The following is a 57,671-nucleotide window of genomic DNA, read 5'->3' as shown; positions in this document are numbered from 1 at the left end:
AGCTTCGGGTCGGCCAGGTCGACGGCCAGGCTGTACACGGAATCGGTGGTCAGGGCGGTGGAGTACGGGTCGGTGACCAGGTTGCGGACCACCTGGCGGGTGCTCGGGGCCCACACGGTCACGGCGTAGCGGTACGGCTTGCCGGTCCAGCCGCGCTCGCCGCGCACCGACCAGACGCCGGTGGTGTCGTCGCGGTGCATGGCGATGGTGCGGCCGTCGAGCTCGAGGGCGACCTGCTGGGCGGTGGGGGCCCAGACGGAGAGCGTGGGGCGGCCGTCCTTGAAGACGGGGCCGAGCGCGGCCGTGTTCGCGTACAGGTCGTCGAGTACGCCGGCGAGCTGCACGCCGGTCGCGGCCAGGACGGCGCCGTTCGCGGCGCGGGCGCTCGCAACGAGCTGGCCGCGCAGGGCCTCCCGGACGCGGTCCCGGTCGCGGGGGTCGACGGTGAACGCCTGGTACGACGAAAGGTGCGGGAACTTCTTCTTCTGGGCAGCGGTGAGCTCGGCCGCGGCCAGGCGCAGCCACTGCGCGCCGTCCGCGTGCAGGATGCCGTTCTCCGCGGTGATCGTGCCTCCACGGGAGGCGAGGAGCTGGACGGAGGCGGCGGCCGCGGGGGCGTTCCAGGCGAGGGTGTCGCGGTCGATCCAGACGGCCTGGGCCTTGGTGAGGTCCAGGGCGGCGGAGGAGCCGGCGGGCTGCGGGAGGAGGTACGGGGCCCGGCCGCCCAGCATCCAGACCTCGTGGCCGGTGGCCTTCAGGTCCAGGGACTGGTCGGAGGGGAGGTCCTTCTCGTCGCCCTTGTGGAGGATGTAGCTGAGGCTGGTCGCCCCGGCCGCGAGCGGGACCTCGTACACCGCGCCGTAGGAGTCGGTGCGGGCGGGCGCCAGCGGCTTGGACCAGTCGGTGGGGGTGGCGGCGCCGGTCCAGACGTGCAGGCCCCAGCCGTCGTAGGCGCCGTCGGCGCGCTGGTAGTGGAGGACGGCCTTGGTCTGGTCCTGCGGCGGGTAGGCGGGGCGGTCGGTGCGGGCGGCTTCCTTGCCCTGCTCGAGCCAGACCTCGCCGGTCTTCGTCACGTCGAGGGTGCGGTCGGCGGCGACGTCCTTGTTGCCGTCCTTGTCGATGACGAGGTAACCGACCGAGGAGGCACCGGGCTTGAGCCTGACGTAGGCGAAGGCGCCGTACGCGTCGCGGCCGGTGAAGTCGTGGCCGGCGGGCCAGGGGGTGGCTTCGCCGTCGGCGAGGTCGCCCCAGGCATAGAGCCGCCAGTTGGTGTAGTCGCCGTCGGGGCGGTTGTAGTGGACGACGGCGTAGTCGCGCTGGGTGGCGGTCGGGGGCTCCACGGGCGGTACCTGGCCGGAGACGGACTCCGCGAGGGCGCTCGCGGTACGGCCGGAGGCGTCGACGACGACGGCCTTGTAGCGCAGCGGGGTGCCGGCCGGGGCCGTGATGTGCTGGGTGACCTTGTACGGGGCGTGGTCGGCGGAGCCGAGGACCTGCCACTTCCCGGTGCCGGTCTGGGCGGCGAAGACGACCCGGTTCAGGCCGCCGCCGGTGACGTCGGCGGAGAGCTCGACGGCACCGGTGGCTGCCGCCGGGGCCTTGAGGGTGATGCCGGGAGCCGTGGCGGGCTTGGTGAGGGGCACGCCTGCACGCAGTACGACGGATCCGAGGGCCGGGACGACCACACGGATGCCGGCGGGCGTGACCCGTGACGAACCCGAACCCCCGTACAGAGCCTTGAACTCGGTACCCGCCGCGCTGCCGACCGGCATGTCGATGGTGACCGGCTCGGGGGCGTTGTTCACCGCGACCGCGTACTCGGCCTTGGAGCGCGCGTCGGTGCGCGTGAACGCGTAGACGGAGTCGCGGGCGAGCCGCTCGGTCTGGACGCCGTCCCGCAGAGCGGGGTGGGCCTTGGTCAGCTGGGACAGTGCGGCGATCTGGCGGTACAGCGGATGGGCCGGATCATAGGCATCGCCGGCATGGGTGCGCGCCGTTCCGAGCTGGTCGTCGTCCAGGTAGTCGGCGACCTTCGTGGCGAACAGCGGCTGCCGCGCGTCCTTGTCACCGCCGGCGCCCGTGAAGCCCTGCTCGTCGCCGGAGTACACCACCGGGTTGCCCCGGGAGAAGAACATCAGCTCGTTGGCGAGCCGGTACCGGTCCAGCAGCTCCTGCTCTCCCGCCCCCGGCCGGTCCTGCTTCAGGAAGCTCCCGAAGCGGCCCATGTCGTGGTTGCCGAGGAAGGTGACCTGCTCGTACGCGTTCGCCTTGTCCGTGGTGTACCGGTAGTCGTCACCCAGTACGGAGCCCAGTCGCGAGGCCGCCGCGCCCTGGGAGGCGTACGCCCGGATCGCGTCCTGGAGGGGGAAGTCGAGGGTGGCGTCGAGGCGCCCGCGCGTCACGTACGGGGAGGTGACGGCGGTGTCGGCGGAGTAGACCTCGCCGAACATGAAGAAGTTCTTCCGGCCGCGCTGGGCGGCGTACTTGTCGAGGGCGGTGGCCCACTGCGTCCAGAACTCGGTGTTGACGTGCTTGACCGTGTCGATGCGGAAGCCGTCGATCGCGAAGTCCTTGACCCACTTCTCGTAGATCTTCTCCATGCCGGTGACGACCTCGGGGCGCTCGGTCCACAGGTCGTCGAGGCCGAAGAAGTCACCCTGGCCGGAGGATTCCCCGGCGAAGGTGGAATCGCCCCGGTTGTGGTACATCGTCGGGTCGTTGAGCCAGGCGGGGGCCTTCAGGCCCTTCTTCGCATCGGGCACGAACGGGGTCCGCGGGAAGGACTCGGCGTCGACCTGCGGAAACTTCTTCTTCCCGGCCGCGTAGTCGGCATCCTCGAAAGGCACCCCGCCCTTGGTCAGGTAGGGGAAGGCCCCCTTCGACAGGTAGGAGTACGACTGCTCCCGGTAGTCGACGACGTCGGCGGTGTGGTTGGTGATGACGTCGAAGAAGACCTTCATCCCCTTCGCGTGCGCCTTGTCGATCAGCCGCTCCAGGTCGGCGTTGGTGCCGAAGTGCGGGTCGACCTGCGTGAAGTCGGTGATCCAGTACCCGTGGTACCCGGCGGAGACATCGGCCCCCTTGCCCTGCACCGGCTGGTTCTTGAAGATCGGCGCCATCCAGATGGCGGTGGTGCCGAGCCCCTTGATGTAGTCGAGCCGGTCGGTCAGGCCCTTGAGGTCGCCGCCTTGGTAGAAGCCCTTGTCCGTCGGGTCCAGCCCGGTCTCGAGCCGGGTGCCGGTCAGGCCGCCGGTGTCGTTGCGCGGATCACCGTTCGCGAACCGGTCCGGGAGGACGAAGTAGAACTGTTCCCGGGTCAGGTCGTGGCGTGCCGGCTCGGCGGCCAGCTTCGCGTCCGAGGGCGGGGCGGGCGGCGCTGCGGCCGCTGCCGGGAGGGCGGGCAGGAGCGTCACGGCCAGGGCGGCGGCGAGCACTCCTGCGGCGGGGCGTATCAAGGCGGGTCTCCTTGTGTACGTGGCACGTGGATGAGGGCCGCCCGGGCGGATGGCCGGGGGAGGTTCCGGGTGCCGGGCGGCCCTGGTCTGCGGAGGGAGGGGTTCAGTTGCGCCAGGTGTCGTTCAGCACGACCTTGCCGCTCGCCGGGACGGTGGCGGCGCGGTTGGCCCCGCTCTCCCAGGTGACGTTCCCGGCGGCGTCCTTGCGGAGGTACTTGTACGAGAACGCGGTCCCGGCCGGGAGCGACACGTCGAGCTTCCAGACGGGGTAGGCCGCCGGGTCGAGCTTGAGGGCGCTGCCGGTGTTCCAGCCGCCGAGCTCGGCGCGGTCCCCGGTGACGTAGATGTTCTGCCCGAGGGCGGTGGTGGCGTTGACGGCGAACGAGGCGCCCGCTGCCGCCGACGGCGGAGTCGTCCCGCCGCTGCAGGTACGGGCGTTCACGTGCAGGGCGAGGGCGGTACCGGCCCCGAGGGTGGCGGTGAACTGCCCGGCGGAGTTCACGTTCACCGTGCGGCCGCTCTGCACGTCGCAGTAGTCGCCGGCCGGGAGCGAGCTCTGGAAGGTCCGGGTGAGGGCCGCGCCCTCGTGGTTGAGGGCGACGTACGCCTTGGCTCCGCGCCCGAAGGCGATCTGGTCACCGCCGTTGTCCCACCAATTGGTGACCGCCTGGCCGCGGGCCGCGTTGCGGAAGCCGACCATGGAGGAGATCTCCCGCCAGGCGTGCTGGCACTTCCACCCGTCGGTGTAACAGGCGTTCACCGTGCCGCCGTTCGGCGGACCGGCGTCCTTGTCGGTCCACTCGTAGCCGGAGTGGACGTCGGGGGACCCGTACGGCCAGGCCAGCATGAAGACGCTCGCGAGGGTGTAGGCGGAGCCGTCCTTGTAGGTGAGGGTGTCGCCGACCCGCTCGGTGTCGTGGTTGTCGACGAAGACGGCGGACTGGGAACCGGCCGTGTACCCCCAGGCCTCGCCGAAGTTCTTCAGGTGGGCGAGGCTCTCGTTCTGGAAGACCCGCTTGAGATCCCGGGCGTAACGGAACTCCTGTACGTCGCCGTTGCCGAGGTACTCGGAGGGCGAGACGGCCTCACCGGCCCCGTAGATCGCCTCCTGCTTCCAGTACACGCCCGGGTTGGTCAGCCGGGACTTGATGTCGGCCAGGTCGGCGGCGGGCATGTGCTTGGCGGCGTCGATCCGGAAGCCGTCGACGCCCAGCGACAGCAGGTCGTTCAGGTACGCGGCGATCCGCCCGCGTACGTAGCCCTCGCCCGTGTCCAGATCGGCCAGCTGCACGAGCTCGCAGTTCTGGACGTTGGCCCGGTCCTGGTAGTTGGAGATGGTCGCTCGGCAGTCGTCCATGTCGGAGCCGGAGTAGATGCCGGGATAGCCGTACTTCGTGTACGACGATCCGCCGGTCCCCACACCGTCGCCGGCGGCCATGTGGTTGATCACGGAGTCGGCGACGACCTTCACCCCGGCGGCGTGGCAGGTGTCGACCATGGCCTTGAACGCGGCCCGGTCCCCGAGCCGCCCGGCGATCTTGTAGCTGACGGGCTGGTACGAGGTCCACCACTGCGAGCCCTGGATGTGCTCCTGTGGCGGCGAGACCTGGACGTACCCGTACCCGGCGGGCCCGAGCGCATCGGTGCAGGCCTTGGCGACGGACTCGAAGCGCCACTCGAACAGCACGGCCGTGACGTCCTTGTCGCCGGGTGCCGCGGCAACGGCCTGCGGTGCCGGGCCGGTGAGGGCGGCGGCGGCGAGTGCAGTCGTGGCGAAAAGAGTTGCAGCTCTGACGGCTCTGGCAGGCATGCGGGGGGCCTCCTGGCGGAAGAGGTGGGGATTGCAGCGACCGTAGGGGCCAGGTAGGAGCCCTGCAAGAGTTTGCGCAAGAGATTGCAGAATTGTTTCCGGTGCGTGTCCTGCCGGACAGCCGGGTCGCGCAGGAGCCGGGACCGGCCGCCCCGCACGTCCATGGGCCGGGTCAGGCAAGCGCAGGTGACAGCAGGCGGGCCGGCCAGGCGCTCTACGTCAACAACCGTGAGAGCCGGCTCTGGCAGATCTCCCAGCGCGCCACGCAGCCCCTGGGAGGCATAGGCAAGGCCATGGCGTAGCGCCCCCGGCCGTACGACGGCGGGGGCTATCACGGGGGAGGGAGGGTGGTTCCGCTGGGCCGGCTGCGGATGACCGGGGCTCCCGAGCGGCATCTCCGACGAGCTCTCATCGGTATCCGAACCCCCTGGCCATTCCTTCGGGGGCTTCCCGGCGGTCTGTTGGCACTCCGGGGTGGGCCGGGCGGTCAAGGGTGGCCGCAGGCCATCGCGAAGCGACGCGAACGAAGAGAGCGCCCTTGACGGCCCGGACCGCACCGGAAGGACAGTGGACTGCCGGGAAGCCCCCGGACCCACTCCGACGCCGCCCGTCTACCCCCCCGGCCCCTGCCCCGTGGAGCCCCGGACCACCAGTTCCGGTTGGAACACGTACTCCGTGCGCTGGACCGGGGTGCCGCCGACCGCCTCCAGGAGGGCTCCGACCGCCGCGGTCGCCATCGCGCGGACCGGCTGGCGGATCGTCGTCAGCGGCGGGTCCGTGAAGGCGATCAGCGGCGAGTCGTCGAAGCCGACCACCGACACGTCCTCCGGCACCCGCAGCCCCCGCTCACGCACCGCGCGGATCACGCCGAGCGCCATCGGGTCGCTGCCGCACACGATGCCGGTGCAGCCGCGGTCCAGCAGGGCTCCGCCCGCCGCGTGGCCGCCCTCCACCGTGAACAGCGTGCGCTGGATGAGCCCCTCCGACTCCGCATCCGGCACGGCGGCGACGAACCCCGCCTCCTTGCGGGCCGACGGGACATAGCGCGTCGGCCCTATCGCCAGGCCGATCCGCCGGTGCCCCAGGTCCGCGAGGTGACGTACGGCCATGTCCGCCGCCGCCCGGTCGTCCGGGGAGATGAACGGGGCGTTCACGTGCTCGTTGAAGCCGTTGATCAGGACGAAGGGGACGCCCCTCGACGACAGCCGCTGGTAGCGGGACGGGTCCAGCGTCGAGTCCGCGTGCAGGCCGGACAGGAAGACGATCCCCGTGACCCCGCGCTCCTCGAGCTGTTCCACCAGCTCGTCCTCGGTGGCCCCGCCCGGCGTCTGCGTGCACAGCACCGGCGTGTACCCGTGACCCGCCAGCGCCTGCTCTATGACCTGCGCGAACGCCGGAAAGATGGGGTTGGTGAGCTCCGGGATCAGGAGCCCCACCAGCCCGTTGCTGCGCCGCCGCAGCCGCACGGGCCGCTCGTAGCCGAGCAGGTCCATGGCGGCCAGCACCTTGTGCCGGGTGCCGGCCGCCACGCCCGCCTTGCCGTTGAGCACACGGCTGACCGTCGCCTCGCTGACCTGGGCCTGCGCGGCGATGTCCGTCAGCCGGAGCGGGGAGGTCACCCCTGCCACCACACCGCCGTGTCGGCGGGCAGCACGTCCGGCTCCGCGAGGTCCCCGCTGGCCAGCAGCACCGTCCCCGGCGCGGGCATCCGCACCGGCTCGCCCGTCGTGTTGACCGTGCAGACGAAGTCCCCGCGCCGGAACGCCAGCACGCCCTCCGCGGCCTCCGGCGTCTCCAGCCACTCCACCGCGTCGCCCGCGCCCAGGTCGGAACGCTCCCGGCGGATCCGCAGCGCCGACCGGTACAGCTCCAGCGTCGAGGCCGGGTCGCCCGTCTGGGCCGCGACGCTCAGGCCGGCCCACTCGGCCGGCTGGGGCAGCCAGCTGCCGCCGTCGCCGAAGCCGTACGGGGCCTGCTCGCCCGACCACGGGATCGGCACGCGGCAGCCGTCGCGCAGCCCGTCCTGGCCGTTCTCCTTGAAGAAGGAGGGGTCCTGGCGCACCTCGTCCGGAAGGTCGGTCACCTCCGGCAGGCCGAGCTCCTCGCCCTGGTAGACGTACGCCGAGCCGGGCAGCGCCAGCATCAGCAGCGCGGCGGCCCGCGCCCGGCGCAGGCCGAGTGCCGGATCGCCGTCGGCGAAGCGGGTGGCGTGCCGGACCACGTCGTGGTTGGAGAGCACCCACGTGCTGGGGGCGCCGACGGGGCGCATCGCGTCGAGCGAGTCGTCGATGGTGGCGCGCAGCGCGTCCGCGTCCCAGCCCGTGGTCAGGTAGTGGAAGTTGAACGCCTGGTGCAGCTCGTCGTGGCGCACGTAGAGGGCGGTGCGGTCGTTGCTGGGGGTCCAGGCCTCGGCGACGCCGATGCGATCCCCCGCGTATTCGTCGAGGACCTTGCGCCAGGCGCGGTAGATCTCGTGGACGCCGTCCTGGTCGAAGAAGGGCAGCACCTGGTTGCCGAGCAGCTTGAGCTGCTCGTCGCGCCCGAGGTCGGGCAGGCCTGGGGCCTTGACGAGCCCGTGGGCGACGTCGATGCGGAAGCCGTCGACCCCCAGGTCGAGCCAGAACCGGAGCACGGAGCGGAACTCGTCCTGCACCGCAGGGTGCTCCCAGTTGAAGTCGGGCTGCTCGGGAGCGAAGAGGTGCAGGTACCACTCGCCGTCCGCCACGCGCGTCCACGCCGGCCCGCCGAAGATGGATTCCCAGTCGTTGGGCGGCTCCACACCGCCCTCCCCCCGCCCCGGACGGAAGTGGAAGCGCTCGCGCAGCGGGGAGCCGGGGCCTTCCCGCAGGGCCTGCTTGAACCATTCGTGCTGGTCGGAGCAGTGGTTCGGGACGAGGTCCACGATGATCCGCAGGCCCAGCTCATGCGCTTCGCGGATCACGGCGTCGGCGTCGTGCAGGGTGCCGAACATGGGGTCGATGGCCCGGTAGTCGGCGACGTCGTAGCCGGCGTCGGCCTGCGGGGAGGCGTAGAACGGGCTGAGCCAGACGGCGTCGACGCCCAGTTCCTTGAGGTAGGGCAGTCGGCTGCGGATGCCTTCGAGGTCCCCCATGCCGTCCCCGTTGGAGTCGGCGAAGCTGCGCGGATAGACCTGGTAGATCACCGCTTCTCTCCACCAGCCGGGCCGGGTGCCGGTGGTGGTGGGAAGGCCACTGTCCGAAGTCAGTGCGTCGGCGAGGTGCTGGGTCATGTCGTCCTTGGAGAGATCGGGCCGGGGGTGAGAGGGGGCAGGCAGGGGGGTCAGCCCTGGGTCGCGGGAGGGGCGTCAGCCCTTGGTCGCGCCTGCCGTCATCCCGGCGACGAGGTGACGCTGGGCGAAGAGGAAGAAGATGGCCGCGGGGATGGCGATGAGGACCGAAGCGGCACTCATCGCACCCCAGTTGGAGGTGTACTGCGTGACGAAGGTCTGCAGGCCCCCGGCGAGGGTGAGGTGTTCGTCGCCGACCATGAAGGCGGAGGCGTACGCGACTTCGCCCCAGGCGGTGATGAACGAGTAGAAGCCGGTGACGGCGAGGCCGGGCTTGGCCAGCGGGAGGATGAGGCGCCAGAAGGTGCCGAAGGGGTTGAGCCCGTCGACGCGGCCGGATTCGTCGATCTCGACCGGGATGGTGTCGAAGAAGCCCTTCATCATCCAGGCACAGAACGGCACCGCGATGGTGAGGTACGTGATGATCAGGCCGAGCGGCTGGTTGAGCAGCCCCAGCTCTCCCATGAGGTTGTAGAGCGGGACGATGAGGATCGCCATCGGGAACATCTGCGTGATGAGCAGGGTCCACATCAGCGGCTTCATGCCGGGGAACTTGAACCGGCTGACCGCGTAGCCCGTCGTGGCGGCGATGAACACACCGAGGACGGTGGTGATGCCGGCGACGAGCACGGAGTTGCCGAACCAGGTGAAGAAGGAGGTCGACTCCACCAGGTAGCGGTAGTTGTCGAAGGTCGGTTCCTTCACGAAGTCCGTGGAGATGGCGTGCTTAGCGGGCTTGATCGAGGTCAGCAGGACCCACAGCACCGGGAAGACGGCGATCACGGACGCGACGATCAGGGTGGCGTGCAGCCCGGCGGAGGCGAGCGGCGAACGCTCGCCCCGCTTGCGCACGGAAACGTCGGCCGCCGCGGTGTCGGTTGTCGCGGTCCCGGTGGTCACGGTGTCGGTCGTCATGGTCACCACACCTCTCCCTGCTTGCGCAGCGAGCGCCGGTAGACCAGCGCGAAGATCATGAGCAGGGCGAGGATGAGCACGCCCCAGGTCGCAGAGCCCGCGAAGTCGCGCGGGCTGGCCACGAAGGCCTCGCGGAAGGCCTGGGTCACCAGGATCTCGGTGGAGTCGCCCGGTCCGCCCCGCGTCAGCAGGAAGATCACCGGGAACATGTTGAAGGTCCAGATGGTGGAGAGCAGGATCACGGTCATGCTCACCGTGCGCAGCCCGGGCAGGGTGATGTGCCGGAACCGCTGCCAGGCCGTGGCGCCGTCCATCTCGGCGGCCTCGTACAGCTCGCCGGGGATCGACTGCAGCCCGCCGAGCAGGGCGACCATCATGAAGGGGACGCCGAGCCAGACGTTGACGGCGACGACGGAGAACTTCGCCCACGTCGGGTCGTCGAGCCACGGGATCGCGGAGATGCCGCCACCGTCGAGGATCTTGTTGAGGATGCCGCTGTCGCGGTTGAAGAGGAACCGCCAGGCGAAGACGGAGACGAAGCCGGGGACCGCCCAGGGCAGGATGAGCGCCATCCGGTAGGCGGCGCGGCCCCGGAAGTCCCGGTTGAGCATGTTGGCCAGGGCCAGTCCGAGCGTGAACGTGATCGACACGCACAGGACGGTCCACATCACCGTCCACACCAGCCGCTGCAGGAACACCGGGTCGGCCAGGACGTCCGCGTAGTTGTCGAGGCCGACGAACTCGTACGTGGCCTCGATGTGGTTGGCGCCGATCGTACGGGCGACATTGCGCTCGTTGGCGTCGGTCAGCGACAGGTAGATGCCGCGGACGAGCGGCCAGCCGATGATCACGCCGAGGACGAGCACCACCGGGGCGACCATGGCCCAGGCGTACCAGTGGGTGGCCAGGGCGCGCCCCAGTCCACCGCGCTTCGCGCTGTCAGTCCTGCGGCTCCGGCCGCGGGCGGCGACGGTGTCCTCCCCGTCGCTGCCCGCGGCCTTCGCCACCGACTGGCTGGTGTGAGCAGCCATTGTCTTTTCTACTTCCAGCCCTTGAGGATCTTGCGGAACTCGACGCCGGCCGCCTTGGCCGCGTCCTCCGGGCTCGAGGCCCCGGTGATCGCCTTGGTGTACTCGACCTTCAGCGGCTCGAAGAGGGAGCCGTTCTCCGGGATCCAGGCGCGCTCGACGGCCTTGTCCACCGCCGGCTTGAAGAACTGGACCATCTCGCTGGACTTGACGTCGGGCTGCTCGTAGGCGGCGGTCCGCGTCGGGAGCAGGCTGAGCTCCTTGGTGGACTGCACCTGCACGTCCTGCGAGGTCATGTACTCGACGAAGGCGTGCGAGGCGGCACGGTTCTTGGAACCGGCGTACACGGCGAGGTCGTGGCCGCCCTGCGGGGCGCCGGCCTTGGCGGAGCCGGCCGGGACGGCGGCGACGCCGAGGTTGGCCTTGTCCTTGAACTGGTCGCCGGCGTAGGTGTCGGCGACGGCCCACGGACCGTTGATCATCATCGCGGCTTCGCCCGACTTGAAGGCGGTCTGCATGTTGACCCAGCCGTCGGTGGCGTTGGTGATCGCCGCGCCGGAGGTGACCAGGTCGCGGGCGGTCTTGAACGCCTTGACGCCCGCCGCGTTGTCGACGGTGACCGTCTTGTTCTTCGCGTCGACCAGGTCGCCGCCCTCGCCGTAGATGAGGGGGAGGAACCAGTAGGAGTCGTCGCCGCGAAGGTAGAGGCCGGCCTTGCCGGTCTTCGCCTTGATGGCGGCGGCGGCCGTCTTCACCTCTTCCAGCGTCTTGGGGGGCTGGACGCCGGCGTCCGCGAGCATCTTCTTGTTGTAGAAGAGGCCGAGGGTGTCGATGACCTGCGGGACCGCGTAGGTCTTGCCCTCGTACTTGCCGCTGGCCGCGGCCTGCGGCAGGAACTCGGCGTCGACCTTCTTGGCCGTCTCGGCCGGGACCTCGTCGAGGTAGCCGAGGGACGCGAAGTCGGCGACCCAGCCGACGTCCGCGCGGATCACGTCAGGGGCTTCGGAACCGCTGCTGAAGGCGTTCTTGACCTTGTTCTGTGCGTCGCCGTACGGGACGTTGACGTACTTGACGGTGACCTTCGGGTGCTTCGCGGTGAACGCCTCGGCGATCTTCTGGAAGCTTGCCTTCTCGGCGTCGTTCGAGGTGTCCCACCACGTGACCGTGCCGGAAAGCTCGCCGCCCGCCTTGGCCTCGCCGGCCGCGTCCTTGTCGTCCCCACCGCAAGCCGTCGCCGCGAGCGCCAGGGTCGCGACCAGCGCGGTGGCCGCTATGCCACGCCGCATATGAACTCCTTCGATGATCCCGGCCGCTCCCTCGCGGTCCCGAGTTGCAGGGAACGTAACAAGCCTGAAAGCCGACCGAAAGAGCTTGCGGCAATTTTCTGCAAGCGCGGCTGATCGTTACATCCGTGTGTCCTGACGGTTGCCGCGGCTTGCTGGTTGTTCGAACTTCCTTCGGGTCATCAGGCCCGCAACCAGGGGGCATGTACCCGCGTTGACACCGGTATGACCCATGAGCTGACCGCATCCCGGCTTGCAAGCGCTTCCAGCAAGACGACCGAAAGCGTCGGCTGGTGGCGCGATGCCGTCATCTACCAGGTGTACGTCCGGTCCTTCGCGGACAGCGACGGCGACGGCATCGGCGACCTCCGCGGGGTGCGCACGCGCCTGCCCCACCTGGCCCGGCTCGGGGTCGACGCCCTCTGGCTCACCCCCTTCTACGTCTCCCCGCAGGCGGACGGCGGCTACGACGTCGCCGACTACCGGGCCGTCGACCCGCTCTTCGGGGACCTCTCCGACGCCGACGAGCTCGTCCGGGCCGCCCACGCGCTGGGCCTGCGGGTCATCGTGGACGTGGTCCCCAACCACACCTCCGACCGGCACGTCTGGTTCCGGGAGGCCCTCGCCGCCCGGCCGGGGAGCCCGGCCGGGGCCCGGGCCCGGGCCCGCTACCACTTCCGCACCGGACGCGGACCCCACGGGGAGCTCCCGCCCAACGACTGGGAGTCCGTCTTCGGCGGTCCCGCCTGGACCCGGACCGCGGACGGCGCCTGGTACCTGCACCTCTTCGCCCCCGAGCAGCCCGACCTGAACTGGGAGCACCCCGAGGTCGCGGAGGAGTTCGCCTCCGTCCTGCGCTTCTGGCTCGACCTCGGCGTCGACGGCTTCCGCATCGACGTGGCCCACGGCATGGTCAAGGCCTCCGGTCTGCCCGACATCGGCCGCGGCGCCCAGGCCACCCTGATCGGCACCGAGCCGCTCCCCTTCTTCGATCAGGACGGCGTGCACGAGATCCACCGCTCCTGGCGGCGGCTGCTCGACTCCTACCCGGGCCCGCGCATCGGCGTCGCCGAGGCCTGGGCGCCGACCTCCGAGCGGCTCGCCCTGTACGTCCGGCCCGACGAGCTGCACCAGGCCTTCAACTTCCGCTTCCTGAACTGCCCGTGGGACGCCCGGGCGATGCGGACCGTGATCGACGAGTCCCTGGCCGCCACCGCCTCCGTCGGCGCCCCCACCACCTGGGTGCTGTCCAACCACGACGTCGTACGCCACGTCACCCGCTACGGCGGCGGCGCACAGGGCCTGGCCCGGGCCCGGGCCGCCGCACTGCTGATGCTCGCCCTGCCCGGCTCCGCGTACCTCTACCAGGGCGAGGAGCTCGGCCTGCCCGAGGTCGACGACCTCCCCGACGCCGTGCGCCAGGACCCCGCCTTCCTGCGCACCGCCGGGCAGGACGGACTGCGCGACGGCTGCCGGATCCCGCTGCCCTGGTCCGGCGAGCAGCCCCCGTACGGTTTCGGCCCGGCCGGCAGCTGGCTCCCGCAGCCCGCGGACTGGGCCCCGCTGAGCGTCGCCGCCCAGACCGGCGACCCGCACTCCACCCTCGAGCTGTACCGCGCCGCCCTGGAGCTGCGCCGCGCACTGCCCGGCCTCGGCTCCCCCGACGCGGGCCCGCTGACCTGGCTTCCCGCCCCCGCGGGCGTCCTCCTCTTCACCCGGCCCGGCTTCGCGTGCACCCTCAACAGCCGTTCCGAGCCGCTCGAACTGCCTTCGCCGGGACGCCCCGTACTCTCCAGCGCTCCGGTCGAGACGGACGGCCGGACCGTGCTGCTGCCCGCGGATTCGTGCACGTGGTGGGCGTTGTGAGCCGGGGACCGGTACAGTCCAATCCCGTGACCGCACGGCTAGCCGACATCGCAGCCCAGGCGGGGGTCAGCGAAGCCACAGTCAGCCGCGTGCTCAACGGCAAGCCCGGTGTGGCCGCAGGCACCCGCGAGTCCGTGCTGGCCGCGCTCGACGTGCTCGGCTACGAGCGTCCCGTGAAACTGCGCCAGCGCAGCGCGGGGCTCGTCGGCCTGATAACCCCCGAGCTGGACAACCCCATCTTCCCGGCGCTCGCCCAGGTCATCGGCCAGGCCCTGACCCGGCAGGGGTACACGCCGGTGCTGGCCACGCAGACGCCCGGCGGGTCCACCGAGGACGAGCTCACCGAGATGCTGGTCGACCGCGGGGTCTCCGGCATCATCTTCGTCTCCGGGCTGCACGCCGACACCACGGCCGACATGGGCCGCTACGACCAACTCCGCGGGCAGGGCGTCCCGTACGTCCTCATCAACGGGTTCTCCGACAAGGTGCAGGCCCCCTTCGTCTCCCCCGACGACCGCGCCGCGATGCAGCTCGCCGTGACCCACCTGACCGCGCTCGGGCACACCCGGATCGGGCTCGCGGTCGGACCCAAGCGGTTCGTGCCCGTCCTGCGCAAGATCGAGGGCTTCCGGCTCGGGATGAAGGAGCGGCTCGGCCTCGACGAGGCCGAGGTCGAGGAGCTCATCCAGCACTCCCTCTACACACTGGAGGGCGGGCAGGCCGCCGCGGCCGCGCTGATCGCGCGCGGCTGCACCGCCATCGTGTGCGCGAGCGACATGATGGCGCTCGGGGCGATCCGGGCGGCCCGGCAGCAGGGACTGCGGGTGCCGCAGGACGTCTCGGTCGTCGGCTTCGACGACTCCCCTCTCATAGCGTTCACCGATCCGCCGCTCACCACCATCCGGCAGCCCGTGCAGGCCATGGGGCAGGCGGCGGTCCGCACGCTCCTGGAGGAGATCGGCGGTACGCCGGCCCCGCACAGCGAGTTCGTGTTCCTGCCCGAACTGGTCGTCCGCGGATCCACCGCCTCCGGTCCGCAGCAACGTAGGGGACCCTCTCGTCCCCAGGGGTGAGCAGCTGCGCCGCAGACCCTCCCGAGGGATGATCGAAGGCGAGAACGCATCTGGCAGACTCTTTCCCCATGGGTGAATCGAGCGTAAAGACACTGGAAACCCGGACGGAAGCCTCGTCACCCCACGTGACCGAGAGCGAAACTCGTCCGGGCGGTCAGCGCACCCATATGTCCCGGTTGCGAGCCCCGCGCCGGCCCCGGATCTGGTTCGAGATCCTGCTCATCGGGGTCAGTTACTGGACGTACTCGCTCATCCGCAACGCGGTGCCCGAGCAGAAGGCGGACGCCCTCGCGAACGCCGACTGGCTGTGGGACCTCGAGCGCACCCTCGGGATCGCGGTGGAGCAGTCGGTCAACCACGCCGTGAACTCGGTGACGTGGCTGATCGTCGGCATGAACTACTACTACGCCACGCTCCACTTCATCGTGACCATCGGCGTCCTGGTCTGGATCTACCGCTTCCATCCGGGGCGCTACGCGGCCACGCGCCTGGTCCTCTTCGCGACGACGGGCGTCGCCCTGGTCGGCTACTACTTCTTCCCGCTCGCGCCGCCCCGGCTGATGAACGGGCAGAACTTCGTCGACACCGTGCTGGTCCACCACACCTGGGGCTCCATGGCCTCCGGCAACCTCAAGCACATGTCGAACCAGTACGCCGCCATGCCCTCCATGCACATAGGGTGGTCGCTCTGGTGCGGGCTGACGATCTTCGCCGTCGCCTCCGCCCCCTGGGCCCGGATCCTGGGCCTGCTCTACCCGACGGCCACCCTCGTGGTGATCGTGGCCACCGCCAACCACTTCTGGCTGGACGCCGTGGGCGGCATGCTCTGCCTGGCGTTCGGCTACACCGTCTCGCGCAGCTGGTACGGCTCGCTGCCGCACCGGCTGCCGCGTGAGCCCGAGGACGCGGGACCGCACCCGGCGACGGCGGCCGTCCTGAACCGCTTCCGCGCCGACCGCTGACCGGTCCGGCGCCCCTGCCGGCAGGCCCGGCCCGCTCCCCCGCACCGTAACCGGTCCCCCACGTACGGGCCGCAGCCCGCCCGCGCCCCCGCCCTCCGGGGGCGGTGTCAGTGGGTGTTGTTAGCGTGCGCGTCGCAAGGTGAAACGATCAAGGAGGCGGCGGCGTGCAGGACGTGATGCGGCACGAGGTCAGCGGGCACCGGATATCCCAGGCACTGGAGGACGTCACCGGACGGGTCTACGACCACTGGCACGGGCTGCGGTACAGGGGGCTGCTGTCCCTGAAGGGGCTCCACGAGACCCGCGACGACCTCCTCGACCACGTCGGCGCGCAGACCCAGACGGACCCCGAGCTGACCGGAGCCGTCGTACGCCGTGCGCTGCGGACGGCCGCCGAATGCGCCCTCGGGGAGCTCTCCCTCGGCTGCTTCCCCGACGGCGACTTCGAGGTGCCGTTCCCCCTGCTCCATGAGGAGCTCAGCAGCATGGACATCTCCTTCGGCGACGCCGTCGACCAGGCGCCCACCGCCCGGACCTGGCTGGACGCCTTCGCGTTGTGCGTGGTCAGCGGGACCGTGCGGGAGCGGGACCGCGTCATCGGGCTGCTGCTGCGCAATGACTTCGCGCCCGCCCTCCACGACGGCGTGCCCTACTCCCCGCTCGACTCGCACTCCGACCCGGCCGAGCTCGCCGAGATGGACGCGCTGTGCCTCTACCTCACTCCTGCGGCCGGGCACCTGCCGCGGGACTGGCCGGACGCCACCCTGTGCAAGCCGGACGCCGCCGAGCGCGCGGAGGCAGCCCGCCGGCTGGACGGCCTCGGCGTGCTCACGCCGGACCAGCGGCTGCTGCGCGTCCTGCTCGACGACGACCAGCCCGCCTTCGAACGCGCCCTGGCCGGGAACCTCGCCGGCCTCCGCGAGGGCGCACGCCCCGACGCGGCCCCCCGCACCCTGTTCCCCGCCGGCACGATCGCCGTGACGGCGCTCGCCGTCCAGGTCCACGGCTGGCGGCTCGGCGTCACCTCCGCGTACCTCCCGCAGAGCCTGCTGCACGCCTGAGCGCCCGGCGACCGCCCGGCCCCGGCCTTCGCCCCCGGCCGTTCCTTGCGCAAGGGGGGCCTCACCAGACCCCGCTGTGGGTGATCCGGCCGCCCGACATCGTGAGCCGGATCGGGGCCTGGGCCAGCTCGTCCGGGGCGGTGTCCGCCGGGTCGAGCGCGAAGGCCGTCAGGTCCGCCCGGAAGCCGGCCGCGATCCGGCCCGCCACCTGCTGCTCCCCGGCCGCGACCGCGGCGTGCGAGGTCATGCCCTCCAGGGCCATCAGCCCGGTCAGCGCTGGCCCTGCGGCGGCCGCGCCGAGCGGGCTGCGGGCGGTGGCCAGGACCCGGCGGGCGTCGTGGTGGGCGATGGGCCAGTCCGAGCCCAGGGCGAGCACGGCCCCGGCGTCCCGCAGGCCCCTGGCAGCGCCAGGCCCGGGCCGCGCGCGCCGCACCCAGCCACTTCGACCACTCGTCGCTGTGGTCGGCCCGGGTCCTCGTACTCGACGCCGGCGAGCAGGGCCGGTACGTCTCCGTCACCCAGGTCCAGGACGTGGGCGCCGGTGAGGCCGGTGGCGGCCATGTCGCCGAGCAGGGCGGTGAGGCGGCTGCGCCGCTCGGCGGACGAGGGCTTCGGGGCGAGGGCGCCGACGAGGGCCATCGCGGCGTGCTCGATCCCAGACGGGGTGGCTGTGGGCGTCGGTCAGGCCGGGGGTGAGGGTGGCGCCGCCGAGGTCGACCACCTCGGTGGCGGGGCCGCGCCAGTCGCGTACGTCGGCCTCGTCGCCGACGACGAGGATCTCGCCGCCGCGGGCCGCTACCCCGCGGGCCCCGGGGCGGCCGGGGTCGAGGATGCGGACGCGGGCTCCGGTGAGGACGGTGTCGGCAGCGGGCACGGCTCTCCTCCTTCAGAGGCTTCGGTGGGCTCGGCGGCGAATCGGGCGTGGATCTCGGGGCTGCGGCTCTCGACGCGCCGGGCGAGCCCGGGCCCGGCCAGGAACACGGCGGGAACGAGGGCGACGAGGACGGTGTCGACGGCGGACGCCATGGTGAACAGGCCGGCCTTGGAGACGACCACCACGATCGCCACGGCGAGCAGCACGGCGGCGGCGACGGGCGCGTCCACGTTCCGCCACGGGCCCTCGGTGTGCGCGGTGCGCCGGAAGCAGACGGGTACGGCGATCGCGGCGAGCAGCATCAGCGCCATGAGGCCGATCATGCCGGGCATGTTCACCCAGGGCAGCAGCTGCTGGTACGGGCCGGCCCCGGCCAGCGCGAAACCGAGGACGACGACGGCGCCGAGGGCGGTCTGGGCGAGCCCGGCGAGGTACAGGGAGAGGCCGGCGGGTGCCGCCTTCGTGGCGTACGCCCGCACTCTGCGGGGCGCGTACGGGTGCGGTCAGCGGGTGCGGGCTCCGCGCGGCCGCAGCCATCGCCCCGGCACCCCGCGCCGGGCCTCGGGCGAGGGCTCCGGCGCGGGCTCCGGGGCCGCTGCCGGGTCGTCCGCGCTCGCGCCGATCCTCGCCAACGCCTCGGCGAGGGTGCGGACGTAGGCCTCGTCGATCAGGATCCGGACGCTCTCGTACGGGTGGCTCAGCCGCTCCTCCGCCGCCAGGATCCGGCGCAGCATGGGCGCTGACGCGGCGGCCGGGGCGCCGATCTCGCCGAGGTGGCGCACCGCTTCCGGCGTCGGGAGGGCCGGCAGGCCCGTCCACTGCGGGTCCACTTCCGCCAGCAGCACCGGTACGGCGGGTTCCACGTCTGCGGTGATCCGCCAGTACGCGTGCGCCGCGGCGACCCGTGTCCACGCCCCGGGCGATGCCATCAGCCCACGCACGGTTTCCGCGTGCGCGGCGGCCAGCGGGCCTAGATCAGCGAGGAAGGGCAGGCCGTGGCTCGCGCTCCCGGAACCCACGGCCGCACCGCACACGTCGAGGGCGAGGGTCGGATCGCCGGTGGCCCTCCAGTGCGCCCAGGCGGCCAGCCGCGGGTGGTGGCGTCGGGCCCGCGGGGCGCGGCCGGTTGCGAAGTCGGCCAGCCGGTCGGCGGCGACGGCCGCTGCCGGGCCGATCCGGCCCAGGACGCGCAGCGCGTCGTAGGCGTACGGGCCCTCCAGGTACGGGAGCACCTCGGGCAGGGCGGCCGCGGAGGCCGGGCCCCACCGGGCGAGGAGTTCGAGGACGGAGATGCTCGCGTGGTACTTCGGCGGATCCTGGCGCAGCACCGCCTGCATCGTCGGGAGCAGCTCCGCGGCGGGCAGCGCGGCCAGGACGCGGACGTGCGTGCGGTAGGTCGGGAAGTGGCCGTCCTTCGCGAGGCGCCGCAGAGCGGGCAGCGCCCGGAGGTCGCCCACCCCGGCCAGGGCGGAGGCGAGTTCGTCCCCGCGCCCGGGCCGCTGGTCGAGGGCCTTGGCGATCCGGTCGGCGTGCACGGAGACGGCGGACCCGGCCTGGGCCACCGCCTTGGCGGCGTCCCAGCTGTGACGGGTGTCGTCGCAGGCGGCCGTGACGACGGCGTCCCAGCACTCGGGGCCCGGCCTCCGGTAGCGGACCACGGCCTTGACGGCCGAACCCGTGCTTCTCACGCGGTCGCGTAGGCGACGAACCCGTCCCAGGCGGCGGGGGCGACGGCCAGCCGGCCGCCGTCGGGCCGCTTGGAGTCCCGGACGAGGACGGTCCCGGGGGTCCGGGCGACCTCGACGCAGTCGGGTCCGTCGTTGGTGCTGTAGCTGCTCTTGGTCCAGGCGACTTCGACGCAGTCGGCACCGTCGGCCGTGCTGTAGCTGCTCTTGACCCAGGTCAGTGCGGAGAGGCCCTCGGCCGACGGCTTGATGCTCATGTCTCCCCCAGTACCTTCTCGATGAACGTCAAAGATTCGCGAGGCGTCAGAGCCTGTGCCCGGATCATGCCATAGCGCATGTCCAGGATCTGGACCTCTTTGGGCTCGATGATCAAGCGGCTGGCCAGCTGAACGTCGGTGTGCCCGACCGTCGTTCCGTCCCTGAGACGCATGACCTTGAACGATGGACCGAGACCGGCGTGCTCCTCGACCGCGGTGGGCATGACCTGGATCTCCACGGTGCGCAACCGGCCGACCTCCAACAGGTGTTCCAGTTGGCGGCGCAAGACCATCTTGCCCCCGATGGGCCGTCGCAGGACAGCCTCTTCCTGCACAACGGTCAGCAGCGGCGCCGGATGCCGCTGGAGGAGCTTCTGACGCGCCAGCCTCGCCGTGGCCAGGCGTTCGACCTCGTCCTCCGAAAACCCGGGGCGCCTGAGCCCGAAGAGCGCCCGCGCATACTCCTCGGTCTGGAGCAGGCCGGTCACCACGACGTTGTCGTAGGACCCGATCTCCACCGCCTCGGACTCCAACTTGGCCAGATCCCGGACCTTCTTGGGATAGCGGGCCTTTTCGACGTCCGCCTTCATCGCGGCGATCTTCCCGCCCGCGCCGAGAACCCCGTCCGCCTTGTCCAGGAACTCCGGACGCGGAATACGGGTCCCGCTCTCGATCTTGCGGGTCAGGTCCGCCCCGTAGCCCATCTGTTCAGCGAAAGCGGATCGGTCGAGTCCGGCCGCCTCCCGCCACATTTTCAACTGGCGTCCCACCGCCGCGACGACCGCCCCGGATTCGTCCTCCGGGTCGAGTGCCCAGCTCGACTCGTCGGTACCCTCTGCGCTCACTGCCACCTCCGCCGGCCTGCAACTCGCTTCAGGCTACGCACGGGTGGCCACGCCGAGTCGCGTGAATCAGGAAATCCGTTTTCACCGGATCGCGGTTTCCACGACCCGGTGGGCCAATATCCGGAAACGCTCGACGCCTAAAGACAAACAACCGGGGGAAATGACCTCTCCCAACCTCCCCCCTCCCCCTCTCACCCGGTCGGGTGAATCACCCCAACCCGGCTGGCGCATATGCCAAATCACCGGGCAGTCTGTCTCTCGACAACCCCATAAACGCGAACGGCCCCCGTGCGGGAGTGCAATCCCGCCCGAGGGCCTCGCCGCTGAGGAAGACAGGACCCTTCCCGTGGCTGAACAGCAGCTTAGCGCGCCGTCGCGCGCTCCGTACCGCATTCCGAGGCCCGGCGTCATGCACGAGAAAGACCGGCAGCCCGAGCGCTACGTCAAGATCGGCAACCACCTCGCCCAGCACAGCGAGTTGAGCCTGACGGCGATCGGCCTGTCCACGTACATCCAGTCCCTGCCCACCGGCGCCGATGTGTCGATCAAGGCCCTGGCGCAGCGGTTCACCGAGGGCGAGACCCGCATCGCTTCGGCCCTGCGGGAGCTGGAAGCCCACGGCTACCTCTCCCGTACCCGGGAGCGGCTCCCTTCGGGACAGATCGTCACCCGTACGGTGTCGTACAACAACCCTCCCGCCAGGCGCCCGAAAGCGGCGGAGCGCCCTGTCCCGCCCCCCGCAACGGCACCCGCACCGGCCCGGACGGAGGCTCCGGACCCCGACCCGGAGCCTGAGCCGGAACCCGAACCCGAACCGGCCCCGGCCATCTCCGAAGCAGAGCTCCGGTCCCGGGAGTTGCTGGCTCGCCTGCGGCTTCGTGATCCGCGGCTCGTGCTGTCCGAACGGGACACCGTACGACTGGCGCCCGCCGCGGCGGTGTGGCTGGAGCGCGGGCTGACCCCGAGCGCCGTCGCCGCCGCCCTCACCCGCTCGCTGCCGACGGTGGCCATCCACTCCCCGGCCGCGCTGCTCGCCCACCGCCTGCGTGAGCTGCTGCCGCCCCGGCTGCCGGACCCCGGCGGGGCCCGTCCCGTGGCGCCCGACCGCGAGATCCACCCCCTCCGCACCTGCGACGGCTGCGACCGCGCCTTCCGCTCCCCCACCCCGGGCCGCTGCCGGGGCTGCACCCCCTCGGCAGACGCGGCTTAGCGCGATTCAAACGTAGCCGTCGAGAGACCCCCCTAACGAGCGAATGTTGCGCTGCGTAACCGACATATTACATTCCGTGCACAGATGATGTTGGCGTCATCACCCCTCGCCCCGCACCGCCCTGCGTCCGGCCCGGCCGGACTGCGGAGCCGTGCGCGCAGCCAGAAGGAGACACCCGTGCCCGGAACCCAGAACGACAAGGACGCCCAGGCGGAACAGATCAGCGGCAAGCTGATCGCGGCGACCCCGCTGAGTTCGCCGCCGCCCGTCACGGTCCCCGTCCATCAGCGCGACACGGAGTGGGAGTTGCCGAACGGCTTCGCCTGGGTCTACTACGGCGAGGGCACCGACCACGTCGCCAAGCCGGTGATCATGGCCGACGGGTTCAACCTCGGCCGAAGCGATCTGCAGTGGCTCGCCCAGGGCCTGGACGGCGGGAAGTACAAGTTCCTGACCGCCCTGCGCAAGCAGGGACGCACCGTGATCCTGGTCGGGTTCGACGAGCGCACCGCGCGGATCCAGGACAACGCCCGCACCGTGATGGCGGCGATCCAGCAGACCCTCGGGGAGCGCGTGGGTGACGACCGGCTGACCGTCGGCGGATTCAGCATGGGCGGCCTGATCACCCGCTACGCGCTGGCCAAGATGGAAATGCAGCGGATGGACCACCAGACCGAGCTGTACTTCTCCTACGACACCCCGCACCGCGGCGCCGTGATCCCGATCGGCCTGCAGGCGTTCGCTCACTTCATCCCGCTGGCCAACGACTTCGCGCGGCAGATGAACAGCCCGGCGGCCCGGCAGATGCTCTGGCGCCACTACGACAGCGAGACCGGCAAGAGCGGGATCGACCCGCTGCGCACAGAGCTGCTGGAGGAGCTGGACCGGATGGGCAGCTGGCCGCGGATCCCGCGCACCATCGCGGTGGCCAACGGCACCGGCGACGGCATGGGCCTCAGCATCCCGCCCGGCGAGATGGCACTGAAGAGCACCGGCCTGATCGCCTTCCCCGGCACGACCTTCTACACCCAGGCCGCCGGCGAGAACGTCACGGTCGCCGAGCTGAAGCGGCTGCTCCCGCCCGCCTCCAAGAAGGTCACCACCAGCGGCTTCCCCGAGCTGGACGGCGCACCGGGCGGCACCCTCGCCTCCTACAAGATCGTGGCGGACGAGCTGGAGGCGAAGGGCGGCAAGGCCGACCTGCGGCACGAGGCCATCTGCTTCGTCCCGACCGTCAGCGCGGTGGCGATCCGCAACATCGACAAGCAGGAGGACCTGTACGCGAAGGTCGCTTCGCTCGACCCGAACGAAAGCGAGCTGGACGAGTTCCTCTGGTCCTCGGCCACCACCCCGCACACCGCGATCACCCAGGAGCTGTGCGAATGGATCATCGAGCGGCTTCCGCGATGACGCAGCGTCATCACCACTGATCCAACCGGTGATCCCGCCGCCCGCCCCGGATCTCTCTGCGCCGGGCGGGCGGCCTCCCGGCGTGCGTGCGCCGGGCCGCCGCCGGGGTCCCGGACCGCTCAGGCCCCGTAGAACAGGTCGTCCACCACCGCCCGCGCCCGGCGCGTGATGCGGCGGTAGTCGTCGAGCAGCTCGCCGGCCGTGCCCTCCGCGTAGCCGAGGTAGCGGCCGACGGCGGCCAGTTCGCGGGCCTCCGACGGGAAGGTGTCCCCGGCCCGGCCGCGGACCAGCATCACCGCGTTGCGGACGCGGGTGGCGAGCACCCAGGCCTCGTCGAGGATCTGCGCCTCCTCGGCCGGGATCAGCCCGGCCGCATGGGCGGCGGCCAGGGCCTCGCGGGTCCGCGTGGTACGCAGGCCGGGTTCCGACCAGGCGTGCTGCATCTGGATCAGCTGCACGGTCCACTCGACGTCGCTGAGACCGCCGCGGCCGAGCTTGGTGTGGAGCGTGGGGTCGGCGCCGCGCGGGAGGCGCTCCGACTCCATGCGGGCCTTCAGGCGGCGGATCTCGCGGACCGCGTCCTCGCCGAGGCCGTCCGCCGGGTAGCGCAGCGGGTCGATCAGCTCGATGAAGCGGGCGCCGAGCTCGGCGTCGCCCGCGACCGGCTCGGCGCGCAGCAGGGCTTGGCTCTCCCAGGTCAGGGACCAGCGCCGGTAGTACGCGGCGTACGAGGCCAGGGTGCGTACGAGCGGGCCGGAGCGGCCCTCGGGGCGCAGGTCGGCGTCGATGAGCAGCGGCGGGTCGGCGGTGGGGAGTTGGAGCAGCCTGCGCATCTCGGCGATGACGGTCTGGGCGGCCTTCGCGGCTTCCTGTTCGTCGACGCCCTCGCGGGGTTCGTGGACGAACAGGACGTCGGCGTCGGATCCGTAGCCGAGCTCGTGGCCGCCGAAGCGGCCGACGCCGATGATCGCGAAGCGGGTCGGGAGGGTCTCCCCCCAGTGGCCGCGGACGGCGGCGCGCAGGGCTCCGGCGACGGTGGCGCCGGTGAGGTCGGAGACGGCGTTGCCGACCCGGTCGACGAGGGCGCCGGGGTCCTCCTCGGCCGGGCTGTCCTCCGTACCGTACGAGCCGATGATGTCGGCGGCGGCGGTGCGGAACAGCTCGCGGCGGCGGACCCCGCGGGCGGCGGCCACGCCGACTTCGGCGCTGTCGGCGCGGCCGACGGCGGCGAGCACCTCCTGCTCCAGGGCCTCGGGCGTACGGGGCTGCAGCCCTTCGGGGTCGCCGAGCAGGGCGACGGCCTCGGGAGCGCGCATCAGCAGGTCGGGGGCGAGCCGGCCGGCAGACAGGACGCGGGCCAGGTTCTCGGCGGCGGCGCCCTCGTCGCGGAGCAGGCGCAGGTACCAGGGGGTCTTGCCGAGGGCGTCGGAGACCTTGCGGAAGTTCAGCAGGCCGGCGTCCGGGTCGGCGGAGTCGGCGAACCAGCCGAGCATGACGGGGAGCAGGGTGCGCTGGATGGCGGCCTTGCGCGTGACGCCGGAGGCGAGGGCCTCGAGGTGGCGCAGGGCCGAGGCCGGGTCGGCGTATCCGAGGGCTTCGAGACGCTGGCCGGCGGCGCGCGGGGAGAGCCGGGTCTCGCCGGGGGCGAGCTGGGCGACGGCGTCGAGCAGCGGCCGGTAGAAGAGCTTCTCGTGCAGGCGCCGGACCACGGAGGCGTGCCGGCGCCACGCCTTGTTGAGCTCGGCAACGGGTTCGGTGCGCAGGCCGAGGGAGCGGCCGAGGCGGCGCAGGTCGGCCTCGTCCTCGGGGACGAGGTGGGTGCGGCGCAGCCGGTAGAGCTGGATGCGGTGTTCCATGGCGCGCAGGAAGCGGTACGCGTCGTTCAGCTGGGCTGCGTCGGTGCGGCCGACGTAGCCGCCGGCGGCGAGGGCGTGCAGGGCGTCGAGGGTGGTGCCGGAGTGCAGGCCGGCGTCGCTGCGGCCGTGGACGAGCTGGAGCAGCTGGACGGCGAACTCGACGTCGCGCAGGCCGCCGGGGCCGAGCTTGAGCTCGCGGTCGACCTGGGAGGCGGGGATGTTGTCGACGACGCGGCGGCGCATCTTCTGGACGTCGGCGACGAAGTTCTCGCGTTCGGCGGCCTGCCAGACGAGGGGCGTTATGGCGTCGATGTACTGGGCGCCGAGGTCCCGGTCGCCGGCCACGGCGCGGGCCTTGAGCAGGGCCTGGAACTCCCAGGTCTTGGCCCAGCGCTGGTAGTAGGCGAGGTGGGAGGCGAGGGTGCGGACGAGGGGGCCGTTGCGGCCCTCGGGGCGCAGATTGGCGTCGACGGGCCAGATGGTGCCCTCGATGGTGGTCTCGGAGCAGATCCGCATGAGGTGGGAGGCGAGGCGGGTGGCGGCCTGGACGGCCTTGCCCTCGTCGGCGCCGCTCGGTGCCTCCCCCACGAAGATGACGTCGACGTCGGAGACGTAGTTCAGCTCGTTGCCGCCGCACTTGCCCATGGCGATGACGGCGAGCCGGCAGGCGGCGGCGTCGTCGGGGGCGGCCGCGGACGCGATCCGCAGGGCGGCGCGGAGGGTCGCGGTGGCGAGGTCGGCGAGCTCGGCGGCGGTCTGGGCGACGTCGATGGTGCCGCAGACGTCGCGGGCGGCGATGGAGAGCAGGCAGCGGCGGTAGGCCACGCGCAGGGCGATGGGGTCGTGGGCCGGGGCGAGCCCCTGCTCGAACTCGGCGAGGCCGGGGTGCAGATCGGCTGCCTCGTACGTGACGAGCGCGTGCCAGTCGCGGGGGTGGCGGGCGAGGTGGTCGGCGAGCGCCTCGGACGCGCCGAGTACGCCGAGGAGGCGGTCGCGCAGCGGTTTGGCGCTGACGAGGGTGTCGAGGAGCACGGGCCGTTCGTCGTCGCTCTGCGCCTCGGCGAGCCGGACGAGCCCGAGGAGGGCGAGGTCGGGATCGGCGGTGGCCCCGAGGGCGTCGAGGAGCACCGGGTCGGTGCGTACGGAGGCCAGCGCGTCGGAGTCGAGCAGCCGGGCCGCGGCCGAGGGGTCGGTGAAGCCGCTGCGCAGCAGCCGGATGAAGGTGCTGCTCCTGCGTCCCGGGACTGTCATCCCGCCGCCTCCCGCGTACGTCGCCGCCACTGCCCAAGCCTGCCTGGAAGGAGCCTAGCCGGAGCAGGCGTTCGACTCACCGGCGTGGGTGGACCCGTATCATGGGGCGGATTATCGGATTATCCGAATACTTATGCGGAACGTACCTTCCGCTTACTTGCCCCTCCGTCGGACCCGCTCCCCGCCCGACCCGCCCAACCCGCCCCGAAGGACCCGCATGCCCGACGGACCCCCGGCCCCGGGCCCCTGGCATCCCCACGAGACGGGCCCGTCGCCGGACCCGGGGCAGGTCAGCGGCTCGTGGGGCCCGGGGGGCCCGGCCTGGGGCCCACCGGCGGGACAGGCCTGGCTCCCGCCGGCCGGACCGGGCCCGAACCCGTCGCCGCAGCCCTGGCCGGGCGGACAGCCGTGGGACCCGTCGGCAGGACCGGCCGCGGACCCGTCACAGCCCGGCCCGGGCGGACCGTCGTGGGACCCGTCGGCGCAACCGTTCGGGGACCCGTCGTGGCACCTGTCGGCGGGACCGGCCGAGCACCTGGTGGCGCCGCAGTATGGGCAGCCGCAGACGGGCGGCCCGGCTCGGGATCCCGCGCAGCCGCATGCAGGCGGCCCCGGCTGGGACCCGTCACGCGCCCAGCCGGGCGGGCCGAGTTGGGAGCCGTCGCGGGTTCCGGCCGGCGCAGCCGGATCTGACGTACCGTCCGCCGCGCTCGGCAGCGGAGCCCGGCAGGGCGGCTCGCCGCTGCATGCCGACTGGCGGCCGGCCCCCGGCGGGCACCCCGGCCCGGCGGGTTCGGCCGAGGCCTGGTCCGGCCGTCCCGGCCCGGCGGGGCCCGAAGCTGCGGGGCACGGCCATCCGTCCGGGGCCACGGGCCGCCCCGGCGGGGACGGCGCGTACGCGCATCCGGGACCCGGCATACCCGCCGCCGGCGAGGCCGAGAGCTGGGACGGCCCGGTCCCGCATGCCGCGCCCGGCGCCGCCACCGCCGACGCCCGACCCACCGGACGCGCTGCGCGCCGTTCCGGCACCGACGAGCCGCCCGCTTCCGGCAACCGCCGAGCCGCCCGGCGTTCCCGTACCGCCGACCCCGCCGACGCAGCCACCGGCCACCCGGCCGACGCCGACCCCGGCGACGGCCGCTCCGGGCTGCCCGGCGGACGCCGCCGCTCGCGGGGCACCGGCCCCGCGGGCGCGGCGGCCGGGGCCCTCGCCGACCAGCCCGCCGGGCGGGCCGCCCGCCGTACCGGCAACGCCGAACCCCCGGCACCCGGCAACCGCCGGACCGCACGGCGTTCCCGTACCGCCGACGCAGCCGGCTCCGGCTCGGGCAGCGGCCGCGGCTCCCGCCGTGCCGGCGGCGGCGCCGGAGCCTCGGGAGCTCGCGGGCAACGGCGTGGGCGGCGGGTCGTCAAGGGGGTGGGGCTCTGTGCCGCCATCGTCGCCTGCGGCGTGTTCGTGCTGCGCGCCGGCGAGGCGCGCGGCGGCATCGCCGACCGGACGCCGGCCCCCGCGGCCGCTGCCGACGCGCCCGACCCCGGCCGGGTGCTGCAGATCGTCGCCCACCCCGACGACGACCTGTACTTCATGAACCCGGACCTGCGGTACTCCATAGCCGCCGGCCACCCCGTCACCACCGTCTACCTCACCGCCGGCGAGGCGGACGGCATCAACGCCACCGAAGGCAAGCAGGCCTCCACCCCGCCCAACAAGCCGGCCTACGCCGAGGCCCGCCAGAACGGCATCCGCGCCGCCTACGCCAAGATGGCCACCGGCGACCGCAGCAGCGCCTGGAAGCGCACCGCCGTCCCCACCAAGGGCGGCGGCCACGCCGAGGTCGACGTCCTCGTCGCCAAGCCCGAGGTCAACCTCGTCTGGCTGCAGCTGCGCGAGGCCGGCACCGTCTACGACAGCACCCCCGACAGCCTCCACGGCCTGTGGGACGGCAAGATATCCGCGCTCGGCGCCCAGCTCTCCTCCGGCACCCCGGTCAAGCAGCGGTTCTCGTACTCCAAGGAGCAGCTCGTCCAGACCGTCGCCGGAATCCTGGAGCAGTACAAGCCGACCACGGTCCGCGCCCAGGACCCCACCCCCGGCCGGTTCCCCGACAAGCGGTACGCCGATCACCAGGACCACTTCTACGGAGCCCGCTTCGCGCAGGCCGCCCTGGCCGCGTACGCGAAGGACGTCGCCCCCGCGAACCGCCCGCACTTCGCGGTGCAGAACTACCTCGGCTACTCCAACGGCTCCCTGCCCAGCGCACTGGACCCGGACGAGGCCAAGGCGAAGCTGGACATCCTGGACACCTACGCCTGGCTGGACCGGCAGAACCACTGCGGCAGCGACGCCGGCTGCGGCGATCTCAAGGTGGCCGACCATCCCGCCGGCAACGGCTGGACCTCGACCGTCAACTACGCCCGCGGCACCGGCACTTCCTGGCTGACCTCCGACAAGGAGCACGGCCTGTGGGCCTTCAAGGTGCTCGACGGCCAGGTCGCGGTCTGGCACCGGTCCGGCCCGATCGGCGCCTGGAGCGGTCCGCGCCTGCTGCCCGGCACCGGCATGGACCCGGGCATCTCCACCGTCACCCTGCCGGACGGGCGGATCGCCGCCTTCGGCACCCGCACCTCCTTCGGCTCGCGGCCCACGGACTACCGGCGCGAGGTCGGGTACGTCGTCCAGAAGGGCCCCGGTTCCGAGGAGTTCGGGGACTGGCAGTCGCTGGGCACGCCCGAGGGCGCCGACGAGAACTGGACCTCCGACATCAGCGCCCCCGCCGTCTCGGTCGACGGCACCGGCCAGTTGGCGGCGTACGTCCGCGACGGCGCGTCCACCCTGCGCGGGCGGGTGCAGCTCGCGAACGGCACCTGGGGCCCGTGGTCCCCGTACGGGGGCGCCGACCTGCACGGCACGCCGGTCACGGCCATGGACGGCGCCGGGCGGCGCATGGTGTTCGCGGCCACCGCCAAGTCGGTGCTGGGCTGGGCGCAGCCGAAGCCGGGCGCGCCGCTGGGCCCGGCCACGCCCACGGGGCTGCCGGACACGACGCTGCCGCTCACCGCGGAGGGGCGCGAGGGCGGGGTGCGGCTGTGGTTCCGCAAGCCGGGCTCGGGCAACGTCCGTACCGCCCTGGTGACGGGCGACGGTGGACTGAAGGTGAACCACCTCACCGACCTCGGCGGGCTCCAGGGCTTCGGCTCGGTGGCGGCGAGCGGGCACGTACTGGCCGGGCGTTCGGCGGGCGGTCAGCTGGGCTCGGACCTCGGGTCGGGGCGGCCGTGGGAGCGGTCGCCGCTGATGTTCGTCGGGGCGCCCTCGTCCACGACGACCGGCAGGAACACGGTCAGCCTGGCGGTGGTGGGGCTCGACGCGCGGCTGTACGTGACGTCTTCGGCGGACGACGCGAACGCGCACCTGGCGCCGTGGCTTCCGGTGGGTCCGCGGAACACGGGCCGCTGAGGATCCTCCGCCGGCGGACCAAGTGCGTCCACATCCCGGGCACATGCGCGGATCAGAAGCTCACACGCCACAATCGCATCCGGTCGTTTTCGGAAAGCACGAGTCATCGCGCACAACGGTGAACCAAGTCACCCGATTTGGCCTCTCACTGACTGAGCTGACTGAACTGCCGTTCTTCCCGCCCGGAACGACCCCAAGGCGTGACCGATGCCGATTCCCCGTCGCCGTTTCCTCCTCGCGGCCCTCCTTCCCGTACTCACCGTCGGTGCCACTGGCGTGCTCGCCGTCGCCACCGGCCAGCAGACGTCGGCCGAGGCCACCCAGGAACAGGGCACCGGGTCCCGTGCCGTCGCGCTCCCGGCGAGCGTCACGTCCGGATCGGTCGTCCAGGTCGTCGCCCACCCCGACGACGACCTGTTCTTCATGAACCCGGACCTCAGCCGGTCGCTGACGGCCGGACTCCAACTCACCACCGTCTACCTGACCTCCGGCGAGGCCGACGGCCGCAACGAGGCCAACGGCGCCGGCGCCAAGGACCCGGAGCAGCCCGCCGACCGCGCCCACTACGCGGAGGCGCGGCAGAACGGCATCCGCGCCGCGTACGCCCAGATGGCCACCGGGGACCGCTCCGGCGCGTGGAAGCGCACGGTCATACCCACCGCGGGCGGCGGCCAGGCCGAGCTCGACGTGCTGATCGCCCGGCCGCAGGTCAACCTGGTCTGGCTGCAGTTGCGCGAGGCCCGCAACCCCACCGCGGAGAACCCGGACAGCCTGCGCGGCCTGTGGCACGGCAAGATACCCGCGCTCGGCGCGCAGCTGTCCTCCGGAAGCCCGGTCAAGCAGCCGTACACGTACACCAAGGACCAGGTGATACAGGCGATAGCCGGGCTGCTCGGGGTCTACAAGCCGACGACGATACGCATGCAGGACCCGACGCCGGGCCGGTACCACGACACCGGCAAGTACACCGACCACCAGGACCACATGTACGGCGCCCGCTTCGTGCAGGCCGCCACGTCCGCGTACGCCGCCCAGGTCGGCGACCGTCCGCGGTTCTCGGTGCAGAACTACCTCGGCTACCACAACGGCACCCTCCCGCACGCGCTGGACCCGCAGACGGCCGAGACGAAGATCAACTTCCTCAAGACGTACGCCTGGCACGACCACCAGAACTACTGCGGCAGCCCCTCCGGTTGCGGCGACCGCAAGGTCGCGAGCAGCCCCACCGGACGCAACTGGGCCCAGTCGCTGCGCTACGCCCGCGCCGACACCACCTCGTGGCTGGTGGCGGGCGCCCCCGGCCGGCTCTACGCCTTCGCCGCCCTGGACGGACAGATGGCCGTCTGGACCAGGCAGGACGGCCCGGCCGGCTGGACCGGCCCGGTCCTGCTCCCGGGCACCGGCATCGACCCGGGCGCGAGCACGGCCCGCCTCCCCGACGGCCGCACGGCAGTCCTCGCCACCCGTACGAGCTTCGGCCCGGGGCCCGCGGACTACCGGCGCGAGATCGTGTACGCCGTCCAGTCCGCGCCGGACGGCCCGTTCGGACCGTGGCAGTCGCTCGGCACCCCCGAGGGGGCCGACGAGGAGGGCACCTCCTCCATCAGCGCGCCCTCGGCGGCCGTGACCCCGGACGGCCGGCTGGCCGTCTACGTCCGCGACTCCCGCCGCACGCTGCGCGCCCGCGAACAGCAGCCGAGCGGCGCCTTCGGCCCCTGGCAGCGCCTGGGCGGCGAGGACCTGCAGAGCGACCCCGTGACGGCCGTCGACGCCGCCGGGCGGCGCCAGGTCTACGCGACCACCACCACGTCGGTCCTGGCCTGGACCCAGCCGGCGCCGGGGGCCCCTCTCGAGGGACCCTTCCCGACGGGCCTGCCGGCCACCACGGTCCCGCTGTCGGCGGCGCCGGAGGGCGCGGGCATCCGGCTCTACTTCCGCCGTCCCGACTCGGGGGTCGTGCGTACGGCCCTGGTCACGGCGGGCTCCGGCAAGCCGCAGGTCTCCAGCGTCTCGGAGGCCGGGGGCCGGGCGGGCTACGGCGCGGTCGGCGTCGCGGGCCGCCTGCTGTCGGGCCGCGCGGACACGGGCACGGTCAGTACGACGGGCCTCGGCGGCCCGCCCGCATGGACGGAGTCGAAGATGCTCTTCGCCGGCGCCCCGGCCGGCATCCTCGAACCGGCGGGCGCGACGACGACGGCGGTCCTGGGCCTGGACGCCGAACTCCACATCACCACGACCCCACCGGCCACCCCGGACCCGGCCCACCCGGCCCGCACCACCTGGCACCGGGCGGTCCCCCCGAAGTGACCCGGGCCGGCCGGTCACCGGTGGAGGCCGGGCGTCAGCAACTCCCGGAAACCAGCAGCTCCCGTACCTGCTCGGGCGTCCAGTGGCCGGCGGCGCCCGGGCAGCCGGCCAGGTACTCGGCGATGTCCTGCTCCTCCCAGGGGCCGGACTCCAGGAGTCCCCCGGCGAGGTAGCGCAGGTACACGGCGGTGGGCGGCAGCACGTCGACGTCCCGCAGGGTCCACGGCGCGGTGAACGTCAGCACGGGGATGTCCTCGATCGTGCCGGGGCAGATCAGCGTCTCGTAACGCCCCGGCCCCAGTTCGTCGCGGCCGTGCCGCAGGGCGGTCGCGAGGTCGAGGTCCGTCCCGGGTTCGTTGCCCATCTCCTGCGCGGCGATGTCGGACACCTGGCCGACCGTCACCAGGTGCGCCCGCCCGCGCATCCGCCCCGGAGCCGTCGGGTCGTACAGCCCCCGGCCGCCGCCCCACACGGCGGACTCCGTGGCGAAGTACAGCCGGCCGTGCAGCTCGACCGCGAGCGAACGCTCCGGCGCCCGCCGGTCCCGGCACCCCGGATAGGTCCGCGCCGCGCCGACGGGAGTTCCTCCGGCGATGTACGCGGCCAGGCGGTCCATGTGCATGTTGGATCCGTAGGAGGCGTACCAGACCCGCTCGGGCGCAGGCAGCGCCCCGTCGAGCGGCGTCACGGTGTGTACGGTCATCAGCGCGTCCTCGCACCTCAGGGCCGACGGCGTCGCGCCGTCGGCCCTGAGTGGTGTTCCGGCCCCGGAAAGGGCCCTGCTCCGAGCGGTACTCCTCCCGCTCCTGCTTCTTGTTGCGCAGGATCTCACTGACTTCCGTCCGGACCAAGGGATGACTCTCGATGACTGCGGAGAAGCAGAGATCGAGTGGTCCTCAGCGGTCGCCATGTGGAGCCATGGGCAAGCCTTCGACGGCCCACAGACCTTCCGGTGGTGCCCGGCGTCTGCCCGTCACGGCGAAGGGCATGAAGGACCGCCCTCCGGGTTTGTCAAGTCCCGACTTTCCGGGGCGTGACCCCGGCCCGTGCGTGGGGCGCAATGGAGTGACGGATGACGCCGAAGAACGGTGGACGGGCAACTCCGGCCCACCACATCCCACCCCCACGTTCCCCGACCCGAGGAGCCCCTCCCCATGGCCGTCACCAGGACCCGACGCCTCGCCCCCATCCTGATCGCCACCCTCCTGGCCGGCGGAGCGGCCTCACTCACCTCCACCGCCGTCGCCGCTCCCACCTCGGCACCTTCGGGCGTCACCACCGACACCGACAGGCCGCGCACCGTCAAGACCATCACCAAGACGCCCAGGACCGTGAAGACGATCCACAAGAACGAGCAGTCCAACGACGAGCCCACCGGCCTCATCGGTGGAGGTGGAGGTGCCGGAGGTAAGGGAGGTTCTGGCGAGCTCGTCGGGGGAGGGGGAGGTTCCGGGGGTGGAGGGGGTGCTGGCCTGCTCGCCAGGGGAGGTTCCGGGGGTGACGGGGGTTCCCCTGGTGTCGTCAAGAAGATCACCACGACGCCCAGGACCAGCGGCGGGCCGCACCCGCCGCCGGCATCTGCGGCCGACGGCCCACAGACGGCCCAGGGGGAATGAGACGACTCCGGGCCGGTGGTCAGTGACCACCGGCCCGGAGTGTCGCGCGGCCCGCAGGGGCTTTGACCTGCTCTTACAGGACCGGGAGGTTCTTGCGGAGTTCGAAGGCCGTGACTTCCGAGCGGTATTCCTCCCACTCCTGCTTCTTGTTGCGCAGGAAGAAGTCGAAGACGTGCTCGCCGAGGGTTTCGGCAACCAGTTCGCTGCGTTCCATCAGGGAGATGGCCTCGCCGAGGTTCTGCGGGAGGGGTTCGATGCCCATCGCGCGGCGTTCCGCGTCGGAGAGGGCCCAGACGTCGTCGTCGGCGCCCGCCGGGAGTTCGTAGCCCTCCTCGATGCCCTTGAGGCCCGCCGCGAGGAGGACCGCGTAGGTGAGGTAGGGGTTCGCGCCCGAGTCGATCGAGCGGACCTCGACCCGCGAGGAGCCCGTCTTGCCCGGCTTGTACATCGGGACGCGGATCAGGGCCGAGCGGTTGTTGTGGCCCCAGCAGATGTACGAGGGGGCCTCGCCGCCGGAGCCGGCCGTGCGGGAGGAGCCGCCCCAGATGCGCTTGTACGAGTTGACCCACTGGTTGGTGACCGCGGCCGTCTCCGCCGCGTGCTTCAGGAGGCCCGCGATGAAGGAGCGGCCCACCTTGGAGAGCTGGTACTCGGCGCCCGACTCGTAGAAGGCGTTGCGGTCCCCCTCGAAGAGGGAGAGGTGGGTGTGCATGCCCGAGCCGGGGTACTCGGAGAACGGCTTCGGCATGAAGGTGGCCTGGACGCCCTGTTCGAGCGCGACCTGCTTCATGACGAGGCGGAAGGTCATGATGTTGTCCGCCGTGGAGAGCGCGTCCGCGTAGCGGAGGTCGATCTCCTGCTGGCCGGGGGCGCCCTCGTGGTGGCTGAACTCGACCGAGATGCCCATGGATTCGAGCATGGTGATCGCCTGGCGGCGGAAGTCCATGCCGACGTTCTGCGGAGTGTGGTCGAAATAGCCGGAGTTGTCCGCCGGCACCGGGCGGGTCCCGTCCAGCGGCTTGTCCTTCAGCAGGAAGAACTCGATCTCGGGGTGGGTGTAGAAGGTGAAGCCCAGGTCGGAGGTCTTGTTCAGGATGCGCTTGAGGACGTACCGCGGGTCCGCGAAGGACGGCGACCCGTCCGGCATCAGGATGTCGCAGAACATCCGGGCGGTCCCGGGGGCCTCGGCGCGCCACGGCAGTATCTGGAACGTGCTGGGGTCCGGCTTGGCGATCATGTCGGATTCGTAGACCCGCGCGAAGCCCTCGATGGCCGATCCGTCGAAGCCGATGCCCTCGTCGAAGGCCTGCTCCAGCTCGGCGGGGGCGACCGCGACGGACTTCAGGAAGCCCAGTACGTCGGTGAACCACAGGCGCACGAACCGGATGTCGCGCTCCTCGAGCGTCCGGAGGACGAATTCCTGCTGCTTGTCCATGCCTTCATCCTCGCAGTTCAGACGGCCTGTGCACCACCTCCCCCGAGGGCGGGGGCACAGTCGGGCGGGCCCAGTATCGCCAGCCGTGGTTTCCGCCACATTACGCACCTCTGAAACCTCGTGGCACCCCCGCACTGACCTCGGGCCCGTCATGAGCATTACCATCTGCGGCCATGGGGGGCTGGGAGCACATGCGGCGCGGGCGCGCAGGGCGTCGGACGCCTCGGCGTGCCGTCATGGGGTCCGGGGCGGCGCCCGCCACGGTCACGGCGGGGGGCGGGGCCGGCCCTGCCGCCGGGGGCGCCTGCGGGGAAGGGGGGCAGCCCGGGCGCCCCCCCTTTCGCGCCCGGCCCCCCGGGCGCGCGCCCCCCCCCCCCCCCCGCCGTGACCGTGGCGGGCGCCGCCCCGGACCCCGTCGGGCGCGCCGCCGGCGGCGGGCCGGCCCGGCCGCACGGGACGCTCGCCCGGGCCCCTGACCTCCACGCCCTCCAAGTGCTGCGGACCTGACGGGGGCGCCGTACCGCGCTCCACCGGATCCATCCCTCCACCCCCCTCAGCAGAAGGATTCAGGGCACATGGCCAGCAGGACCCCGTACGACAGCAACTCCCCCCAGGCCCGCATAGCCGAGATGCGCCGCGCCGAGCGGGCCCGCGACCGGCGCAACGCGGCCATCGCGATCACGGTCTCGGTGGCCGTCGCCGCCGGGCTCATCGGCTTCGGCGCATGGGTGCTGATCGACAAGCAGCAGAAGGAGGACGCCAGGGTGGCGGCCCTCAAGGCCCCGGTGAACGGAGAGCAGACCTGGGACGCGAAGTCGCTGGGCCGCAACCACGTCGACACCCCCGTGAAGTACCCGGTGAACCCGCCGGTCGGCGGCGACCACAGCCCCCGCTGGATGAACTGCAACGGCGACGTCTACAAGAACCCGGTCCCCGAGGTCAACGCCGTCCACTCGCTGGAGCACGGCGCGGTCTGGGTGACGTACAACGAGAAGGCCGCCAAGGGCGACGTCGACAGGCTGGCCGGGACGGTGGCCAAGACCCCGTACACGCTGATGAGCCCGGTCAAGGAGCAGGCCGGCACGATCATGCTGAGCGCCTGGGGCAAGCAGCTGACGGTGGACAAGGCGGACGACCCCCGCGTCGCGCAGTTCTTCACCAAGTACGTGCAGGGCCCGCAGACCCCCGAGCCGGGCGCGGCCTGCACGAGCGGACTGGCCGAGAAGTGACCCGTACGTACTGGGCGGCCGGGACCGCCGTCCTGCTCGCGCTGCTGTTCGCGGCGGCGGCCACGGTCACCGCCGCGAGCGACGGCGACGGCGAGGGCTCCGGCCCGTCGGGCCGCGCGCCGGGCCTCCACTCGCCGGACGCGGGCTTCGCGCGGGACATGGCGGTGCACCACCAGCAGGCGGTGGAGATGTCGTTCATCGTGCGGGACCGCACCAAGGACGAGCCGGTGCGCGGGCTCGCGTACGACATCGCGAACACCCAGGCCAACCAGCGGGGCATGCTGCTGGGCTGGCTGGACCTGTGGGGGCTGCCGAAGGTGGTGGCCGACGAGCCCCCGATGTCCTGGATGGGGTCCGCAGACCAGCACGGCGGCCACGCCGGGCACGACGCGGGCGGGCACGGCACGGGCGGGCACGGCACGAGCGGCCAGGACACGGCCGGCCACGACATGGGCGGCGCCGCCGCCAAGCCCGGCGCGCTGATGGCCGGCATGGCCACCAAGGAGGAGCTCGCACAGCTCGGCGCCGCCGAGGGCCGTGACGCGGAGGTGCTCTACCTCCAGCTGATGACCGACCACCACAAGGGCGGGGTCGCGATGGCCCAGGGCTGTGCGGCGCAGTGCAAGACCCCCGCCGAGCGGGATCTGGCCCGGGGGATGGTCGAGGCGCAGCAGTCGGAGCTCACCCTCATGGCGGACATGCTGAAACAGCGCGGAGCTGCGCCGCGCGGGTGACGGGCCACGCCCGTACGGTGGTGGGAGGGCGCCCTCATCAGGCCCTCCCACCACCGGCCTCCCGAGGGCGCCGAGGCGGGCGCATCCGCGCCCGGCCGCACCGGCATGCGCAGGAGGTAAGCAATGACCACCGCGGCAGACATCATGCACCCCGGGGCCCAGTGGATCCCGGCGACCGCCACTCTGGACGAGGCCGCTCAGCTGATGAGCCGGCTCAACGTGGGCGCCCTGCCCATCAGCGACGACACCGAGCGGCTCTGCGGCATCGTCACCGACCGCGACATCGTCGTGAACTGTGTGGCCCAGGGGCTGAACCCGTCCGAGATGACCTGCGGTGACATCGCCAAGGGCACCCCGCGCTGGATCGACGCGGGCGCGGACGTCACCGACGTGCTGGACGAGATGGAGAGCCACCGGATCAAGCGGCTCCCGGTCATCAAGGACAAGAAGCTGGTCGGCATGATCAGCGAGGCCGACCTGGCCCAGCACCTCGACGAGCACCAGCTGGCGGGCTTCGTGGAGAAGGTCTACGCGAGGCGCTGACCCGGCCGGTCCGGCCGGCCTGCCCCGCCCGTCCCCCTTGCAGCAGCGTCCAGGATCGCCCGTGCCACCCGGCCCGGGCGGTCCAGCATGACCAGGTGCCCCGCGGGTTCGGCGATCTCGAAGCGGGCGCCGAGCCGGTCGGCCAGCCGCGCCTGGCGCTCGCACCAGCGCAGGGCCCCCCGCCCGGCCGAGCCGTCGTACCCCGTGAGTACGGTGACGGGCACGCCCGGCGGGCGCCCGGTCCGCAGCGCGAGGACCTCGGCGGCGGTGTCGGAGTAGCGGGAGTTCTCCAGCAGGGCGCCGCGCCAGACCCGGCTGGTGCGGTAGCAGCGGCGTACGAGGTCCCGCGCGGCCGGGGGTCCCCCCGCCGAAGGCAGGGAGCGGTCGCAGCCGCCGGTGCGGGAGGCCCGTACGGCGGCGCGGCGGACGAGCGGGCCGAACGCGGCGGGCAGTCCGGTGGCGGTCAGGGCCCGGCCGAGCACGCGGGCGGCGGCGGTGCGCAGCCCGGCGGGCCAGATCGTACGGGGGTCCTCCTCGATGCTGGTGTCGACCAGGACCAGGGCGGCGGTGCGCTCGGGGTAGAGGCGGGCGAAGGCCTCGGCGTGGAACCCCGCGACAGAGTGCCCGGCGACGGTGACCGGGCCGGGCAGGCCGAGCGCGTCGAGCAGTCCGGCGATGCGGCGGGCCTCCCCGGCGGCGGTCGCCGGGGCAGGGGCGGGGGCGCTCAGGCCGTGCCCGGGACGGTCGAAGCGGACCACGGTGCGGCCGTGCGCGACGAGCAGGGCGGCGACGGGGGCCCAGTCGAACCAGGCCATGGCGAGCCCGGCGCTCAGCACCACGGGCGGCCCGCTCCCCTCCACGACGACGTGCAGCGGGACGCCGTCCACGCGCACGAAGCGGCCGGTCGGGGCGGCGGCGGTGCCGTGCGTGGTCGTACGCGGTGTCCGCGGTGTCATGTGCGGCGCTCCTTGTGGACCGAGTACGCGAGCAGGCCCAGCCAGAGCGCGACGAACAGCACCTGCAGCCGCTGCCCGGCCCCGAGCGCCCAGGTCCCGCGCCCGGCGGTGAACAGCGCGATGGCGGACAGGGTCCAGGCGGTGGCGAGCAGCTCCAGCCCGACCAGGACCGGCCCGTAGCGGGCGAGCGGGGCGAGCCGGCGGTAGCGGCGCGCGGCGACGGTGAGGACGACGATCCCGACGAGGGCACCGGTCATGGCGAGGCTGCTGCTGACGGCGTGCGCCTGATGGGTGGCCGGGACCAGGCCGGCGGTCTCCCGGGCCGCGCACACGGGGTCCACGGTGGGTGTGCAGCTCAGCGGGAGCCAGGCATCGGCGGCGGTGGCCGCGCCGAAGAGGGTGATGCCGGCCCAGCCGGCGACCGACCAGGGGCGGCGGGATCCGTCGCGGCGCAGCAGCCCGGCCAGGGCCAGCAGGCCGCCCGCGAAGGCGAGCACCCCGGCGGTGAAGTCGGTGGCCCGGAACAGGCCGCCGAGCGGCTGGTCCTGGGCGGCGAGCTCGCTGACGTACGTCTCGATCGGGTTCAGGCCGGTCGAGAGGACGACCTCGAGCACCCAGGCGGTGTACGCGGCGGCGCCCAGGCCGATGAGGAGGGCGACCGGCCACGCACTGTTCGCGAACGACCCCTTTTCGGCTCTTGTGGACATACTGCGCATCATCCTCAACACGGCGGACCCGGTCCTACGATCAGATACCCACCCGGGGTAGGGTTCCGCCCATGACGCGCCCTGCCCTGCGCACCGACCGGCGAGCGGCCCGGTGGCCCCGGCTGCTGCTGCTCGCTGCGCTGCTCCTGGGCATCGTCACCATGCACACCCTGGGCCATCCGAGTCGGTCCCACACCATGGAGGACGCGGCTCCGGCCGTCGCCGTTGCCTCGGCCGGGCGGGCCGCCGACCACACGCCTGGCCACGCGTCGGCCGGCCTGACGGGCACGAGCGCGCACCCGGCCACGGGCGCGGGCACTGGCACTGGCACTGGCACTGGCACTGGCACGGGCACGGTCTCCGCCACCGTCCCGACGCACGCCTCCCACGACCCGGGGCCCGCCGCCGAAGCCCCGCCGCCCGGCTCCGGCACGGACCCCATGTCGGTGTGCCTGGCCGTACTCGGCGGGCTCACCCTGCTGATCCTGGGCGCCGGACCGGCCGGCCTCCGCGACGCCGCGCCGCTCGGGGGCGCGGCCCGCGGGCCGGGCCGGTCCGGCGGGCCCGACCCGCCGTCGCCCCGCGAGCTCCTCACCCGGCTGGCGGTACTGCGCGTATAGCGACGGGCCGGCTGCCGCCCCCGCATGCCCGCACGCGCCCCGCGTGCAGGGCCCGGCCGGCGGCAGCAGACGGCGCCCATCCGCTCGTACGACCACACCACGAGGTGCTTCCATGCGCGCTCTTCCCAGCCGTCCCGCCCACCCCACCCGCCGCGCCGTTCTCGGCGCCTCCGCCGCCCTCGCCGGTTCGGCGCTGCTCGCCGCCTGCTCCGACGGCTCCGACGGCGCCGGCCCGGACCACGGCTCCATGAACCACGGCGGTTCCTCCGCCTCCGCGCCGGGCGGTTACGTCGACCCCGCCGGGCCCGAGGTCCAGGCCGCCGAGGCCGCCCGCAAGGCCACCGGGCCGGTCTCCGAGGTCAAGCTGACCGCCACCGCCACCCCTCTCGACCTCGGCGGCGGCCTCACCGTCCGCTCGTGGGCGTACGGGGACCGGCTGCCCGGCCAGGAGGTCAGGGTCACCGCGGGCGACACCCTCGCCCTGACCCTGGCCAACAACCTCCCGCAGGCCACCTCCCTGCACTGGCACGGCCTCGCCCTGCGCAACGACATGGACGGGGTCCCGGGCCTGACCCAGCGGGACATCGCGCCGGGCGGGTCCTTCACGTACCGGTTCGCCGTCCCGGACCCGGGGACGTACTGGTTCCACCCGCACTCGGGCGTCCAGCAGGACCGCGGCCTCTACGCCCCGCTCATCGTCGAGGACCCGAAGGAGCCCCTCTCGTACGACAAGGAGTGGGTGGTGGTCCTGGACGACTGGGTCGACGGAGTCGACGGCTCCACCCCCGACGCGGTCCTGGCCGAGCTCCGCAAGGGCATGGACATGCAGTCGGGCGGCGGGCACGCCGGCCACGGCGGCGCGGCCCCGCAGACCCCGCCCGGCGCCGGACCCTCGCGCCTGCTCATGGGCGGGGAGAGCGACGTCCTCGGCAAGGACCCGGGCGATGTCGCGTACCCGCACTACCTGGTCAACGGGCGTACGGCGCAGGACCCGTCGGTCTTCACGGCCAGGCCCGGCGACCGGATCCGGCTGCGGATCGTCAATGCGGGCGGGGACACCGCCTTCCGGATCGCCCTCGGCGGCCACGAACTGACGGTCACCCACACCGACGGCTATCCGGTGGAGCACGCGAAGACCGGCTCCCTGCTGCTCGGCATGGGCGAGCGGTACGACGTACTGGTCACCGCGCAGGACGGGGTGTTCCCGCTCACCGCGCTCGCCGAGGGCAAGGAGGGCAAGGGCGGGCCGGCGTCCGCGCTCGCCCTGCTGCGCACGGGGGCGGGGGCGGCGCCCACCGCCGCGACCCGGCCCGCCGAGCTGGCCGGGAAGCCGCTGACGGCGGACCGGCTGCGTGCCGCGGAGCCCGCCGCACTCGCGCCGCGCGAGCCGGACCGCACGATCGGGATCAAGCTGACCGGGGGGATGGAGAAGTACGACTGGGCCTTCGACGGCAAGCCGTACACGGCCGACCAGCGGCATCCGGTGAAGGCCGGCGAGCGGGTCCGGCTGGAGTTCGACAACTCGACGACGATGTGGCACCCGCTACACGTGCACGGGCACACCTTCGCGCTCGGCGGCGGCCGGGGCGGCGCGCGCAAGGACACCGCGCTGATCCTGCCGGACAGGACGCTGACGGTCGACTTCGACGCCGACAACCCCGGCCTGTGGATGGTGCATTGCCACAACGTCTACCACGCGGAGGCCGGGATGATGACGGTACTGGGGTACCGGCGGTAGCCCTCCGCGGGGTGCGGCTCCCGGCCTGCGGGCCGGGGGCCAAACCCCCTTGGAGCTCTACGGGGCGCATGGCAGGCTTGGTGATCACCGCGCACACCACCCCCCGTGAGGACTTCCGCCAGGTATGAGCACGCCCCCGAACCCGCCCAGCGCCCCGTCCGGTCCGCCGACGGAGCCCGCGGGCACGCCCATACCGGAGCCGGCCCCGGCGCCCTCCGCGCCCGAGCCGGCGCAGCCGCTGTCGCTCCAGAAGTCCCCGGTGCCGGAGCCGACGCCGGAACCGGGCCCGGAGCCCGCGCCGACGCCGGCGCCCGACCCCGAAGCCCGGCCCGAGCCGGCCCCCGCGCCCGAGCCGACGCCCGAACCGCAGCCCGAGCCCGTGCCGGCTCCCGTGTCGGCCCCCGCACCGCAGCCCGCGCCCGCGCCCGCGCCCGTCGACGCCTTCGCGCCGCCCGCGCCCACCGATGCCTTCGCGCCGCCGGCCGCGCCCCGGTACGCGGCTCCCCCGGCCCCCTCGTTCGGCGCCCCCGTGCCGCCCGGCAACCCCTGGGGTGCCCACGCCGGCCCCGGCGCCGGCCCCGGCAACCCCTGGGGCACGCCCGCCCCCTCCACCGCCGCCAACGGCCTCGCCGTCGCCGCCCTCGTCATCGGCATCGCCGCCGTGGTCGTCGGGCTCATCCCGTTCGTGTTCTGGCTGGGCTCCCTCCTCGCCGTGATCGGCATCGGCATCGGCATCGGCGCCCTCGTCCGCGCCTCGGACGGCGCCGGCCGCAAGACGATGGCCGTCGTGGGCACCGTGCTCGCCGTACTGGGCTTCGGCGCCTCCGTCGGCGGCTTCCTCCTCACCGGCGTCGTCATCGAACGGGCCGGCGACCGTCTCGACGACGACTGGGACCCCCCGGCCGACCTCCGCCGCAGCACGCCGCCGATCCCGAAGGCCTCGCCCATGCCTTCGCCTTCGCAGGTTCCCGGCATGACGACCCCGCTGCCGTTCGGCGAGACGTACACGTACCCGAACGGCATCAAGGTGACCCTCTCGACGCCGAAGAAGTACGTCACGAAGAGCAAGTACTCCCAGGTGGGCAACGCGGTGGAGATGACGCTCACCATCACCAACGGCTCGTCCGCCGCGCACAACGTCATCTATGCGATGCCCAACGTCCGCGACGAGAAGGGGATGACCGCCAAGCTCGTCTTCGACGGTGACGTCCCGAAGATGATCAAGGGCGACATCCTGCCGGGCGAGTCCGCCAGCGGGGTCGTGGCCTTCGAGGTGCCCGAGGGCACCGAGCGCATCAGCGCCGACATCTCGCCCGGAATCATGATGCCCAACGCGAAGTTCAGCGGCTCGATCGGCTGACGGAAGCGCACGAGAAGTGCGGGGCCCAGGACATCGCGTCAGAAAGACGATTAGACTGGGTCCCGTGCCTCAACTTCGCCTCGCTCTGAATCAGATCGACTCGCAGGTCGGCAACCTCGCCGCCAACGCCGACTCGGTCGTCCACTGGACCCGGCACTCCGCCGAGCAGGGCGCCCACCTGGTGGCGTTCCCGGAGATGATGCTGACCGGGTACCCCGTCGAGGACCTCGCCCTGCGCGGCTCCTTCGTCGAGGCCTCCCGCACCGCGCTGCGCGAACTCGCGGAGCGGCTCGCCGTCGAGGGCTTCGGCGAACTGCCGGTCGTCGTCGGCTACCTCGACCGCTCCGGGAAGGCCGCCCCGCGGCTCGGCCGCCCCGCCGGATCCCCGGAGAACGCGGCCGCCGTGCTCTACGGCGGGAAGGTCGCCCTCCGTTTCGCCAAGCACCACCTCCCCAACTACGGCGTGTTCGACGAGTTCCGGTACTTCGTGCCGGGCGACACCCAGCCGGTGATCCGGGTGCGCGGCGTCGACGTGGCCCTGGCGATCTGCGAGGACCTCTGGCAGGAGGGCGGCCGCGTCCCGGCCACCCGCTCCGCCGGGGCCGGCCTGCTGATCTCCGTCAACGCCTCCCCGTACGAGCGCAACAAGGACGACCTGCGTCTCGAACTGGTCCAGAAGCGCGCCCAGGAGGCCGGCTGCACCCTCGCCTACCTGGCGATGATCGGCGGCCAGGACGAGCTGGTCTTCGACGGCGACTCGATCGTCGTCGACGCCGGCGGCGAGGTCATCGCGCGCGCCCCGCAGTTCTCCGAGGGCTGCGTCCTCGTGGACCTCGACCTGCCCGCGGCGCGGGCCGACGCGCCCGAGGGCGTGGTCGACGACGGCCTGCGGATCGACCGCGTGGTCCTCTCCGAGGAGCCGGTGGAGCCGTACGAGCCGGTGGTCACCGGCGGCTACGCCGACCGCCTCGACGACGACGAGGAGGTCTACGACGCGCTGGTCGTGGGCCTGCGCGCGTACGTCAAGAAGAACGGGTTCCGCTCCGTCCTGATCGGGCTCTCCGGCGGCATCGACTCCGCGCTGGTCGCGGCCATCGCCTGCGACGCGATCGGCGCGCAGAACGTGTACGGCATCTCGATGCCCTCGAAGTACTCCTCGGACCACTCCAAGGGCGATGCGGCCGATCTGGCCGACCGGACCGGCCTGAACTTCCGTACGGTGCCGATCGAGCCGATGTTCGACGCGTACATGGGCTCGCTCGGCCTGACCGGCCTGGCGGAGGAGAACCTCCAGTCCCGGCTGCGCGGCACGATGCTGATGGCGGTGTCCAACCAGGAGGGCCACATCGTGCTGGCCCCGGGCAACAAGTCGGAGCTGGCCGTCGGCTACTCCACCCTGTACGGCGACTCGGTGGGCGCGTACGGCCCGATCAAGGACGTCTACAAGTCGGACGTGTTCCGGCTCGCGCAGTACCGCAACCGGGCCGCGGCCGAGCGCGGCGAGACCCCGCCGATCCCGGAGAACTCCATCGTGAAGCCGCCGAGCGCCGAACTGCGCCCGGGCCAGGTGGACACGGACTCGCTGCCGGACTACCCGGTGCTGGACGCGATCCTGGCGCTGTACGTGGACCGCGACCAGGGCCTGGAGGCGATCGTCGCGGCCGGATTCGACCGCGAGCTGGTCGCCAGGACGCTGCGGATGGTGGACACGGCGGAGTACAAGCGCCGCCAGTACCCGCCGGGCACGAAGATCTCCGCGAAGGGCTTCGGCAAGGACCGCCGGCTGCCCATCACGAACGGCTGGCGCGAACGGGCGTAGCCGCTGCGGGCTCCGCTCGGACAAGGGGCCTCACCGCCGATGCGGTGAGGCCCCTTTCGAAACCAGTGCGGACTGCGGGCCTACTTCTTCACCGTCATCCGCGCGGCGACCGGCAGATGGTCGCTGCCGGTGCGCGGGAGGGTCCAGGAGGCCTCCGGCGTGATCCCGCGGACCATGATCTGGTCGATGCGGGCCATCGGGAACTGGGCCGGCCAGCTGAAGCCGAAGCCGTCGCCCGCCGCGCCCTGCGTGGAGCGCATCTGCGAGGTGACCTCGGACAGGGAGCGGTCGTTCATGGTGCCGTTGAGGTCGCCGAGCAGGATGACCTTCTTCAGCGGTTCGGCGGCGAGCGCAGCGCCCAGGGCCCCGGCGCTGTTGTCGCGCTGGTTGGCGGTGAAGCCGGCGTTGAGCTTGACCCGGACGGAGGGCAGGTGGGCGGCGAAGACGGCGATCTGGCCGTACGGGCTGGCCACGGTGGTGCGCATGGCGCGGGTCCAGCCCATCTTGATGTCGACGGGCGAGCTGGCGCTCAGCGGGTACTTGCTCCACACTCCGACCGTGCCCTCGACGGAGTGGTACTTGTACGTACCCGCCAGGGCCTCCTCGTAGACGGGGACGACGCCGCCCTTGAGCTCGGTCAGGGCCAGGACGTCGGCCCCGGACTTCGCGACCCGGGCGGCGGTGCCGCGCGGGTCGGGGTTGTCGGCGTCGACGTTGTGCGTGGCGACCATCAGGTTGCCGCCGGAGCCGGACTTGTCGAGGACCAGGCTGCCGAACAGGTTCACCCATACGACAGCCGTCAGCAGTATCGCGATCAGCGCGGTCGCCGACTTGCGGATCACGGCGGCGACGAGCAGCAGCGGCACGGCCAGGCCCAGCCAGGGCAGGAAGGTCTCGGTGAGGCTGCCGAGGTTGCCCACGTCGTTCGGCAGCTCGGCGTGGAAGATCATGACCAGCGAGACCAGGGCGGCCAGGGCCGCGGTCACGATCCCGCGCCGCCAGATGCCCCGGTCTCTGCGCAGCCCGGCCAGCCGGCGCCGGAGGCGGGATCCGGAGGGCTCGGGCTCCGAGCCGCCGTTCCCCGTCTCCGTCATGTACGCCTGTGCCATGCCACTGCCCTCGCTGCCGTGCTTGCGCTCCGTCCCCGCTCCTTGACCCTAGGCGATGGACGCAGCCTTCCGTGCCGTTGTTCCGGCCCTACGTCCGGGAGGACGAACGGCCGTGTGGCCGGAGTTCCGCTTGTCACGAAACGCGTACATTGGCTCTCGCGCGCGCCGAACCGCCGCGGAGGGGACCATGAGGGGGCCAGGAGTGGTCCTGGTGTGAGCCAGGAGTGTGACGCACAGGTCTTCGCGCCACTTTCGCCACGGCCCGGGCAGGTGCCACCATGGTGGGTGAGTCCGGGGACGCCGATAAGGGCGCCTCGAGATGACATCAAGGAGCAGTTGCAATGACGCATGCCGTTTCGCCTGCCCGCGAAGCCGCCTCCCCCACCCTGTACGGAGGCACGGGCACCCGGCGGATCACCGTCCGCGACCTCACTCTCGCCAAGGAGCGCGGCGAGAAGTGGCCCATGCTCACCGCCTACGACGCGATGACCGCGTCCGTCTTCGACGAGGCCGGCATCCCGGTCATCCTCGTCGGCGACTCCATGGGCAACTGTCACCTCGGCTACGAGACCACCGTCCCCGTGACGATGGACGAGATGACCCTGCTGTCGGCTGCCGTCGTACGGGGCACGAGCAGGGCCCTGGTCATCGGCGACCTGCCGTTCGGCTCGTACCAGGAAGGCGCCGTGCAGGCGCTGCGCAGCGCCACCCGCCTCGTGAAGGAGGCCGGCGTCGGGGCCGTGAAGCTGGAGGGCGGCGAGCGCTCGCTGCACCAGACCGAGCTGATCGTGCAGTCCGGCATCCCCGTCATGTCCCACCTGGGCCTGACCCCGCAGTCCGTGAACGCCATGGGCTACCGGGTGCAGGGCCGCGGCGACGAGGCCGCGCACCAGCTGCTGCGCGATGCCAAGGCGGCGCAGGACGCGGGCGCCTTCGCGGTGGTGCTGGAGCTGGTTCCGGCCGAGCTGGCCGCCGAGGTCACCCGGTCCCTGCACATCCCGACGGTCGGCATCGGCGCCGGCGCGGAGTGCGACGCGCAGGTGCTGGTGTGGACCGACATGATGGGCCTGACCGGCGGGAAGATGCCGAAGTTCGTGAAGCAGTACGCGAACCTCCGCGCGACCATGGGCGACGCGGCGAAGGCCTTCGCCGAGGACGTGGTCGGCGGAACGTTCCCGCAGGCCGAGCACAGCTTCCACTGATCGAACGGCGCCCCGTCCGACAGCCCGCCGACGCGTCGTCGGCGGGCTGTCGGCTTCCTGTCGGTCGCCTGTCGGTCGCCTGTCGGTTCGCTGTCGGTGCGTTGTCGGTGGCGGCTGGTCCCATGGTGCCCATGACGCGAAACGACAAGAATCCCCAGAACGGCTCGAACGCCGTCGAGGTCCGGGGACTGGTCAAGCACTACGGCGAGACCAAAGCCCTGGACGGTGTCGACCTGGACGTCCGCGAGGGCACCGTCCTCGGGGTCCTCGGACCCAACGGCGCCGGCAAGACCACCCTCGTGCGCTGCCTCTCCACCCTGATCGTCCCGGACGCCGGGACCGCGACCGTCGCGGGCTACGACGTGGTCCGCCAGCCGCGGCAGCTGCGCCGCACCATAGGCCTGACCGGCCAGTACGCCTCGGTCGACGAGAAGCTCTCCGGCTGGGAGAACCTCTACATGATCGGCCGGCTGCTCGACCTGTCCCGCAAGGACGCCAGGTCCCGGGCCGACGAGCTGCTCGAGCGGTTCTCGCTCACCGACGCCGCCAGGAAGGCCGCGATGAACTACTCCGGCGGCATGCGCCGCCGGCTCGACCTGGCCGCCTCCATGATCGGCCGCCCGGCCGTGCTGTACCTGGACGAGCCGACCACCGGCCTGGACCCCCGTACCCGCAACGAGGTGTGGGACGAGGTGCAGCGGATGGTCGCCGAGGGGGCCACCGTCCTGCTCACCACCCAGTACATGGAGGAGGCCGAGCAGCTCGCGAGCGAGCTGACGGTCATCGACAAGGGCAAGGTCATCGCCAACGGCAAGGTCGACGAGCTGAAGGCGCGGGTCGGCGGAAGGACCCTGAAGATCCGCCCCGTCGCCGCGTACGACCTGCCGGGCATGGCCCGCGCGCTGGCGGAGGCCGGGCTCGACGGCGTGGCCGGTTCCCAGGCCGTGCCGGACGAGGGCGTGCTGCTGGTCCCGATCCTGAGCGACGAGCAACTGACCGCGGTGGTCGGCCTGCTGGCCGCCCGGGGGTACGCGATCGCCGACCTCGGCACGTACCTGCCCAGCCTGGACGAGGTGTTCCTGGCCATCACCGGCCACCGGCCCACCTCGGTCGAGGATTCCGTTCCCACCGAGAAGACCGAGGAGGTCGCGGCATGAGCACCGTAACCACGACGAAGCCCGTTCCCACCGCGCCCGCTCCGGCCCCGGTGGACGACCGCTCCGGCGAGGGCCGGATCGGCCTGCGCGCCAACCTGCGGCACATCGGCGCCCTGGTGCGCCGCAACGCCCTGCAGATCAAGCAGGACCCCGAGTCGATGTTCGACGTCCTGTTCATGCCGATCATCTTCACGCTGCTGTTCGTGTTCGTCTTCGGCGGCGCGATCTCCGGCAAGGGCCAGCAGGAGGCGTACGTCAACTACGTCGTGCCGGGCCTGATGGCCATGATGGGCATGAACATCGCCATGGGCGTCGGCACCGGCGTCAACGACGATTTCAAGAAGGGCGTGATGGACCGCTTCCGGTCCATGCCGATCGCCCGGTCGTCCGTACTGATCGCCAAGATCGTCGTCGAGCTGGGCCGCATGATGGTCGCGATCGCGATCCTGCTCACCGTGGGCTTCATGCTCGGCCTGTCGATCAAGACCTCGGTGTTCGACCTGCTGCTGTCCATCGGCCTGTCGGCGGTCTTCGGCGCCTCGCTGATGTGGATCTTCATCCTGCTCGGTCTCACCATGAAGACCGCGCAGGCCGTCCAGGGCATGGCGATGCTGGTCCTGATGCCGCTGCAGTTCGGCAGCTCCATCTTCGCCCCGCCGTCGACCATGCCCGGCTGGCTGCAGACCTTCACGGACTACAACCCGCTGTCCAACCTGGCCGACGCGGCCCGTGGCCTGATCAACGGGGGTGCGGTCGCCCACCCGGTGACGGTGACCCTGATCTGGTCCGTGGCCATCACGGCGGTCACCATGCCGCTCGCCGTCCGCAAGTTCCGCCAGAAGACCTGATCCGGGACGACGGTCCGTTCCGGATCGCGTCCCGGACGGGCCCCGCACGGGGGCCGGGTCAGACGAGGGCGGTGGCCTCCTCCAGGGTGAGGCCGCCGCCTTCGGCGTACGCGGACGCGTACGCGGCCTCGCCGAGCGCGGCCCGCGTCAGCTCCTCGGCCCGGGCTGCGTCCTCGCGTTCCGTGCTGATCGGGAAGTGCTGCGGCGGCAGCAGGGCCCGGTACGCGCCGAGCAGCCGCGCGGCGTCGTACGCGTGCTGCGCGCCGCCGAGGCCGGCGTGGGAGAGGGCCGCCGTCATCAGGTACACGGCGGGCAGCTGCGGGGCGACCATCAGGGCGAGGGGGTCCTGGGCGGTCCCCATGGCCTCCCGGAGCAGGACGAGGGCCTCCGTGTACTTGCCCTCCCGGTTCTCCAGCCAGGCCATCGTGCCGAGCAGGAACCCGTCGAAGATGGCGAACGCGCCGAACGCGAACTCTTCGCGCAGCAGCTGGAGCTGACGGCGGGCCTCGGGGATGCGGCCGGTGCGGCCGTAGATGCTCGCGAGGAACATCCGGGCGGCCGGCATGGCCTCGTTGCCGTAGCTCCGGGGGGTGCTCACGATCCCGTCGAGGAGCGCCTCGGCCTCGGCGACCGCGCCGTTCTCGATGAGGGTTCCGGCCATCCGCGCGCGCAGGACCGTGACCTGGGACGGGGCGCCGAGCCGCTCGGCGTGCTCGATCGCGGACCGGAAGTCATCGGCGGCCGCCGCGTACTCGCCCCGCTTCTCGCGGGATTCGGCGCGGGCGGAGAGGGCCTCGGCGCAGCCCCAGTCGTCGCCGAGCGACTCGAACAGGGCGTGGCTCTCGTCGGCGTCGCGGGCCGCGTCTCCGCACCAGGCGGGCCGGTTGGCCAGCACGTTGGCCCGTACCTGGAGGGCGGCGGCCAGCTCCCAGCGGTAGTCCAGCTCCCGGGCGGTGTCGACGGTGGCGTCGAGGACCTGCTGGAGCAGGCCGGGGTCGCCGGCGATCATGACGGCGTAGATCCACAGGCCGGCGGGGGTCCGACAGGTCTGCGGCAGGCCGGGCCGGTAGGCGGCGACGATCCCCTCGACCTGGGCCCGGATCTCCGGCGCGTTCCAGCTCTCGTTGGTCTGGTCGCGGGAGGCGAGCTGGATCATCCGGATGCCGCGCCAGGCCTCGGTGAGCAGTTCCCCGCCGTACGGCGGGGGCGCGTCCACGAGCTGCGTGTACACCGGCTCGGCGGGGGTGACGGGCGCGGCGAACGGGTCGGGGCCGAGCTCGCCGGCGGCGTTGGACCAGTGCCGGGACTCGGCGCGCAGGTCGTGCATCTGCCAGTACCAGGCGAGGGAGTGGACCAGGCACAGCACCTCGTCGGTGTCGCGGGCGGCGACGGCGCGGCGCAGCGCGGTACGGAGGTTCTCGTACTCGGCGGCGAACCGCTCCGTGGCCTCGCGCTGGTGGCGGCCGCGCAGCAACGGCTCGGTGGTGCGGGCGAGTTCGCGGTAGTACGTGAGGTGGCGCCGCTCGGTGTCGGCGCGGTCCCCGCCGGCTTCGGCCAGCCGCTCGGCGGCGTACTCGGCGACGGTCTCGAGGAGCCGGTAGCGCATGCCGCCGCTCTGGCCGGGGGCGGCGACGACGAGGGACCTGGCGGGGCAGGACGGTACGGGCGCCGCTGGTCAGGAGCCGGAAGCGGTCGTCGAGACGGTCGGCGATCTGGCGCGGGGTGAGCAGCCGAAGCCGGGCCGCGGCCAGCTCGATGGCGAGCGGCAGCCCGTCGAGGCGGCGGCAGATCTCGGCGGCGGCGGCCGGGTCGTCCTCGACTCTGAACCCGGGCCGGGCGGCGGCCCCCCGGTCCCCCAGGAGCCGCAGCGCGACGGGGTCGGGCAGCGGTTCCACCGGCCGCAGCAACTCCCCCGGCACGCCGAGGGGTTCGCGGCTGGTGGCCAGGATCCGGACGCCGGGGCAGCGCGCGAGGAGCTCGTCGGCCAGCTCGGCGGCGGCGCCGACGACGTGCTCGCAGTTGTCCAGGATCATCAGCATCCGGCGCCGCGCACAGTGCTCCGCGAGCCGGTCGAGGGGCTGGTCCCCGGCGCGGTCGGTCAGCACCCGCAGCTCCTCGGCGGCGGCGCCGCGCAGCTTGGTCTCGCGCGCGCCGAGCGCGGTGAGCGCGGCCTCGGCGACGTCCTCGGGATCGTCCACGGGAGCCAGCTCCACGAACCACACCCCGTCGGGCCAGGCCACGGCGGCGCGCTCGGCGGCCTCCTGGGACAGCCGCGTCTTCCCGGCCCCGCCGGGCCCGAGCAGCGTCACGAGCCGAGCCCGCGCCAGGTCCTCCCGGATGACCCGGATGTCCCGCTCCCGCCCCACGAAGCTGGTCAACCGCGCCCGCAGGTTCCCCTGCCCTGGCGGTACGAGCCCACCGGCCGCCTCGCCGCCCGGGGCCTGGGCCGGCTGCTGCGGGGCGGCGGAAGCCGGGGACGGGGCCAGGAGGGATGCGTGGAGGGCTCGGAGGTCCGGGCCCGGGTCCGTGCCCAGGCGGGCGGCGAGGGTGCGGCGGACGGTGTCGTAGGCGGCCAGCGCCTCCGCCGGGCGGCCCGCGTCCCGCAGTGCGCGGATCCGCAGGGCCTGGAGCGGCTCGTCCAGCGGGCGCTGCTCGCACAGGGCGGTCAGCTCAGGGAGGGCCTGCTCGGCCCCGCCCAGGGCCAGGGCCGCCGCGAGCCGGCCCCGGCGCGCGTCCGCCCGTACGGCATCCCAGCGCGCGGCCTCCGCGGCCGGGTCCGGGAGGTCCGCCAGCGCCGGCCCGCGCCACAGGGCGAGGGCCTCGTCGTACAGGGCGGCCGCCCCGGCCGGGTCCGGCGCCTCGCCCGCGGCCCGGACCAGCCGCTCGAAGCGGTACAGGTCGATGTCGTCCCGCTCGGCGGCCAGCAGGTAGCCGCCCTCCGCGGAGCACACGGCCTCGTGCCCCAGCGCCCGGCGCAGCCGCGCGACCAGCGCCTGGAGGGCGGCCACCGCGTCGGCCGGCGGGTCCCCGTCCCACACCTCGGCCACGAGCAGGTGCACCGGCACCGCCCGCCCCGGGCGCAGCGCGAGCGCCGTCAGCAGCGCGCGCAGGCGCGCTCCGCCGACGGCGACGGGGGTCCCGTCGTCGCGGATGGCCTGGGCCGTGCCGAGAATCGCGTAGCGCACCGGCCCATTGTCGCTGGCTCGGCCCCCGACCCCGTACTCCTTTTGGCCGCATGCCCGGGGTAGGTTTCGCCGCATGGGTCATCAGGGGAGCCGCAGCGAGCGGCAGATCAGTTCCGTATTCCTCGGTATCGCCGCCGTCATGGCGGTCACCGGGTGGGCCGTGTGGACGGGGTACTCGACGAGCACCGGGCTCGCCGTGTTCCTCTTCGTGACCTCGGCCTGGATCGTCTCCCTGTGCCTGCACGAGTACGCGCACGCCCGCACCGCCCTGCACAGCGGTGACCTCACCGTCGGGGCCAAGGGCTACCTGACGCTGAACCCGCTGAAGTACACGCACGCGCTGCTCAGCATCATCCTGCCGGTGATCTTCGTGATCATGGGCGGGCTGGGCCTGCCCGGCGGCGCCGTGTACATCGAGCGGGACCGGATCCAGGGCCGCTGGAAGCACAGCCTGATCTCGGCGGCGGGCCCGCTGACCAACGTGGCCTTCGCGATCGTCTGCACGGCGCCGTTCTGGCTGGACGCCCTCGACGGCGTCCCGCTGCCGTTCCGCTTCGCGCTCGCCTTCCTCGCGCTGCTCCAGGTCTCGGCGGCGATCCTGAATTTCCTGCCGGTCCCGGGCCTGGACGGCTACGGGATCATCGAGCCCTGGCTCTCGTACCGGATCCGCCGCGAGGTCGCGCCGCTGGCGCCGTTCGGGCTGATCGCCGTCTTCGCGCTGCTGTGGATCCCGGAGGTCAACGGGTTCTTCTTCGACGTGGTGCGCGATCTGCTGGCCTCGCTGGGCGTGTCGGACCTGGAGACCTACTGCGGCCGCGACCTCTACCGCTTCTGGCAGGACACGAACGGCTTCTGCGCGGTCCCGCAGTAGGCGGCTACCCCGCGGAGCGGGCTGCCTTCTCGGCCTTCGCCTTGCGCAGGTAGTACCAGGCCATGTTGGACGTGAGCCCGGCCAGCAGCACCCACACGATCCCCAGGAAGCTGCCCTCCACGAAGGCGACCACGGCCGCGGCCACGGACAGCACGCAGACGACGATGGCGAACACGGCAAGGCGGGGCATGGGGAACAGCTCCTCGGCGACACGGATCGGGGTCGAGCCCCTCCAGTGTCCCCCATGCCCTGCAGTGCTCCCGTAAAGCCCCGCGCCCTCCGCTTCCGACCTTTTCCGCCGTTCCCCGACCTCCGACGCACCACGCCGCTACGGTTCGCCTTCTGCCAGGGGGTGGTGGCCGGCGCCGTCGAGGCGCGCGTCGGCAGCCGCCGGGGCTGAGGGAATCCGCCCCTGTGCCCGGCGGGCGGCCGCCGGGCACGGGGGCGGCGGCTCAGACGTCCGTGACGCGCAGGCCCGTGTGGGCCTTGTAGCGGCGGTTGGCGGAGATCAGGTTGGCGACCAGGGACTCCACCTGGTGGGCGTTGCGCAGACGGCCCGCGAAGACCCCGCGCATGCCCGGGATACGGCCGGCCAGGGCCTGCACGAGGTCCGTGTCGGCGCGGGATTCGCCGAGGACCATCACGTCGGTGTCGATCTCCTCGACGGACTCGTCCTGGAGCAGGACCGCCGAGAGGTGGTGGAAGGCGGCCGTCACCCGGGAGTCGGGGAGCAGGGCCGCGGCCTGCTGGGCCGCGCTGCCCTCTTCGACGTGGAGGGCGTACGCGCCCTGCTTGTCGAAGCCCAGCGGGTTGACGCAGTCCACCACGAGCTTGCCCGCGAGGTCCTCGCGGAGGGCTTCGAGGGTCTTGGCGTGGCCCTCCCACGGCACCGCGATGATCACGATGTCGCTGCGGCGCGCGCACTCGGCGTTGTCCGCACCCTCCACCCCGAGGCCCAGTTCGTCGGCGGCGCTCTGCGCGCGGTCGGCGGCGCGGGAGCCGATGATCACCTTCTGGCCCGCCCGGGCGAGCCGGTAGGCCAGGCCCCGGCCCTGGTCGCCGGTGCCGCCGAGGACGCCGACGACGAGGCCGGAGACGTCCGGCAGGTCCCACGGGTCCTTGGCCGGTGCCTTGGCCGGCGCCGTCGCGGGGGAAGTCTGAGTGCTGTCTGAGGAGGTCATGGGGGCGAGGGTAATGCCGGGACCCGCGGAGTCGAACGGGAACGGGGCTGCGTCCGGCCGGGCGAAGCGGGGCGAAGCGCTCCCGTATGTCCCTTCCATGCGGCAGGATGCCGATATGGACGCCGTGAGGGTCGCGCTGCTGCGCGAGGTGCTCGCCGGTACGCAGTGGCCCGGTGCCGCGCGCCGCTTCGCGGGATCGCTGCGGCGCTCCGTCTCGCCGGCCGGCGGGAACCTGCTGCTGGTGGGGACCGAGCAGTACGAGCCCTGGCACCTGGCGGCGCACCTGGTGGACGAGGCCGCCTGGTCGGGGCTCCCGGAGCTGGCGCCCACGCTCGTACGCCACCGGGTCCTGCCCGGGGAGTCGGCGCACCTGTCGGTGGGGCTGGGCCGGCTGGAGGCGGCCCGGCGCGGGCACACCCTGCTGGTGGTGGCGCCGGAGCAGCCGGGGGCGGGGCTGCTGGAGCGGGTGCACGACGCCCGGCGCGCGGGGGCGACCGTACTGTCCCTGGACGGCGGCGATCCGGATCTCGCCGCGCTCGCGCACGACGCCCTGTCCGTCCGGGAAGGGGCCGGCGAGCTGGACCTGGACACCGTGCAGCACCTGGTCAGCGCGGCGGCCGGGGAGAACGGCCTGCCGGTGCAGCGCGGGCCGCGGCGGCTGCGGGACCGGCTGGCGCGGCTGGCCGACCAGCTGACCGCGCCGCCGCCCAGCAGCTGGTAGGACCCACAGGGCCCGGAGCTCTAAAGGCCCTACGGCCCTACGGGGCGGCCGTGCCCTCGTCCTCGTCGCGGGACTTGTCGTTCCACTTGGGGTCGTTCTGCCATTCGAGATTGCGTTCCTCGGCGGTCTCCATGGCGTGGGCGGCCTCCTCCGGCGAGGTGTACGGGCCGAAACGGTCCTTCGCCGGGCACTCCGGGCCTTCCTCGACCTTGCGGTGGACCAGGCAGTAGTACCACTCGCCGGGTTTGCCCACCTGACGCTTCTTGAACAGGGCCATCGTCCCAGGGCTCCTCTCGATACCTCTCGATACCGCTCTCTGCCGCCATGCTGCCCCATCCCCGCTGGATACACTCGCTTGCATGTCTGGCCAGTCGCTGCTCGTACCAGGCGAGCTCTCTCCCGCCCGTTCCGTTCCCGGAAACATCCGCCGGCCCGAGTACGTGGGCAGGCCCGCGCCCACTCCGTACACCGGACCGGAGGTGCAGTCCGCCGCGACCATCGAGGCGATGCGCATCGCCGGCCGGATCGCCGCCCAGGCGATGGAAGAGGCCGCCAAGCTGATCGCGCCGGGGGTGACCACCGACGAGCTGGACCGGGTCGCGCACGAGTACATGTGCGACCACGGCGCCTACCCGTCGACGCTGGGCTACCGGGGCTTCCCGAAGTCCCTGTGCTCCTCGGTCAACGAGGTCATCTGCCACGGCATCCCCGACTCCACCGTCCTGCGCGACGGCGACATCGTGAACCTCGACGTCACCGCGTTCATCGGCGGCGTGCACGGCGACAACAACGCCACCTACCTGTGCGGCGAGGTGGACGAGGAGTCGCGGCTGCTCGTGGAGCGCACCCGCGAGGCCCTGAACCGGGCGATCAAGGCCGTCAAGCCGGGCCGCCAGATCAACGTGATCGGCCGGGTCATCGAGTCGTACGCGAAGCGCTTCGGCTACGGCGTGGTCCGGGACTTCACCGGGCACGGCATCAACTCGTCCTTCCACTCCGGCCTGATCATCCCGCACTACGATAGCCCGCACGCCACGACGGTCATCGAGCCCGGCATGACCTTCACGATCGAGCCGATGCTGACCCTGGGCACGCACGAGTACGACATGTGGGCCGACGGCTGGACCGTCGTGACGAAGGACCGCAAGCGCACCGCGCAGTTCGAGCACACACTGGTGGTGACGGACACGGGAGCCGAGATCCTCACCCTGCCGTAAGAGCCGGACCCGGACCAGGAGCAGGAGCAGGAAGACGGAAACCCGGCGGAGAATCTCCGCCGCGGGTGTTTTACCGACACCGCGTCGGGAAGACATTGACTTAGGTAAGCCTAAGCACGAGGATCGGGCGTGGCGGACGTGCCGTCACGCCCGGCGGCTCCGCCCGTCTCCTCGTCCCGTCTCCGGAGGATTGTCTTGGACGCCTTCTCTACGGTCATCCGTGTCGCGTCGCACGAGCAGCACACCGAGGCCGAGACCTCGACCTTCATGAGCGACATGCTCGGCGGCCGGCTCGGGGTGGACGCGTACACGCGCTACACCGAGCAGCTGTGGTTCGTGTACCGGGCCCTGGAGGACGCGGCCGAGTCCCTGAAGGACGACCCGGTGGCCGGCCCGTTCATACGGCCCGAGCTGCTGCGCGTCGCCGAGATCGAGCGCGACCTGGCCCACCTGCGCGGGCCGTCCTGGCGCGAGACGCTGATCGCACTGCCCGCCACCGAGGCGTACGCGGCCCGCGTGGCGCAGTGCGCGGTCACCTGGCCCGGCGGGTACGTCGCCCACCACTACACCCGCTACCTGGGCGACCTCTCCGGCGGCCAGATCATCCGCGACAAGGCGGAGCGGACGTGGGGCTTCACGCGCAAGGGCGACGGGGTCCGGTTCTACGTCTTCGCGGACATCGCCAACCCCGCGGCCTTCAAGCGGACCTACCGCGAGCTGCTGGACGAGATCGCCGCGGACGACCTGGAGAAGCAGCGCATCATCGACGAGTGCAAGCGCGCCTTCGACTTCAACGGCGCGGTCTTCCGGGAGCTGGGCCGGGAGTTCCCGCTGAGCGCCTGACGCGCCCCGCCCTCCACGGCGTACGTACGCCCCCGGCACCGAGCGGTGCCGGGGGCGTACGCCTCTACTCGGTCCGCGCCTCGGGCGGCTTCGCGAAGCGGACGCGGCCGCCGATCTCGACGGTGCCGTCCGGGCCGGGCGCGGTGAGGATCTGGGAGCCCGCCCCCTGGGTGATGTTCAGGGCGCGGTTCAGCTCGGCGGTCAGCAGTATCGCGGCCGACCCGGTGGCCTCGTCCTCGGCGATGACCCCGTCGGGGCGGCGCGGGAAGCCGCGGGCCCGGATGCGGCCCGCGGTCTCGTCCTCCCAGGCCCAGGCGTACAGCCAGCCCTCGCCGGGCGGCGGCGCGGGCAGGGCGTCGACCTCGGCGGGGCTCGCGTACTGCTCGGTGCGCTTGCCCTCGACCCAGTCGGGGAGGGCCGTGATCCAGGTGAACTCCCCGTCGTCACGGGCCCATACGGAGCCGGCGGGCGGCTGGAGCTCCTCGATGTCGAGCAGCCAGGCGACCCCGACCAGCGGATGGCCGGCGAAGCTCATCCGCGTCCCGGGCGTGCGGATGTCGACGACCCCGCGCTCGGGGTCGTCGACGAACACCGTCTCGCTGTAGCCGAGTTCGGCGGCCAGTGCCTGCCGCGACGCGTCGTCGGGGCAGGTCCGGCCGTCACGTACG

Annotated in this window: 45 protein-coding genes and 2 pseudogenes (2 of these 47 only partly in view); 24 read left to right on the top strand and 23 right to left on the bottom strand. The window is 72.6% G+C overall.

Annotated elements, in window-relative coordinates:
- Together pulA and IF09_RS0103215 are read right to left on the bottom strand one after the other, a co-directional pair.
- A protein-coding gene (gene pulA, locus IF09_RS0103220; protein WP_030291636.1) for a pullulanase-type alpha-1,6-glucosidase crosses the window boundary here: on the bottom strand, positions 1-3,455 show its 5' portion. The gene continues 1,888 nt to the left of window position 1, outside the view; only the first 3,455 of its 5,343 coding nucleotides appear in the window; the start codon lies at positions 3,453-3,455; its stop codon lies off the left edge, out of view.
- Positions 3,456-3,558: 103 nt separating this feature from the next.
- Positions 3,559-5,265, bottom strand: coding sequence for a carbohydrate-binding module family 20 domain-containing protein (locus IF09_RS0103215; RefSeq protein WP_030291634.1), 1,707 nt, complete (start codon positions 5,263-5,265; stop codon positions 3,559-3,561).
- A gap of 101 nt (positions 5,266-5,366) precedes the next feature.
- On the opposite strand from IF09_RS0103215, the gene IF09_RS45440 reads away from it, so the two are divergent.
- A complete protein-coding gene (locus IF09_RS45440; RefSeq protein WP_158709902.1) occupies positions 5,367-5,567 on the top strand; it encodes a hypothetical protein in 201 nt (66 codons plus the stop codon).
- 309 nt (positions 5,568-5,876) lie between these two features.
- Here IF09_RS45440 and IF09_RS0103210 read toward each other — a convergent pair whose 3' ends face one another.
- From IF09_RS0103210 to IF09_RS0103190, 5 genes are all read right to left on the bottom strand, one after another.
- Positions 5,877-6,893: a LacI family DNA-binding transcriptional regulator gene (locus IF09_RS0103210; RefSeq protein WP_234320877.1), complete on the bottom strand. Its 1,017-nt coding sequence runs from the start codon at positions 6,891-6,893 to the stop codon at positions 5,877-5,879.
- Positions 6,881-8,515 carry a glycoside hydrolase family 13 protein gene (locus IF09_RS0103205; protein ID WP_030291630.1) on the bottom strand — a complete coding sequence of 545 codons (1,635 nt, stop codon included), beginning with the start codon at positions 8,513-8,515 and terminating at the stop codon, positions 6,881-6,883. The genes IF09_RS0103210 and IF09_RS0103205 overlap by 13 nt, the downstream gene beginning before the upstream one ends.
- Before the next feature lie 75 nt (positions 8,516-8,590).
- On the bottom strand, positions 8,591-9,487 hold the full coding sequence (locus tag IF09_RS0103200; protein WP_030291628.1) for a sugar ABC transporter permease: 897 nt from the start codon (positions 9,485-9,487) through the stop codon (positions 8,591-8,593).
- 2 nt (positions 9,488-9,489) lie between these two features.
- Positions 9,490-10,518, bottom strand: a complete 1,029-nt coding sequence (locus IF09_RS0103195) for a carbohydrate ABC transporter permease (protein ID WP_030291626.1) — start codon at positions 10,516-10,518, stop codon at positions 9,490-9,492.
- A gap of 8 nt (positions 10,519-10,526) precedes the next feature.
- Positions 10,527-11,801: an extracellular solute-binding protein gene (locus tag IF09_RS0103190; RefSeq protein ID WP_030291624.1), complete on the bottom strand. Its 1,275-nt coding sequence runs from the start codon at positions 11,799-11,801 to the stop codon at positions 10,527-10,529.
- 222 nt (positions 11,802-12,023) lie between these two features.
- On the opposite strand from IF09_RS0103190, the gene IF09_RS0103185 reads away from it, so the two are divergent.
- The 4 genes from IF09_RS0103185 to IF09_RS0103170 all read left to right on the top strand — a co-directional run bounded on the left by IF09_RS0103185 (position 12,024) and on the right by IF09_RS0103170 (position 16,760).
- The gene (locus tag IF09_RS0103185; protein WP_030291623.1) at positions 12,024-13,664 is read left to right on the top strand and encodes a glycoside hydrolase family 13 protein; all 1,641 of its coding nucleotides are present in this window, start codon (positions 12,024-12,026) and stop codon (positions 13,662-13,664) included.
- Between the two features lie 26 nt (positions 13,665-13,690).
- Positions 13,691-14,737 carry a LacI family DNA-binding transcriptional regulator gene (locus tag IF09_RS0103180; RefSeq protein ID WP_030291622.1) on the top strand — a complete coding sequence of 349 codons (1,047 nt, stop codon included), beginning with the start codon at positions 13,691-13,693 and terminating at the stop codon, positions 14,735-14,737.
- Positions 14,738-14,805: 68 nt separating this feature from the next.
- Positions 14,806-15,699 (top strand): phosphatase PAP2 family protein, encoded by an 894-nt coding sequence (locus tag IF09_RS0103175; protein WP_051832054.1) that lies wholly within the window; start codon positions 14,806-14,808, stop codon positions 15,697-15,699.
- A gap of 164 nt (positions 15,700-15,863) precedes the next feature.
- Complete coding sequence (locus IF09_RS0103170) at positions 15,864-16,760, top strand: immunity 49 family protein (RefSeq protein ID WP_030291618.1); 897 nt, start codon at positions 15,864-15,866, stop codon at positions 16,758-16,760.
- 61 nt (positions 16,761-16,821) lie between these two features.
- Here IF09_RS0103170 and IF09_RS42545 read toward each other — a convergent pair.
- From IF09_RS42545 to IF09_RS0103145, 5 genes and pseudogenes are all read right to left on the bottom strand, one after another.
- A pseudogene (locus IF09_RS42545) lies at positions 16,822-17,634 on the bottom strand (amidohydrolase family protein).
- The gene (locus tag IF09_RS0103160; protein WP_030291614.1) at positions 17,556-18,113 is read right to left on the bottom strand and encodes a hypothetical protein; all 558 of its coding nucleotides are present in this window, start codon (positions 18,111-18,113) and stop codon (positions 17,556-17,558) included. Before IF09_RS0103160 ends, IF09_RS42545 begins: the two are co-directional and overlap by 79 nt.
- Positions 18,114-18,137: 24 nt before the next feature.
- A complete protein-coding gene (locus IF09_RS0103155) occupies positions 18,138-19,322 on the bottom strand; it encodes a hypothetical protein (protein WP_030291613.1) in 1,185 nt (394 codons plus the stop codon).
- Positions 19,319-19,576 carry a DUF397 domain-containing protein gene (locus tag IF09_RS0103150; RefSeq protein ID WP_030291611.1) on the bottom strand — a complete coding sequence of 86 codons (258 nt, stop codon included), beginning with the start codon at positions 19,574-19,576 and terminating at the stop codon, positions 19,319-19,321. The genes IF09_RS0103155 and IF09_RS0103150 overlap by 4 nt, the downstream gene beginning before the upstream one ends.
- On the bottom strand, positions 19,573-20,421 hold the full coding sequence (locus IF09_RS0103145; protein WP_030291609.1) for a helix-turn-helix domain-containing protein: 849 nt from the start codon (positions 20,419-20,421) through the stop codon (positions 19,573-19,575). Before IF09_RS0103145 ends, IF09_RS0103150 begins: the two co-directional genes overlap by 4 nt.
- 409 nt (positions 20,422-20,830) lie before the next feature.
- On the opposite strand from IF09_RS0103145, the gene IF09_RS0103140 reads away from it, so the two are divergent.
- Positions 20,831-21,631, top strand: a complete 801-nt coding sequence (locus tag IF09_RS0103140; RefSeq protein ID WP_037633807.1) for a hypothetical protein — start codon at positions 20,831-20,833, stop codon at positions 21,629-21,631.
- Positions 21,632-21,808: 177 nt separating this feature from the next.
- Positions 21,809-23,041 carry an esterase/lipase family protein gene (locus IF09_RS0103135; protein WP_234320876.1) on the top strand — a complete coding sequence of 411 codons (1,233 nt, stop codon included), beginning with the start codon at positions 21,809-21,811 and terminating at the stop codon, positions 23,039-23,041.
- 119 nt (positions 23,042-23,160) lie between these two features.
- Here IF09_RS0103135 and IF09_RS0103130 read toward each other — a convergent pair whose 3' ends face one another.
- The gene (locus IF09_RS0103130) at positions 23,161-26,148 is read right to left on the bottom strand and encodes a bifunctional [glutamine synthetase] adenylyltransferase/[glutamine synthetase]-adenylyl-L-tyrosine phosphorylase (protein ID WP_030291603.1); all 2,988 of its coding nucleotides are present in this window, start codon (positions 26,146-26,148) and stop codon (positions 23,161-23,163) included.
- A 538-nt stretch (positions 26,149-26,686) separates the two neighbouring features.
- Here IF09_RS0103130 and IF09_RS41560 point away from each other — a divergent pair.
- On the top strand, positions 26,687-29,605 hold the full coding sequence (locus IF09_RS41560; protein WP_158709901.1) for a PIG-L family deacetylase: 2,919 nt from the start codon (positions 26,687-26,689) through the stop codon (positions 29,603-29,605).
- A gap of 207 nt (positions 29,606-29,812) precedes the next feature.
- The gene (locus IF09_RS0103120; protein WP_030291600.1) at positions 29,813-31,912 is read left to right on the top strand and encodes a PIG-L family deacetylase; all 2,100 of its coding nucleotides are present in this window, start codon (positions 29,813-29,815) and stop codon (positions 31,910-31,912) included.
- 34 nt (positions 31,913-31,946) lie between these two features.
- On the opposite strand, the gene IF09_RS0103115 is transcribed toward IF09_RS0103120, so the two are convergent.
- Positions 31,947-32,615 (bottom strand): hypothetical protein, encoded by a 669-nt coding sequence (locus IF09_RS0103115; protein WP_051832051.1) that lies wholly within the window; start codon positions 32,613-32,615, stop codon positions 31,947-31,949.
- A 451-nt stretch (positions 32,616-33,066) separates the two neighbouring features.
- On the opposite strand from IF09_RS0103115, the gene IF09_RS45435 reads away from it, so the two are divergent.
- Positions 33,067-33,528 (top strand): hypothetical protein, encoded by a 462-nt coding sequence (locus IF09_RS45435; protein ID WP_030291596.1) that lies wholly within the window; start codon positions 33,067-33,069, stop codon positions 33,526-33,528.
- 73 nt (positions 33,529-33,601) lie between these two features.
- Here IF09_RS45435 and IF09_RS0103105 read toward each other — a convergent pair whose 3' ends face one another.
- Complete coding sequence (locus IF09_RS0103105; RefSeq protein WP_030291594.1) at positions 33,602-34,963, bottom strand: glutamine synthetase family protein; 1,362 nt, start codon at positions 34,961-34,963, stop codon at positions 33,602-33,604.
- A 575-nt stretch (positions 34,964-35,538) separates the two neighbouring features.
- Here IF09_RS0103105 and IF09_RS0103100 point away from each other — a divergent pair.
- The 3 genes from IF09_RS0103100 (at position 35,539) to IF09_RS0103090 (ending at position 37,469) form a co-directional block, all read left to right on the top strand.
- Complete coding sequence (locus IF09_RS0103100) at positions 35,539-36,192, top strand: DUF3105 domain-containing protein (protein WP_030291588.1); 654 nt, start codon at positions 35,539-35,541, stop codon at positions 36,190-36,192.
- Positions 36,189-36,926 (top strand): DUF305 domain-containing protein, encoded by a 738-nt coding sequence (locus IF09_RS0103095; RefSeq protein ID WP_030291586.1) that lies wholly within the window; start codon positions 36,189-36,191, stop codon positions 36,924-36,926. The genes IF09_RS0103100 and IF09_RS0103095 overlap by 4 nt, the downstream gene beginning before the upstream one ends.
- Positions 36,927-37,049: 123 nt before the next feature.
- On the top strand, positions 37,050-37,469 hold the full coding sequence (locus tag IF09_RS0103090) for a CBS domain-containing protein (RefSeq protein WP_030291584.1): 420 nt from the start codon (positions 37,050-37,052) through the stop codon (positions 37,467-37,469).
- Here IF09_RS0103090 and IF09_RS0103085 read toward each other — a convergent pair.
- Both IF09_RS0103085 and IF09_RS0103080 read right to left on the bottom strand, forming a co-directional pair.
- The gene (locus IF09_RS0103085; RefSeq protein WP_051832050.1) at positions 37,454-38,425 is read right to left on the bottom strand and encodes an alpha/beta fold hydrolase; all 972 of its coding nucleotides are present in this window, start codon (positions 38,423-38,425) and stop codon (positions 37,454-37,456) included. The genes IF09_RS0103090 and IF09_RS0103085 overlap by 16 nt on opposite strands.
- Entirely contained in the window at positions 38,422-39,132 is a 711-nt protein-coding gene (locus IF09_RS0103080) for a DUF998 domain-containing protein (protein ID WP_037633805.1), read from the bottom strand. Before IF09_RS0103080 ends, IF09_RS0103085 begins: the two co-directional genes overlap by 4 nt.
- 71 nt (positions 39,133-39,203) lie before the next feature.
- Between IF09_RS0103080 and IF09_RS0103075 the strand changes: the two genes are divergently transcribed.
- The 4 genes from IF09_RS0103075 to IF09_RS0103060 all read left to right on the top strand — a co-directional run bounded on the left by IF09_RS0103075 (position 39,204) and on the right by IF09_RS0103060 (position 44,669).
- Entirely contained in the window at positions 39,204-39,752 is a 549-nt protein-coding gene (locus tag IF09_RS0103075) for a hypothetical protein (RefSeq protein ID WP_030291578.1), read from the top strand.
- A gap of 112 nt (positions 39,753-39,864) precedes the next feature.
- Positions 39,865-41,490: a multicopper oxidase family protein gene (locus IF09_RS0103070; protein ID WP_030291577.1), complete on the top strand. Its 1,626-nt coding sequence runs from the start codon at positions 39,865-39,867 to the stop codon at positions 41,488-41,490.
- Between the two features lie 124 nt (positions 41,491-41,614).
- Entirely contained in the window at positions 41,615-42,850 is a 1,236-nt protein-coding gene (locus tag IF09_RS41555; RefSeq protein WP_030291575.1) for a DUF4352 domain-containing protein, read from the top strand.
- Between the two features lie 64 nt (positions 42,851-42,914).
- Complete coding sequence (locus tag IF09_RS0103060; protein WP_030291573.1) at positions 42,915-44,669, top strand: NAD+ synthase; 1,755 nt, start codon at positions 42,915-42,917, stop codon at positions 44,667-44,669.
- Between the two features lie 80 nt (positions 44,670-44,749).
- Here the strand turns inward: IF09_RS0103060 and IF09_RS0103055 are convergent, their stop codons facing one another.
- Positions 44,750-45,778, bottom strand: coding sequence for an endonuclease/exonuclease/phosphatase family protein (locus tag IF09_RS0103055; RefSeq protein WP_030291571.1), 1,029 nt, complete (start codon positions 45,776-45,778; stop codon positions 44,750-44,752).
- Positions 45,779-46,119: 341 nt separating this feature from the next.
- On the opposite strand from IF09_RS0103055, the gene panB reads away from it, so the two are divergent.
- From panB to IF09_RS0103040, 3 genes are all read left to right on the top strand, one after another.
- Entirely contained in the window at positions 46,120-46,980 is an 861-nt protein-coding gene (gene panB, locus IF09_RS0103050; protein ID WP_030291569.1) for a 3-methyl-2-oxobutanoate hydroxymethyltransferase, read from the top strand.
- Between the two features lie 122 nt (positions 46,981-47,102).
- Positions 47,103-48,137, top strand: coding sequence for an ATP-binding cassette domain-containing protein (locus IF09_RS0103045; protein ID WP_030291567.1), 1,035 nt, complete (start codon positions 47,103-47,105; stop codon positions 48,135-48,137).
- Entirely contained in the window at positions 48,134-48,985 is an 852-nt protein-coding gene (locus tag IF09_RS0103040; RefSeq protein WP_030291565.1) for an ABC transporter permease, read from the top strand. The genes IF09_RS0103045 and IF09_RS0103040 overlap by 4 nt, the downstream gene beginning before the upstream one ends.
- 58 nt (positions 48,986-49,043) lie before the next feature.
- Here IF09_RS0103040 and IF09_RS39865 read toward each other — a convergent pair.
- Positions 49,044-52,170, bottom strand: a pseudogene (locus IF09_RS39865) (ATP-binding protein).
- A gap of 73 nt (positions 52,171-52,243) precedes the next feature.
- On the opposite strand from IF09_RS39865, the gene IF09_RS0103030 reads away from it, so the two are divergent.
- Positions 52,244-53,041, top strand: a complete 798-nt coding sequence (locus tag IF09_RS0103030) for a site-2 protease family protein (RefSeq protein ID WP_030291563.1) — start codon at positions 52,244-52,246, stop codon at positions 53,039-53,041.
- Between the two features lie 4 nt (positions 53,042-53,045).
- On the opposite strand, the gene IF09_RS0103025 is transcribed toward IF09_RS0103030, so the two are convergent.
- Positions 53,046-53,231 (bottom strand): hypothetical protein, encoded by a 186-nt coding sequence (locus tag IF09_RS0103025; protein WP_030291561.1) that lies wholly within the window; start codon positions 53,229-53,231, stop codon positions 53,046-53,048.
- A 262-nt stretch (positions 53,232-53,493) separates the two neighbouring features.
- A complete protein-coding gene (npdG, locus tag IF09_RS0103020; RefSeq protein ID WP_030291559.1) occupies positions 53,494-54,222 on the bottom strand; it encodes an NADPH-dependent F420 reductase in 729 nt (242 codons plus the stop codon).
- Positions 54,223-54,337: 115 nt separating this feature from the next.
- Between npdG and IF09_RS0103015 the strand changes: the two genes are divergently transcribed.
- Positions 54,338-54,943 carry a hypothetical protein gene (locus tag IF09_RS0103015; RefSeq protein ID WP_030291556.1) on the top strand — a complete coding sequence of 202 codons (606 nt, stop codon included), beginning with the start codon at positions 54,338-54,340 and terminating at the stop codon, positions 54,941-54,943.
- Positions 54,944-54,980: 37 nt separating this feature from the next.
- Here IF09_RS0103015 and IF09_RS0103010 read toward each other — a convergent pair whose 3' ends face one another.
- Complete coding sequence (locus IF09_RS0103010; protein ID WP_030291554.1) at positions 54,981-55,220, bottom strand: hypothetical protein; 240 nt, start codon at positions 55,218-55,220, stop codon at positions 54,981-54,983.
- 82 nt (positions 55,221-55,302) lie between these two features.
- On the opposite strand from IF09_RS0103010, the gene map reads away from it, so the two are divergent.
- The gene (gene map, locus IF09_RS0103005) at positions 55,303-56,160 is read left to right on the top strand and encodes a type I methionyl aminopeptidase (protein WP_030291553.1); all 858 of its coding nucleotides are present in this window, start codon (positions 55,303-55,305) and stop codon (positions 56,158-56,160) included.
- Positions 56,161-56,355: 195 nt separating this feature from the next.
- The gene (locus tag IF09_RS0103000) at positions 56,356-57,003 is read left to right on the top strand and encodes a heme oxygenase (biliverdin-producing) (RefSeq protein WP_030291551.1); all 648 of its coding nucleotides are present in this window, start codon (positions 56,356-56,358) and stop codon (positions 57,001-57,003) included.
- A 64-nt stretch (positions 57,004-57,067) separates the two neighbouring features.
- Here IF09_RS0103000 and IF09_RS0102995 read toward each other — a convergent pair whose 3' ends face one another.
- Positions 57,068-57,671: the 3' portion of a PhzF family phenazine biosynthesis protein gene (locus IF09_RS0102995; protein ID WP_030291549.1), read on the bottom strand. 68 nt of this gene lie beyond the right edge of the window; the window shows 604 of its 672 coding nt (coding positions 69-672); the start codon falls outside the window, past its right edge — the gene reads right to left on this strand; its stop codon occupies positions 57,068-57,070.

Origin of the sequence: Streptomyces katrae (assembly GCF_000717655.1) — a bacterium.
GTDB classification, from domain to species: domain Bacteria; phylum Actinomycetota; class Actinomycetes; order Streptomycetales; family Streptomycetaceae; genus Streptomyces; species Streptomyces katrae_B.
Note: the sequence above shows the minus strand (reverse complement) of the source record. Positions and strands in the feature narration are given on the sequence as shown.

Coding starts and splice junctions, on each gene's coding strand:
- IF09_RS0103105 (WP_030291594.1), bottom strand. CDS start 34,963: ATGGACAAGCAGCAGGAATTCGTCCTCCGGACGCTCGAGGAGCGCGAC.
- IF09_RS0103140 (WP_037633807.1), top strand. CDS start 20,831: ATGCACGAGAAAGACCGGCAGCCCGAGCGCTACGTCAAGATCGGCAAC.
- IF09_RS0103185 (WP_030291623.1), top strand. CDS start 12,024: ATGACCCATGAGCTGACCGCATCCCGGCTTGCAAGCGCTTCCAGCAAG.
- IF09_RS0103115 (WP_051832051.1), bottom strand. CDS start 32,615: ATGACCGTACACACCGTGACGCCGCTCGACGGGGCGCTGCCTGCGCCC.
- IF09_RS0103150 (WP_030291611.1), bottom strand. CDS start 19,576: ATGAGCATCAAGCCGTCGGCCGAGGGCCTCTCCGCACTGACCTGGGTC.
- IF09_RS0103215 (WP_030291634.1), bottom strand. CDS start 5,265: ATGCCTGCCAGAGCCGTCAGAGCTGCAACTCTTTTCGCCACGACTGCA.
- IF09_RS0103200 (WP_030291628.1), bottom strand. CDS start 9,487: ATGACGACCGACACCGTGACCACCGGGACCGCGACAACCGACACCGCG.
- IF09_RS0103010 (WP_030291554.1), bottom strand. CDS start 55,220: ATGGCCCTGTTCAAGAAGCGTCAGGTGGGCAAACCCGGCGAGTGGTAC.
- IF09_RS0103030 (WP_030291563.1), top strand. CDS start 52,244: ATGGGTCATCAGGGGAGCCGCAGCGAGCGGCAGATCAGTTCCGTATTC.
- IF09_RS0103175 (WP_051832054.1), top strand. CDS start 14,806: ATGGGTGAATCGAGCGTAAAGACACTGGAAACCCGGACGGAAGCCTCG.
- IF09_RS0103090 (WP_030291584.1), top strand. CDS start 37,050: ATGACCACCGCGGCAGACATCATGCACCCCGGGGCCCAGTGGATCCCG.
- IF09_RS0103080 (WP_037633805.1), bottom strand. CDS start 39,132: ATGTCCACAAGAGCCGAAAAGGGGTCGTTCGCGAACAGTGCGTGGCCG.
- IF09_RS0103040 (WP_030291565.1), top strand. CDS start 48,134: ATGAGCACCGTAACCACGACGAAGCCCGTTCCCACCGCGCCCGCTCCG.
- IF09_RS0103055 (WP_030291571.1), bottom strand. CDS start 45,778: ATGGCACAGGCGTACATGACGGAGACGGGGAACGGCGGCTCGGAGCCC.
- IF09_RS0103100 (WP_030291588.1), top strand. CDS start 35,539: ATGGCCAGCAGGACCCCGTACGACAGCAACTCCCCCCAGGCCCGCATA.
- IF09_RS0103070 (WP_030291577.1), top strand. CDS start 39,865: ATGCGCGCTCTTCCCAGCCGTCCCGCCCACCCCACCCGCCGCGCCGTT.
- IF09_RS0103075 (WP_030291578.1), top strand. CDS start 39,204: ATGACGCGCCCTGCCCTGCGCACCGACCGGCGAGCGGCCCGGTGGCCC.
- IF09_RS0103015 (WP_030291556.1), top strand. CDS start 54,338: ATGGACGCCGTGAGGGTCGCGCTGCTGCGCGAGGTGCTCGCCGGTACG.
- IF09_RS0103205 (WP_030291630.1), bottom strand. CDS start 8,515: ATGACCCAGCACCTCGCCGACGCACTGACTTCGGACAGTGGCCTTCCC.
- panB (WP_030291569.1), top strand. CDS start 46,120: ATGACGCATGCCGTTTCGCCTGCCCGCGAAGCCGCCTCCCCCACCCTG.
- IF09_RS0103120 (WP_030291600.1), top strand. CDS start 29,813: ATGCCGATTCCCCGTCGCCGTTTCCTCCTCGCGGCCCTCCTTCCCGTA.
- IF09_RS0103190 (WP_030291624.1), bottom strand. CDS start 11,801: ATGCGGCGTGGCATAGCGGCCACCGCGCTGGTCGCGACCCTGGCGCTC.
- IF09_RS45435 (WP_030291596.1), top strand. CDS start 33,067: ATGGCCGTCACCAGGACCCGACGCCTCGCCCCCATCCTGATCGCCACC.
- IF09_RS0103025 (WP_030291561.1), bottom strand. CDS start 53,231: ATGCCCCGCCTTGCCGTGTTCGCCATCGTCGTCTGCGTGCTGTCCGTG.
- IF09_RS0103195 (WP_030291626.1), bottom strand. CDS start 10,518: ATGGCTGCTCACACCAGCCAGTCGGTGGCGAAGGCCGCGGGCAGCGAC.
- IF09_RS0103085 (WP_051832050.1), bottom strand. CDS start 38,425: ATGACACCGCGGACACCGCGTACGACCACGCACGGCACCGCCGCCGCC.
- map (WP_030291553.1), top strand. CDS start 55,303: ATGTCTGGCCAGTCGCTGCTCGTACCAGGCGAGCTCTCTCCCGCCCGT.
- IF09_RS41555 (WP_030291575.1), top strand. CDS start 41,615: ATGAGCACGCCCCCGAACCCGCCCAGCGCCCCGTCCGGTCCGCCGACG.
- IF09_RS0103130 (WP_030291603.1), bottom strand. CDS start 26,148: ATGACAGTCCCGGGACGCAGGAGCAGCACCTTCATCCGGCTGCTGCGC.
- npdG (WP_030291559.1), bottom strand. CDS start 54,222: ATGACCTCCTCAGACAGCACTCAGACTTCCCCCGCGACGGCGCCGGCC.
- IF09_RS0103045 (WP_030291567.1), top strand. CDS start 47,103: ATGGTGCCCATGACGCGAAACGACAAGAATCCCCAGAACGGCTCGAAC.